General features: G+C 34.1%; 62 protein-coding genes and 1 tRNA gene (2 of these 63 running past the window's edge). 27 read left to right on the top strand and 36 right to left on the bottom strand.

Features of this window, described 5'->3' with window-relative positions; translation table 11 throughout:
- The 3 genes in view from BWZ20_RS13325 to BWZ20_RS13335 are tightly spaced (at most 28 nt apart) and all read left to right on the top strand, a layout consistent with a single transcriptional unit that may run on beyond the window.
- On the top strand, positions 1-440 hold the 3' portion of the coding sequence (locus BWZ20_RS13325; protein WP_076620658.1) for an amidohydrolase family protein. 697 nt of this gene lie to the left of the window's left edge; the window shows 440 of its 1137 coding nt (coding positions 698-1137); its start codon lies off the left edge, out of view; it ends in the stop codon at positions 438-440.
- Positions 441-445: 5 nt separating this feature from the next.
- Positions 446-766, top strand: a complete 321-nt coding sequence (locus BWZ20_RS13330) for a 2TM domain-containing protein (protein WP_076620659.1) — start codon at positions 446-448, stop codon at positions 764-766.
- A gap of 28 nt (positions 767-794) precedes the next feature.
- On the top strand, positions 795-1550 hold the full coding sequence (locus tag BWZ20_RS13335) for a LytR/AlgR family response regulator transcription factor (RefSeq protein ID WP_076620660.1): 756 nt from the start codon (positions 795-797) through the stop codon (positions 1548-1550).
- Positions 1551-1554: 4 nt separating this feature from the next.
- Here BWZ20_RS13335 and BWZ20_RS13340 read toward each other — a convergent pair whose 3' ends face one another.
- On the bottom strand, positions 1555-2733 hold the full coding sequence (locus BWZ20_RS13340) for an LETM1-related biofilm-associated protein (protein ID WP_076620662.1): 1179 nt from the start codon (positions 2731-2733) through the stop codon (positions 1555-1557).
- A gap of 140 nt (positions 2734-2873) precedes the next feature.
- On the opposite strand from BWZ20_RS13340, the gene BWZ20_RS15540 reads away from it, so the two are divergent.
- The 4 genes from BWZ20_RS15540 to BWZ20_RS13360 all read left to right on the top strand — a co-directional run bounded on the left by BWZ20_RS15540 (position 2874) and on the right by BWZ20_RS13360 (position 7693).
- Positions 2874-3530: a DUF4331 family protein gene (locus tag BWZ20_RS15540; protein WP_076620665.1), complete on the top strand. Its 657-nt coding sequence runs from the start codon at positions 2874-2876 to the stop codon at positions 3528-3530.
- A gap of 62 nt (positions 3531-3592) precedes the next feature.
- Positions 3593-4111, top strand: coding sequence for a DUF4331 family protein (locus BWZ20_RS15545; protein ID WP_410529711.1), 519 nt, complete (start codon positions 3593-3595; stop codon positions 4109-4111).
- Positions 4112-4193: 82 nt separating this feature from the next.
- A complete protein-coding gene (locus BWZ20_RS13355) occupies positions 4194-5468 on the top strand; it encodes a hypothetical protein (protein ID WP_076620669.1) in 1275 nt (424 codons plus the stop codon).
- A 5-nt stretch (positions 5469-5473) separates the two neighbouring features.
- On the top strand, positions 5474-7693 hold the full coding sequence (locus tag BWZ20_RS13360) for a TonB-dependent receptor (protein WP_076621365.1): 2220 nt from the start codon (positions 5474-5476) through the stop codon (positions 7691-7693).
- Positions 7694-7866: 173 nt separating this feature from the next.
- On the opposite strand, the gene BWZ20_RS13365 is transcribed toward BWZ20_RS13360, so the two are convergent.
- From BWZ20_RS13365 to recF, 6 genes are all read right to left on the bottom strand, one after another.
- Complete coding sequence (locus BWZ20_RS13365; protein WP_076620671.1) at positions 7867-8226, bottom strand: hypothetical protein; 360 nt, start codon at positions 8224-8226, stop codon at positions 7867-7869.
- Entirely contained in the window at positions 8226-10643 is a 2418-nt protein-coding gene (locus BWZ20_RS13370; protein ID WP_076620672.1) for a penicillin acylase family protein, read from the bottom strand. The genes BWZ20_RS13365 and BWZ20_RS13370 overlap by 1 nt, the downstream gene beginning before the upstream one ends.
- A gap of 36 nt (positions 10644-10679) precedes the next feature.
- Positions 10680-11162 carry a CIA30 family protein gene (locus BWZ20_RS13375; protein ID WP_076620674.1) on the bottom strand — a complete coding sequence of 161 codons (483 nt, stop codon included), beginning with the start codon at positions 11160-11162 and terminating at the stop codon, positions 10680-10682.
- A gap of 118 nt (positions 11163-11280) precedes the next feature.
- Positions 11281-11577 (bottom strand): DUF721 domain-containing protein, encoded by a 297-nt coding sequence (locus tag BWZ20_RS13380; RefSeq protein WP_076620676.1) that lies wholly within the window; start codon positions 11575-11577, stop codon positions 11281-11283.
- Between the two features lie 15 nt (positions 11578-11592).
- Positions 11593-12012: a lipocalin family protein gene (locus BWZ20_RS13385; RefSeq protein WP_076620678.1), complete on the bottom strand. Its 420-nt coding sequence runs from the start codon at positions 12010-12012 to the stop codon at positions 11593-11595.
- Entirely contained in the window at positions 12009-13088 is a 1080-nt protein-coding gene (gene recF, locus BWZ20_RS13390; protein WP_076621366.1) for a DNA replication/repair protein RecF, read from the bottom strand. The genes BWZ20_RS13385 and recF overlap by 4 nt, the downstream gene beginning before the upstream one ends.
- 141 nt (positions 13089-13229) lie before the next feature.
- On the opposite strand from recF, the gene BWZ20_RS13395 reads away from it, so the two are divergent.
- The 7 genes from BWZ20_RS13395 to BWZ20_RS13430 all read left to right on the top strand — a co-directional run bounded on the left by BWZ20_RS13395 (position 13230) and on the right by BWZ20_RS13430 (position 19752).
- A complete protein-coding gene (locus BWZ20_RS13395; protein WP_076620680.1) occupies positions 13230-13997 on the top strand; it encodes a tetratricopeptide repeat protein in 768 nt (255 codons plus the stop codon).
- Entirely contained in the window at positions 13998-14504 is a 507-nt protein-coding gene (gene ribH / locus BWZ20_RS13400; RefSeq protein WP_076620682.1) for a 6,7-dimethyl-8-ribityllumazine synthase, read from the top strand. It abuts the gene before it with no gap.
- 436 nt (positions 14505-14940) lie between these two features.
- Entirely contained in the window at positions 14941-15216 is a 276-nt protein-coding gene (locus BWZ20_RS13410) for a riboflavin synthase subunit beta (RefSeq protein WP_317041683.1), read from the top strand.
- Positions 15216-17087, top strand: coding sequence for a DNA mismatch repair endonuclease MutL (gene mutL / locus BWZ20_RS13415; protein ID WP_076620688.1), 1872 nt, complete (start codon positions 15216-15218; stop codon positions 17085-17087). Before BWZ20_RS13410 ends, mutL begins: the two co-directional genes overlap by 1 nt.
- 3 nt (positions 17088-17090) lie before the next feature.
- Entirely contained in the window at positions 17091-17846 is a 756-nt protein-coding gene (locus BWZ20_RS13420; protein ID WP_076620690.1) for a rhomboid family intramembrane serine protease, read from the top strand.
- Positions 17847-17848: 2 nt separating this feature from the next.
- On the top strand, positions 17849-18715 hold the full coding sequence (locus BWZ20_RS13425; RefSeq protein WP_076620692.1) for a rhomboid family intramembrane serine protease: 867 nt from the start codon (positions 17849-17851) through the stop codon (positions 18713-18715).
- Between the two features lie 5 nt (positions 18716-18720).
- Positions 18721-19752: an endonuclease/exonuclease/phosphatase family protein gene (locus BWZ20_RS13430; RefSeq protein ID WP_076620694.1), complete on the top strand. Its 1032-nt coding sequence runs from the start codon at positions 18721-18723 to the stop codon at positions 19750-19752.
- Here the strand turns inward: BWZ20_RS13430 and BWZ20_RS13435 are convergent.
- The 7 genes from BWZ20_RS13435 to BWZ20_RS13465 all read right to left on the bottom strand — a co-directional run bounded on the left by BWZ20_RS13435 (position 19741) and on the right by BWZ20_RS13465 (position 25328).
- The gene (locus BWZ20_RS13435; protein WP_076620695.1) at positions 19741-20049 is read right to left on the bottom strand and encodes a DUF6122 family protein; all 309 of its coding nucleotides are present in this window, start codon (positions 20047-20049) and stop codon (positions 19741-19743) included. The genes BWZ20_RS13430 and BWZ20_RS13435 overlap by 12 nt on opposite strands.
- The gene (locus BWZ20_RS13440; protein WP_076620697.1) at positions 20043-20663 is read right to left on the bottom strand and encodes a WbqC family protein; all 621 of its coding nucleotides are present in this window, start codon (positions 20661-20663) and stop codon (positions 20043-20045) included. The genes BWZ20_RS13435 and BWZ20_RS13440 overlap by 7 nt, the downstream gene beginning before the upstream one ends.
- Before the next feature lie 11 nt (positions 20664-20674).
- Positions 20675-22297, bottom strand: coding sequence for a signal peptidase I (lepB, locus tag BWZ20_RS13445; protein WP_076620699.1), 1623 nt, complete (start codon positions 22295-22297; stop codon positions 20675-20677).
- A gap of 61 nt (positions 22298-22358) precedes the next feature.
- A complete protein-coding gene (dapB, locus tag BWZ20_RS13450; protein WP_076620701.1) occupies positions 22359-23060 on the bottom strand; it encodes a 4-hydroxy-tetrahydrodipicolinate reductase in 702 nt (233 codons plus the stop codon).
- Complete coding sequence (locus BWZ20_RS13455; RefSeq protein WP_076620702.1) at positions 23061-23666, bottom strand: DUF5683 domain-containing protein; 606 nt, start codon at positions 23664-23666, stop codon at positions 23061-23063. It abuts the gene before it with no gap.
- On the bottom strand, positions 23656-24561 hold the full coding sequence (locus tag BWZ20_RS13460; RefSeq protein ID WP_076620703.1) for a ParB/RepB/Spo0J family partition protein: 906 nt from the start codon (positions 24559-24561) through the stop codon (positions 23656-23658). Before BWZ20_RS13460 ends, BWZ20_RS13455 begins: the two co-directional genes overlap by 11 nt.
- A complete protein-coding gene (locus BWZ20_RS13465) occupies positions 24561-25328 on the bottom strand; it encodes a ParA family protein (RefSeq protein ID WP_076620704.1) in 768 nt (255 codons plus the stop codon). Before BWZ20_RS13465 ends, BWZ20_RS13460 begins: the two co-directional genes overlap by 1 nt.
- A 235-nt stretch (positions 25329-25563) precedes the next feature.
- Between BWZ20_RS13465 and BWZ20_RS13470 the strand changes: the two genes are divergently transcribed.
- On the top strand, positions 25564-28323 hold the full coding sequence (locus BWZ20_RS13470; protein WP_076620705.1) for a M16 family metallopeptidase: 2760 nt from the start codon (positions 25564-25566) through the stop codon (positions 28321-28323).
- A 67-nt stretch (positions 28324-28390) separates the two neighbouring features.
- Here the strand turns inward: BWZ20_RS13470 and scpA are convergent, their stop codons facing one another.
- From scpA to BWZ20_RS13500, 6 genes are read right to left on the bottom strand one after another with little or no spacing between them, the layout of a single operon-like run.
- Positions 28391-30508 (bottom strand): methylmalonyl-CoA mutase, encoded by a 2118-nt coding sequence (gene scpA / locus BWZ20_RS13475; protein ID WP_076620706.1) that lies wholly within the window; start codon positions 30506-30508, stop codon positions 28391-28393.
- 50 nt (positions 30509-30558) lie between these two features.
- Positions 30559-31929, bottom strand: coding sequence for a methylmalonyl-CoA mutase subunit beta (locus BWZ20_RS13480; RefSeq protein ID WP_076620707.1), 1371 nt, complete (start codon positions 31927-31929; stop codon positions 30559-30561).
- A complete protein-coding gene (locus tag BWZ20_RS13485) occupies positions 31922-32248 on the bottom strand; it encodes an FtsB family cell division protein (RefSeq protein ID WP_076620708.1) in 327 nt (108 codons plus the stop codon). Before BWZ20_RS13485 ends, BWZ20_RS13480 begins: the two co-directional genes overlap by 8 nt.
- Complete coding sequence (gene udk, locus BWZ20_RS13490; protein ID WP_076620709.1) at positions 32248-32853, bottom strand: uridine kinase; 606 nt, start codon at positions 32851-32853, stop codon at positions 32248-32250. The genes BWZ20_RS13485 and udk overlap by 1 nt, the downstream gene beginning before the upstream one ends.
- Before the next feature lie 49 nt (positions 32854-32902).
- Positions 32903-33355: a c-type cytochrome gene (locus BWZ20_RS13495; protein WP_076620710.1), complete on the bottom strand. Its 453-nt coding sequence runs from the start codon at positions 33353-33355 to the stop codon at positions 32903-32905.
- Positions 33352-34455, bottom strand: a complete 1104-nt coding sequence (locus tag BWZ20_RS13500) for a PQQ-dependent sugar dehydrogenase (RefSeq protein ID WP_076620711.1) — start codon at positions 34453-34455, stop codon at positions 33352-33354. Before BWZ20_RS13500 ends, BWZ20_RS13495 begins: the two co-directional genes overlap by 4 nt.
- A gap of 103 nt (positions 34456-34558) precedes the next feature.
- On the opposite strand from BWZ20_RS13500, the gene BWZ20_RS13505 reads away from it, so the two are divergent.
- Positions 34559-34633 (top strand) — tRNA-Pro (locus tag BWZ20_RS13505).
- Between the two features lie 58 nt (positions 34634-34691).
- Here the strand turns inward: BWZ20_RS13505 and BWZ20_RS15420 are convergent.
- Both BWZ20_RS15420 and BWZ20_RS13510 read right to left on the bottom strand, forming a co-directional pair.
- On the bottom strand, positions 34692-34835 hold the full coding sequence (locus tag BWZ20_RS15420) for a hypothetical protein (RefSeq protein WP_198034953.1): 144 nt from the start codon (positions 34833-34835) through the stop codon (positions 34692-34694).
- A gap of 159 nt (positions 34836-34994) precedes the next feature.
- A complete protein-coding gene (locus BWZ20_RS13510; protein ID WP_083677228.1) occupies positions 34995-35474 on the bottom strand; it encodes a hypothetical protein in 480 nt (159 codons plus the stop codon).
- Positions 35475-35632: 158 nt separating this feature from the next.
- Between BWZ20_RS13510 and trxB the strand changes: the two genes are divergently transcribed.
- The 4 genes from trxB (at position 35633) to BWZ20_RS13530 (ending at position 39402) form a co-directional block, all read left to right on the top strand.
- The gene (gene trxB / locus BWZ20_RS13515; protein ID WP_076620712.1) at positions 35633-36616 is read left to right on the top strand and encodes a thioredoxin-disulfide reductase; all 984 of its coding nucleotides are present in this window, start codon (positions 35633-35635) and stop codon (positions 36614-36616) included.
- A gap of 188 nt (positions 36617-36804) precedes the next feature.
- Entirely contained in the window at positions 36805-37392 is a 588-nt protein-coding gene (locus BWZ20_RS13520) for a YceI family protein (protein WP_076620714.1), read from the top strand.
- Between the two features lie 29 nt (positions 37393-37421).
- Positions 37422-38744: a hypothetical protein gene (locus BWZ20_RS13525; RefSeq protein ID WP_076620716.1), complete on the top strand. Its 1323-nt coding sequence runs from the start codon at positions 37422-37424 to the stop codon at positions 38742-38744.
- A 55-nt stretch (positions 38745-38799) separates the two neighbouring features.
- Positions 38800-39402: a YceI family protein gene (locus BWZ20_RS13530; protein WP_076620718.1), complete on the top strand. Its 603-nt coding sequence runs from the start codon at positions 38800-38802 to the stop codon at positions 39400-39402.
- 6 nt (positions 39403-39408) lie between these two features.
- On the opposite strand, the gene BWZ20_RS13535 is transcribed toward BWZ20_RS13530, so the two are convergent.
- The 5 genes from BWZ20_RS13535 to BWZ20_RS13555 form a co-directional block, all read right to left on the bottom strand.
- Positions 39409-40239, bottom strand: a complete 831-nt coding sequence (locus BWZ20_RS13535; RefSeq protein ID WP_232217115.1) for a GIN domain-containing protein — start codon at positions 40237-40239, stop codon at positions 39409-39411.
- Between the two features lie 306 nt (positions 40240-40545).
- Positions 40546-41073: a nuclear transport factor 2 family protein gene (locus tag BWZ20_RS13540; protein ID WP_076620719.1), complete on the bottom strand. Its 528-nt coding sequence runs from the start codon at positions 41071-41073 to the stop codon at positions 40546-40548.
- Between the two features lie 85 nt (positions 41074-41158).
- Entirely contained in the window at positions 41159-42937 is a 1779-nt protein-coding gene (locus BWZ20_RS13545) for a PspC domain-containing protein (RefSeq protein ID WP_076620720.1), read from the bottom strand.
- Complete coding sequence (locus tag BWZ20_RS13550; RefSeq protein ID WP_076620721.1) at positions 42934-43275, bottom strand: PadR family transcriptional regulator; 342 nt, start codon at positions 43273-43275, stop codon at positions 42934-42936. Before BWZ20_RS13550 ends, BWZ20_RS13545 begins: the two co-directional genes overlap by 4 nt.
- Positions 43276-43383: 108 nt before the next feature.
- Positions 43384-43830, bottom strand: a complete 447-nt coding sequence (locus tag BWZ20_RS13555; protein WP_076620722.1) for a DUF4870 domain-containing protein — start codon at positions 43828-43830, stop codon at positions 43384-43386.
- A gap of 147 nt (positions 43831-43977) precedes the next feature.
- On the opposite strand from BWZ20_RS13555, the gene BWZ20_RS13560 reads away from it, so the two are divergent.
- The 3 genes from BWZ20_RS13560 (at position 43978) to BWZ20_RS13570 (ending at position 45806) form a co-directional block, all read left to right on the top strand.
- Positions 43978-44433: a DUF4442 domain-containing protein gene (locus BWZ20_RS13560; RefSeq protein WP_076620723.1), complete on the top strand. Its 456-nt coding sequence runs from the start codon at positions 43978-43980 to the stop codon at positions 44431-44433.
- A gap of 126 nt (positions 44434-44559) precedes the next feature.
- Complete coding sequence (locus BWZ20_RS13565; protein WP_076620724.1) at positions 44560-45387, top strand: TIGR00266 family protein; 828 nt, start codon at positions 44560-44562, stop codon at positions 45385-45387.
- A 221-nt stretch (positions 45388-45608) separates the two neighbouring features.
- Positions 45609-45806 carry a hypothetical protein gene (locus BWZ20_RS13570; protein ID WP_076620725.1) on the top strand — a complete coding sequence of 66 codons (198 nt, stop codon included), beginning with the start codon at positions 45609-45611 and terminating at the stop codon, positions 45804-45806.
- 27 nt (positions 45807-45833) lie between these two features.
- On the opposite strand, the gene BWZ20_RS13575 is transcribed toward BWZ20_RS13570, so the two are convergent.
- Together BWZ20_RS13575 and BWZ20_RS13580 are read right to left on the bottom strand one after the other, a co-directional pair.
- Positions 45834-46772 carry a LysR substrate-binding domain-containing protein gene (locus tag BWZ20_RS13575; RefSeq protein ID WP_076620726.1) on the bottom strand — a complete coding sequence of 313 codons (939 nt, stop codon included), beginning with the start codon at positions 46770-46772 and terminating at the stop codon, positions 45834-45836.
- A 240-nt stretch (positions 46773-47012) separates the two neighbouring features.
- Positions 47013-47429, bottom strand: a complete 417-nt coding sequence (locus BWZ20_RS13580; RefSeq protein ID WP_076620727.1) for a DUF2141 domain-containing protein — start codon at positions 47427-47429, stop codon at positions 47013-47015.
- 186 nt (positions 47430-47615) lie between these two features.
- Here BWZ20_RS13580 and BWZ20_RS13585 point away from each other — a divergent pair, with 186 nt between their 5' ends.
- On the top strand, positions 47616-48116 hold the full coding sequence (locus BWZ20_RS13585; RefSeq protein ID WP_157358415.1) for a hypothetical protein: 501 nt from the start codon (positions 47616-47618) through the stop codon (positions 48114-48116).
- A 17-nt stretch (positions 48117-48133) separates the two neighbouring features.
- Here the strand turns inward: BWZ20_RS13585 and BWZ20_RS13590 are convergent, their stop codons facing one another.
- From BWZ20_RS13590 to BWZ20_RS13615, 6 genes are all read right to left on the bottom strand, one after another.
- Positions 48134-49465, bottom strand: coding sequence for a DUF58 domain-containing protein (locus BWZ20_RS13590; protein WP_076620729.1), 1332 nt, complete (start codon positions 49463-49465; stop codon positions 48134-48136).
- 102 nt (positions 49466-49567) lie between these two features.
- The gene (locus BWZ20_RS13595; RefSeq protein ID WP_083677229.1) at positions 49568-50629 is read right to left on the bottom strand and encodes an AAA family ATPase; all 1062 of its coding nucleotides are present in this window, start codon (positions 50627-50629) and stop codon (positions 49568-49570) included.
- Between the two features lie 97 nt (positions 50630-50726).
- Positions 50727-51920, bottom strand: coding sequence for a DUF4350 domain-containing protein (locus BWZ20_RS13600; protein WP_076620730.1), 1194 nt, complete (start codon positions 51918-51920; stop codon positions 50727-50729).
- On the bottom strand, positions 51920-52606 hold the full coding sequence (locus BWZ20_RS13605) for a hypothetical protein (protein ID WP_083677230.1): 687 nt from the start codon (positions 52604-52606) through the stop codon (positions 51920-51922). Before BWZ20_RS13605 ends, BWZ20_RS13600 begins: the two co-directional genes overlap by 1 nt.
- Positions 52607-52664: 58 nt before the next feature.
- Positions 52665-53606 carry a hypothetical protein gene (locus BWZ20_RS13610; protein ID WP_076620733.1) on the bottom strand — a complete coding sequence of 314 codons (942 nt, stop codon included), beginning with the start codon at positions 53604-53606 and terminating at the stop codon, positions 52665-52667.
- Positions 53593-54570 (bottom strand): stage II sporulation protein M, encoded by a 978-nt coding sequence (locus tag BWZ20_RS13615; RefSeq protein ID WP_076621370.1) that lies wholly within the window; start codon positions 54568-54570, stop codon positions 53593-53595. The genes BWZ20_RS13610 and BWZ20_RS13615 overlap by 14 nt, the downstream gene beginning before the upstream one ends.
- 23 nt (positions 54571-54593) lie before the next feature.
- Between BWZ20_RS13615 and BWZ20_RS13620 the strand changes: the two genes are divergently transcribed.
- Together BWZ20_RS13620 and BWZ20_RS13625 are read left to right on the top strand one after the other, a co-directional pair.
- Positions 54594-55337 carry an RDD family protein gene (locus tag BWZ20_RS13620; RefSeq protein WP_076620734.1) on the top strand — a complete coding sequence of 248 codons (744 nt, stop codon included), beginning with the start codon at positions 54594-54596 and terminating at the stop codon, positions 55335-55337.
- Complete coding sequence (locus BWZ20_RS13625) at positions 55337-55951, top strand: trimeric intracellular cation channel family protein (RefSeq protein WP_076620735.1); 615 nt, start codon at positions 55337-55339, stop codon at positions 55949-55951. The genes BWZ20_RS13620 and BWZ20_RS13625 overlap by 1 nt, the downstream gene beginning before the upstream one ends.
- Positions 55952-56088: 137 nt before the next feature.
- Here BWZ20_RS13625 and BWZ20_RS13630 read toward each other — a convergent pair whose 3' ends face one another.
- Entirely contained in the window at positions 56089-56796 is a 708-nt protein-coding gene (locus BWZ20_RS13630) for a peptidylprolyl isomerase (RefSeq protein ID WP_076620736.1), read from the bottom strand.
- Positions 56797-56798: 2 nt separating this feature from the next.
- On the opposite strand from BWZ20_RS13630, the gene BWZ20_RS13635 reads away from it, so the two are divergent.
- Positions 56799-57399, top strand: partial view of an NUDIX hydrolase gene (locus tag BWZ20_RS13635; RefSeq protein ID WP_076620737.1) — the 5' portion only. 41 nt of this gene lie beyond the right edge of the window; the window shows 601 of its 642 coding nt (coding positions 1-601); its start codon is at positions 56799-56801; its stop codon lies off the right edge, out of view.

A 57399-nucleotide genomic window follows, 5' to 3' on the forward strand; every position in this document is an offset into this window, starting at 1 on the left:
CAGAATTAGAAACATTAACCAAAAACAAATCCTTCTTTGTAATCCCAACATTGCTCACAACACTAAAAGCATTTGAGAGTATGGGAGAAGGTTCGAATAAATTTCTCAAAAAAGAAGATTTACTTAATGAAGTAAAAAAAATGCATGATGCAAATATTCCAATATTAGCTGGAACTGACCCTCCTAATTTAGGTATCAATTATGGAACTGATTTATATAAGGAAATGCAGTTATTACGTGAAGCTGGACTTAGCAACATAGAAGTATTAAAAACAGTAACAAGTAATGTTGCAAATGCATTTAGTCTTAAAGAGACTGGCTTTGTCAAAGAAGGGTATTTGGCTGATCTTATTCTTATTGAAGGCGATGTTATAGAAGATATTAATGCAATAATGAATCAGAAAAAGGTGTGGAAAAAAGGCCAACTTCTTAAAGAATAGGCTCGATGATGAAAATAAAGAACAAAGAAGGATTGCTAAAAGCTCAAAAACACGTAAGACGATTAAAACTGTTTTACATTCACTTTGCAGGATACCTTGTAGTAGTGGCACTGTTGTTATACAATCTCTATATTGTTGAAGGGGAATACAAGAATAACATAATTAGTCTTAATCTTTCAATTTTAGTATTATGGACAGTTGTTATTATGATACACGCTTTTATAATTTATAAAGAACGGAAGGTCTTTAAAAAAAGCTGGGAAGACAAAAAAATAGCTTCTTATCTGGAGAACGGATCAACCGAGGAAACCAAGATGTGGGAATAAACTAACAAACCAAAAAATATAATACAACATGAACGTAATCATTATAGAAGACGAAAAACCATCAGCAAGACGGTTACAACGCATGCTAAAATCTATGGATGTAGCCGCAGAAACAATGTTACATTCGGTTGAAGAATCTTTGCAATGGTTTCAACACAACGAGCATCCAGACCTCATTTTTTTAGATATACAGTTAAGTGATGGTCTATCTTTTGAGATTTTTGAAGCTTTAGACATAAATTCTGCGGTTATTTTTACCACGGCTTACGATGAATACGCGCTTCAGGCTTTTAAACTCAACAGTATCGATTATCTTTTAAAACCAATTGATGATGACGACTTAAGAATTGCGGTAAATAAGTTTAAAGGTAGAACACCTCAAAAGCAATCTGTTACTTTAGACTTTAACGATATCAAGAAACTACTTGTAAATCCAATAGAGCGCGAGTACAAAAAGCGTTTTTCTGTAAAAGTGGGTCAACACCTAAAGCTTATAAATATTGAAGATATAGAATGTATATATAGCGAAAATAAAGGGACTTATGCACATACTAACGAAGGTAGAAATTATCTGTTAGACTTAACTTTAGATCAACTCGAAGACGAGTTGGAGCCACATGTATTCTTTAGGGTAAGCCGAAAATTTTACGTTAATATTAATGCCATAAAAGATATTATTAGCTATACCAACTCTAGGTTGCAAATTAAACTCAGTCACTTTAATGAGCAAGATATTATTGTAGCAAGAGAGCGCGTAAAGGATTTTAAAAACTGGTTAGAGTAGGTACTTAGTCCTCTTCTTCAATCCTATTATCATCAAAAGCAGAAGGCAGTAATTTTGGAATAATTTTTACAAAAAGCGGTAATAAAATTGCACCACCTGGTAGCATAAAAATGGCCAAACTAGGTATAGATTTAAAAATATCTAATAGTTGTTGCTGTATCTTTTTTTGCTCGTCGTCATTTAGTGTTCTGTAGGTTGAGGCCGTCAGTAATTTCATTGCTTCTTTACTCTCAGACAGTTCTTTTAAAAGGCGCTTTTTGTTACGATTAACAAGCTTAGACACCAGTTTGCTACTGTTGTCATAAAAACTTTGTGCTAAGTTTTTAGAACTTAAAAACGCAACTTCTTCTTTATGCTCGTCATAAAATAAGTTTATAGATGCAATAGAATTATCAATAACATGCTGTTCTAGGTGAAGATCGTCTTTTAGTTGGTTAAGAAAATTCTTCTCAGCTGTATCAATTATTTTGTCACTCCAAGAAGCCATGCAAACCAAGTCTACAAGATACCGTTTTTCTAAAGGATGATTAATAAGTTTAATAACATCGTGGTAAGTGTTAATATCTGTGCCTTTTTGACGCATGGAGCTTTCAAAAAGCTTCATTAAATTTTCGTCGTAATTAGACTTATTAGATTTAGTATCCATTACAGAGATAACTACAGACTCTAAAGCAGATTCTAAATTGTCTACGTAACTTTTAATGTCTTTTTTACCATTTAAAAACTGTATATAGCCAAGTACATCTATAAAGAGCAAGGCGTTAACTAAAAAGTAATTAAAGCTTTTAGAAATAAAATTATCATCTATATGAATGCGTTTATGCATCATTTTTTCTAGTAATCTATCACTAGACGATTCTCCAAAAAGTTCTTCAAAAAAAGAACGTTCGTTTTCACCAACAATTTTGTAATAAGCAACAAGCTTCTCAACAAATGTCTCATTAGAGCACCCTTCACGTAAGTGAATATGATAAAAACATAAAAGCAAATTTATTTTACTTCGCTCTTCTTCTGTAAAATCAAAAGATTGATCTATAAATTGTAATGTAGAAATATTACTACCATAAATAAAACCAGTTTGTCTCAGCTTATTATAAAAATCTAAGGTGTCAATATCAGCCAGATTATGATTTGATAGGTCTTTAAGTAGTTTTTTTATCCAGCCTTTTGCTGATGGATTCATGGTAACACTATTAAAATATAAAGATACTTTTTATATCTAAAAAACAACCACATTTCAAACTTTTTGAAAAAAATATAAAACTGCCTCTGTGATTTTTTCGTAGGTAATATAGAGACACAATAATTAACAAATCTCAAATTATGAAAAAAACAAAATTTTTAATGGCAGCAGCAATTGTAGCAATTGCAACATTTGTTGTTATCGCAGCAGATCACATAGATGCACCTGCTGTACAAGGTGGTACGAGTGATATCACAGATTTTTATGCCTTTCAGGGCGAGAACACATCAAATATTGCATTTGTAGCAAATGTACAAGGACTTTTAGGTTCGGGTAGTGATACACAAAATGCGGCTTTTGATGAAAATGTATTAATCGAATTTAATATCGATAATACAGGAGATAACGTAGAGGATTTAGTAATCCAAGCCATAGCAAGAGATGGTAAAATGTATGTGTTTGGGCCAATAGCGCCTTCCCAAACGGGTTTAAACAGTACAATAGCCACTAATGCGACCAATCAACTCTCAGTAGATATTACACCCTATGGGCAATCTGCAATTATAGAAAGCTCTGGTGGAATGATGGCATTTGCGGGTCCAAGAGATGATCCGTTTTTTATGGATTTTGCACAGTATTCTCAAATTATAGCAGGTAACGCTACAAGTTTTAATAATCCTGGGGCAGACACCTTTGCTGGCACCAACGTGCTTTCAGTTGTGGTTGAGGTTCCTAAATCCATGATAGGTGGTACAGGGACAATAAATACTTGGGTAGAATCTAAAAGAAGACAATAACAAACTTAAAATTTATAATGATGAAAATTAATAATATTAAACTATATGCTATTGCAATGCTAATGTCGTTAGTGGCATTTAATTGTAATAATGATGACGATGGTGCTTCTCAGCCAATGGGTCCAGATTTTTCTGGTACTTACGCTCAGCAAGACCAAATGGGAAGACCAGCTGTAAATACAGTATTTGTATCCTCAGGTATGAAAGACGCTTTTAATACTACGGTACCGTCTAACCAAGGAGCAGCTTTCCAAGCCATGTTTCAAAACAATCTAGAAGCGTTGAGTCCAGCGTATGCAAATCCAGGCGATACCAATGCTTTAGGTTTAGACTCAGCAACATTTACAGGTTTATTGGCAACAGATGTACTTAATGTTTCTTTAGACGGAACAACTACATTTTTTGACGGTACAAATGTTTTAACAGGTAGAGCCCTAGCCGATGATGTTATCACGGTAGAATTACTCCTTATTTTTGGTGGAGAAGACTTCTCCGAAAATCCAGGCTTATCTAATGATAATGTCGATGCTAATGACAAGCCATTTTTAACATCTTTTCCTTATTTAGCTTCACCTTGGTAAAACACTAAGCTTAATTCCTGAGGTAGATAGACTAATTGTCTGCTTCAGGAATATTTTTAACAACAAAATTCACAAAACAACCATGATACTAAAAAAGACCTTTCCCCTCATTGTCTTACTGCTAATGTTCGGCTGTAAAAATACAGTGACCAATAGTAAAGATTATTCACAATATCTATCAGAAAAAGCAGATAAATCTGCACTTATTGCCAATGCGCAACAGTGGACAGATAAGCTTAACAAAAACCCTAATCAATACCCTTACTTAGTAAAACGAGCGGCTGCATATACCTCTATTTTTGACGCTACAGGCGATATAGAATTTCTTATAAAAGCCGAAAATGATTTAAAACAAGCTGTTGAGGTCACTAAAGGAAAAACCACATCATACCTAAAGAGTTTAGCTTCAAATTACATTTCTCAGCATCGATTTAACGAAGCGTTGCAGTTGCTAAAGCAGGCAGAACAAAACGGTGATAATCTAATAGGTACAAAAAAAATGCTCTTCGATGTATACCTAGAGTTAGGGAACTATCTTATGGCAGAATCTTATTTAAAAAGTTTTAAAAACACGTCCGATTTTGATTATTTAATACGCTTAGCAAAATGGGAGGATCATAAAGGAAATTTAGAAGGTGCTATTGCTCAGATGGAAAAAGCTAAAACGATTGCCGAAGCTTCAAATTTAAAGGGACTTAAGCAATGGTCTTACACAAATCTGGCAGACTTTTATGGTCATGCAGGTAAAATAGAAGAGTCCTACAACCTTTACTTAAAAGCTCTAAAATTAGACCCAACAGATGCATATGCAAAAAAAGGTATAGCTTGGATTGCTTTTTCTTATGAAAAAAAACCTAATACTGCACTAAAGATTATAGACTCAATAACGACGTATTATACTGCACCAGACTATGAGTTGTTTAAGGCTGAAATTGCCGACTTTACCGAGAATCTGGAGATGAAGAATAAAGCCATAGCTGATTATAATTACATGGTGCGTAATAAAAATTATGGCGATATGTATAACGCTTATAACGTTTTGGTTTATACAGAAGATATGTTATTACCAGAAAGAGCTATAGAAATTGCTAAAACCGAAGTAGAAAAAAGACCTACACCACAATCTTACGATCTGTTAGCATGGAGTTATTTTAAAAAAGGCGATGTAGAAAAAGCTAACGCGATCATTGAAAAGTATGTAGAGGGTAACACCTTTGAACCCAATGTTCTATACCACATAGCCGAAATATATAAAGCGGCAGGAAAAACAGATCAAGTTTTGGATTTAAAAAGTGAGTTGGTTGCTAGTTTGTATGAACTTGGACCTACAATGAAGTCAAAAATTAACGAACTATAATAATGATGAAGATAAGATTATTATTTATCGTTTTAACATGCTTTGCGTTTAGTATACATAGCCAAAATCTTAAGGGTGTTGTTTTAAATGAACTCAACCAGCCCCTAGAAGCAGCTTATGTGTACAATCTAAATTCAGAATCTCACGCGCATACTTCAGAAAATGGTGTGTTTTACATTAATAAAACCAATGTAGGCGACTCGTTGAAAATAGGAATATTGGGTTATAAAACTAAAGTATTACAAATTACGAGTAGAGAAGATTTGGTTATTCTTTTAGAAGAGAAAGTATTTCAGTTAGATGAGATGGTTATTAGACAAGAACTAAATCCTGTTAGCACAATAACCAGATTAGATCTTAATGTATCTCCGGTAAATTCTTCCCAAGAAGTTTTAAGAAAAGTGCCTGGATTATTTATTGGTCAGCATGCAGGAGGTGGTAAAGCAGAGCAGATTTTTCTGCGAGGCTTTGATGTAGATCATGGTACAGACGTAAGTATTGGTGTAGACGGAATGCCTGTTAACATGGTGTCTCATGCACACGGACAGGGTTATAGCGATCTACATTTTGTAATACCAGAAACCGTAAATAAGATAGATTTTGGTAAAGGAGCTTATTATGCCTCTGAAGGAGATTTTAATACCGCAGGTTATGTAAATTTTAAAACCAAAGACTATATAGATAAAAGCAGTGTATCATTTTCGCTTGGGCAGTTTAATACCTTAAGGACTGTGGGTCTGTTCAATTTATTGGAGAATGCTAAAAGCCAAAACGCTTACATGGTCGTAGAGTACATAGGTACAGATGGCCCTTTTGATTCTCCACAAAACTTTAACCGACTGAACCTATTTGGAAAATATGTAACCTATTCACCTGAAAATGATAAATTAACACTTACAGCATCGCATTTTACAAGCCGTTGGGATGCCTCTGGTCAAATACCGCAACGCGAGGTTGATAATGGCAACATTACACGGTTTGGTGCTATAGATGATACAGAAGGTGGCGAAACATCTAGAACCAATTTGAGTGTTTTATACAATAAGTACATAACAGATAATGCAACATTGAGCGCTAATGCCTATTATACACAATATGCTTTTGAGTTGTTTTCTAACTTCACTTTTTTCTTAGAAGACCCTGTAAATGGCGATCAGATAAAACAAAAGGAAAATAGGCAGATTTTTGGAGCGAATGCAGAGATAAATTATTCGACTTATTTAGGTAGTACAGAAATGAATCTCACATCGGGTTTCGGTTTACGGCACGACATTGTAGATGACGTAGAACTATCTAAAACCCTAAACAGAACAACCACTTTAGAGAATATCCAATTAGGTAATATTAATCAAACTAATATTGATGCCTTTATAAAAGCAGATTTTGAGTTGGGTAAATTTAAAATAGCTCCTGCCTTGCGTTTAGATTATTTTAAGTTTATGTACAACGATGTGTTGCAAACTAATTATGAAACACAGTCGGAAACAAAAACAATTGTTAGTCCAAAACTAAATTTTTATTACAATGCCAAAGATAATTTACAACTTTACTTAAAATCAGGATTAGGATTTCATTCTAACGATGCCAGAGTAGTTGTTGCTAATAATGGTAAAGATATTCTACCTCGTTCTTATGGTGCTGATCTCGGAACAATCTGGAAACCGTTTCCAAAATTGGTAATTAACTCGGCACTATGGTATTTATTTTTAGAACAAGAGTTTGTGTATGTTGGTGATGCAGGCATTGTAGAACCAAGTGGCAAAACCAACCGCTATGGAGTTGATTTAGGCTTAAGATATCAGGCCAATGATTGGTTGTTTTTAGATGCTGATGCTACGTATACACACGCAAGAAGTATTGACGAACCAAATGGTGAAGATTTTATACCACTAGCTCCAGATTTTACATTTACAGGAGGATTATCAATAGATAATTTAGATGGATTTTCCGGTGGATTAAGATTTAGATATTTAGATAATAGACCAGCAAATGAAGACAATTCTATAGTGGCAGAGGGTTATTTTGTTTCTGACTTTAATATTAATTATAGTATTAAAAATATTACGCTAGGTATTATGGTAGAAAATCTTTTTGATGTAGAATGGAATGAGACTCAATTTGCAACAGAATCTCGCCTACAAAACGAGGTTAACTCGGTTGAAGAAATTCATTTTACACCAGGAACGCCTTTTTTTATTAAAGGCATCGTAACCTACAATTTTTAAAGGTCAACACTTAATTTGTGGGGAAGCAAATTAAGTTTGGTTGATTGGTTGCTAACAAGAAAGATTAACTGCTGATTACAGTTAATCGGTATCATTGAAATTTGATACTTTTTTGAGTTTTTTTGTTAGTTAAACACCTGCACGAAAGTGTGGGTGTTTTTTATAATTCAGGTTTATCTTTTTTTAATTGATAAGGCGGCAAATTGTTTTCCAAAAATAGCTGTAAATCCAGCAGCCAAACCACCTATAACTCCTGTAACTATCATCAACATATATGGATTTCCGCCCAGATATAAGAGTGTTGCCACGCGTTTTGCTAGTGTATAATCATTACCACTACTTAATATAAAACTGTAGAGTCCCCAAAATACGAGGATAGCTAAAAAAGGCACAAAAAACACTGCCGCTCTTTTTAACGGAAAAAATAATGAAGTTACTAAAGCAGCCGTCATTACAGACCACCAGGGCAATACAAATGACAATAAAAATGCTACTAAGATTGTAGCAAAAAAGTTGATTAAAATATTTTTCATTAGTTGTTAGGTGTTAAAGTTTGTGTGCTAATTATAGCATCAGTAGCTTGGTTAGATTGTAAAAAGTTAAGTTGATGATATTTTCCGGCAGCCCAATCGTCTATAAAATTATCGTAGTATTTGCTTCCTGGATTTCCAGATTGTCCACCAGGATAAATACCTAAGGCTTTGGGTGGCGAACTCATTTCAACAATCATACGCCATGAAGGTCCATGATTTTCTGAAGTGGCATTAACAATATTACGATCTCCACCAATAGGAATATCAAATCTTGAAAATGCAGGTAAGGCTTGTAGTAAGTGACCTGCATAGGTGGCTTTATAGGTAGACCATTTGTAATCTCCTTTTTCTTCTTTAATTTCAATTAACTTTGACACAGCCCCTCTAAAAGCGATTAAAAATAAATCTTTTGCTGTTTCTACTTTGTCTTTAGTTGCTTTAATATCCATAAACTCATGATTACCATAATTTTTTAATAGGTATATAGTTTGATAGGAAAACGGTGTATCTAGTGCAGTGTCTTCAATATCAAGTTCGTCCCAGACCAAACTGTGCAATTTACTGTACCACTGCCTAAAAATACTGGGACCAACTTCATCAATATCGTTATTAAATTTCCATGTTTTAATTGCATTGTAGATAGACATTTCTTCTTCATCTAGGGGAGAAATGTCCATATGTTTTAACATGTATGGCACAATTTCAGAAGCTTTGAGATTGTAATTATTGTTATGTAATTTTTTAAAATCTTCAACACTAAATTTTTCTTTAGAATTAAAATAGTCATTAATAACTCTGTTTCTATACGTCTCGTAGCCATCATTAAAGACATAATAAGGGTAGTTTTCATCTACAGGATGCTGATTGGCAGAACTCACAAAACCACGTTCTGGATTTTTGGTATGTGCATTAAATTGTTGCGGTATATAGCTTTGCCAGTCATTTTCTGGATTACTACCATCCATTAAAAATTTTCCTTGACCTTCCCATTTATTCGGAAATTTTCCTTGTATCCATAAGGCAATATCACCTTCGGTTGAAGCAAAAACAAAGTTTTGAGCAGGTGCATTCCAGTATTGTAAAGCCTGCACATAATCATCATAATTCTTTGCTTTATTGAGCTCTAAGAATGTTTTTTGGTTATTTCCTCCTTCGTGTCCTATCCACTTCATGGCATAGCCAGCCAATTCCATATTAGACTTAAAGTTTTTGTCATATACCACAGGACCATGGTGGGTGTAGAGTACTGTGTCTTTGTAGTTTTCTTTTCCTCTTATTTTAATGTCTTCAACACGTATGGAAACATCTTTCCATTGGCCATCATACTTATATTTCGTACGGTCTTCATTAAATTCAACCTTATACCAATCAATAACATCTCTGGTTGCATTGGTTTCTCCCCAAGCAATGTATTGGTTAAAGCCAGAAATAACACTCAGCGCACCTGGAATAGTAGCTCCAAACGCATTATGATTTGGTGTGCTTAGTTGCATAACAAACCATATAGAAGGTAGGTTAAGACCTAAATGCGGATCATTTGCCAGTATAGGATTTCCGGTTGCTGATTTTGTGCCTGATACAGCCCAGTTATTACTACCATTATCTGGATTTGGTTTTGAGATTGTTTCTGTGATGGTGTCTAATACAGCCTTACTATTTGGCAAAGGTGTTTGCGGTACATCTATAAAGCTCCAATCGGTTTCTTTTGGTATTACAGGATCTGTAATGTCGAAGAAATCAGGAAACAATAAATCAAAATTATCTTTACCGAGTAATCGTAATGCATTGGTGTATTCTAAATCATCATCATTACCAGCTAGCATTTTGGTCATGTACATTAATAATAATGCTGTTTTTTTTGGTGTCCAAGCTTCGGGCTTATAGTCTAGTAATTTGTATTCAACAGGATAATCTTCAGGTTTTAATTGACTGATATAGGCATTAACTCCATCTGCATAATCTTTAATATATCCTAAGGTTTCTTTATCATATTTTTCCATATAAGCTATAGCTTGGTCTGCTCCATAGCCCATGCCTCTGCGACGTTCTGTACGGTCATAATCTAGTGCTTTTTCGCCAATGATTTCAGATAAACGTCCAGAGGCAGCAAAGGTCTGAAACTCGAGTTGCCATAAACGATGTTTGGCGGTTAAGTACCCTTGCGCTTTGTAGAGATCACTTTCATTTTGAGCAAAAACATGTGGAATGAGTTGTTCATCATAGTGAACGGTAACTTTGTCTTTTAATCCAGGAATTCTAACATTTCCAGAAATAGATTCGGTTGATTCATTTTGCCAAATACCAGAATATGGATTCAAAAATTTACCAATTGGTGGAATGGAGCCTAGTTTGGTGTTTAGGGTAAAAAAAAGTCCTATCGTTAATACGAAAGAGACAATGAGCTTAGCATATTTCATTAGGTAGCACTATTTGAGGCCTAAAAATACCAAATATTATTCTAAGCTTATATAATCCACAAGAAGTTTAAAACTCTCCTTTTTCTTATTTCCGATTAAAAAGGCTATTTCTTCCATTTTATTTCCTTCAAAATTAGGAATGTCTAATCGATAACCTCTAAAAGAGGCATACATGTCTTTAAATAGAATTTTTATAGTTTGCCAATCACCCGATGTTGCGAATTTATAAATGTATGAGTGACGATTATTACGGCTATTTTTTACTCTAAACTGATAGGTTTTGCCGTCACCTTTTAGACGTATACTAAATGTTGAAAAGTTTGATGAGTCTAGTGTTTCAAAATAATGGCGGACAGACGAAAAACCACCATTGTTCTCTAAGGAGATTTGTCCGTAAAATTCTCCGTGGCCGTCTTCATTAATTTTTAGGTGACCATCAGAACGTCCACCCATAACAACATCATCTAAAATTGCCCAACTATCTAGTTTGCTTTCAGAATTAAATTGATATAAAGTCATAGATTATTGTAATGAGATAAATAATAACAAGGCATAGAGTCTTAACATCTTTTTTAAATAAAGTTACAAAATACTAGACCGACCTTTTCTGGTTTTCTAAAAATCTTAACGCTTTTACTTAGCGTAACACTAATTTTTTTACAATCTCTTTACCAATTGACTCGTTTAGCATTTTTACGATTTTTTCATTGCCATAACTCAGTTCTTCACGCAATACGCTAGAGCTTAGTTGCACATAAAGCGTCTCGTGTTTTAGTTCTATTGCTGTTGTATAATTGTTAACGCCATTTCCCATGAGATTAGCCCAAGCTTCTCGAACATTTACTTTGTCTAAACCAGCTTCTAGATTATTGGTTTGTACAAATTCTTTTAAAATTTCTTCTATTGGACGGTTATCGTTGTTTCGTTTTGCCATTTTCTATCACCACTATTAATCAATATCCAATTGTATTGGTATATAACGCTTGTATAAATATACGTCCTTATTTTCATTACTTACTTTTAAATGCTTTTCTGAAGCTTCTAAAACGGTTTCCTTCCACTCCGCATAAGCCGTTTTATAGTACATGACGAGTTTGTTGTTTTCAATTTTTAAGGTAATCGCTTCAGCATCGTCAGAGGTAAAATAGGTGTCGTTAATACCAGGTTTTAATTTTTTTCTGAATCCTTGCAGACTATCATTAATATTAATATAATCTATAGTTTCGTTGAATTGATATTGTTTTACAGTGCCATTGGCTAAAGTGACTTCCTCAATCTCCCAATAACCATTGAGGTGTGTTATGAGTGTTTCAGGGTTTTTAGAACAGCTAAATATCAGAATCAGTAGGATAAAGCTAAACTTTCTCATAGTTTAAAAATTTTATAAGATTGATGAATTTGCTTAACCACATTTTCTGTTCGCTCGGCATGGGTGTCGCTAATAAAAATCTGACCAAAATGGTCATTATCTACTAAACTAATGATTTGTGCTACTCTATTTTCATCTAACTTATCAAAAATGTCATCGAGTAGTAAAATAGGCGAGACACCACTTTGTTGCTTTATAAAATCGAATTGCGCCAGTTTTAAAGCAATTAAAAAGGATTTTTGCTGTCCTTGACTGCCAAATTTCTTTATGGGAAAATCATCAATTGTAAACACTAAATCATCCTTGTGCGTTCCTACGCTTGTGTATTGTAAAGCCTTGTCTTTGTTAATGTTGGTTTTTAAAAGTTCTATTAATTCACCATCAAACAAATCGCTTTTGTATTTTAAATTTATAGCTTCTTTACTTTGGCTAATGGCTTCGTATCGTTCTTTAAAAATTGGGATAAATACACTTAAAAATTCATCACGTTTTTTAAAAATCTCTGCACTATAGGTGTTTAGTTGTTCGTTATATATAGCAAGTGTGTCTGCATTAAAGGTGTTGTTGAGAGCAAAATATTTTAAAAGCGCATTACGTTGCGAAAGTACTTTGTTGTAGGCTATAAGTGCAGATAAATATGCTTTATCACTTTGTGAAATCACACTATCTATAAACTTACGTCTAGTGTCACTGCCTTCAATGATTAGGTCTCTGTCAGCTGGAGATATAATCACCAGTGGAATAAAACCGATGTGGTCACTAAATTTTTCATAAGCTTTACCGTTGCGTTTTATGATTTTTTTTTGACCTCTTTTTAACGAAACAATAATTTTTTCACTGCGCTCATTTTTGGTGAAATTACCATCAACCACAAAAAATTCGGTGCCATGTTTTATGTTTTGTACAGCAACAGGATTAAAATAGCTTTTACCAAAAGCCAAATGATAAATAGCGTCTAAAGCGTTTGTTTTACCAATGCCATTAGCACCAACAAAGCAATTTATTTTACTGTCAAAATCGAAAACCTGACTTTCAAAATTTTTGTAATTAACTAAAGATAATGCGTTTAGAACCATAAAAAATAGATGTTCTTTGCTTGAATTTAGTGGTGTTTTAATGTAATTAATAGTCTTGCAAATTATTGAAAAATAACGAATAATTAGGCTTTTAAATCCCAATAAAAATTATATTTTTGCGCACGCAATAATAGACAAGATATGGCAACGTATAAGAAAAGAGGCTATAAACCAAAAACTAAAAAAGAAAAGGAAGTAGTAGTTGAAGAAAACTCAACTACAGCAGAAGTATTTAATACTTTAGATGAAGGAGCTTCAAAAACAGAAGAATGGTTTGTTAAAAATCAAAACTACATTGTTGGTGTCATCGCTGCAGTGGCAATTGTAGTGCTCGGTTATTTAGGGTACAATAAATTTATTGTAGAGCCTCAAGAAAAAGAGGCAATGAACGAAATGTATCAAGCCAAAAAATATTTTGAAGATGCTGCTAATGGTATTTCATCAGATTCACTTTACCTTATGGCTATCGAAGGAGGAGAAGGAAAGTTTGGTATGAAGGATATTGCCAAAGAATACAGTGGTACACCAGCAGGAAACCTTGCAAATTACTATGCTGGTATATCGTATTTAAACCTGAAAGATTATGAAAAAGCAATAAGCTACCTACAAGAATTTACAAGCGATGCTTCCATTCCTGGTCCAATAGTTAAAGGCGCTATTGGTGATGCATTTGTACAATTAGAGCAGTACAAAGAAGGATTAGATTATTACGAAAAAGCATTTAAAGCTGATGTAAACAACTATACAACCCCAATGTTTTTAATGAAAGCAGCTCGTATCGCTATTAGATTAAACGAAAACCAAAAAGCTTTAGATTACTTAAAGCGTATAAAGAATGAATTTGACAGTTCTACAGAAGCTGCACAAGTTGATGTTTTAATAGGTATGGTTGAAGTTAAAATGCAATAAATGGCTACCGCAAATCATAATTTATCAAATTACGATAAAGCAATAATCCCAAACGCGAAAGACTTTCGGTTTGGGATTGTTGTTTCAGAATGGAATGAAAAAATAACAGAAGGACTTTGGCAAGGTGCTTTTGATGCATTACTAGATTGTGGTGCACAAAAAGAAAACATTGTTCGCTGGAATGTGCCAGGAACATTTGAACTTACCTATGGAGCTGCCAGAATGTCTAAAAGCATTTATGCCGAATCTGGCATGTTAGATGCTATTATAGTTATAGGTTGCGTTATACAAGGCGAAACCAAACACTTCGATTTTGTTTGCGAAGGCGTTACACAAGGTATTAAGGATCTCAATCTAAAAGGAGATATACCTGTTGTTTTCTGTGTGCTAACAGATAACAATATGCAACAATCTATTGACCGGTCTGGTGGAAAGCATGGTAACAAAGGCACCGAAGCTGCCATCACCGCAATTAAAATGGCACAGCTTAGAAAAGAGACGAAGTAGTATTAAGTAGGCAGTAAGTAATACCTAGGAAATAGTACCTATTCTTAATTTATCACGTATTACTTTACACTTAGTACTAGTTCACTCAATAATGGCATCCTTTTTGTTGATAATTTTAAGGAATCCTTAGGCATTTTTTCCTTGTATTTTAAGTACTTTTGAGACAATCAAGGTTTTAATTTATAAGGCAACTTGTTTAATCAAAGAAAAAATAAACGGTTTAATTATAAACCACGTTTTCAGGATTCTGAAGCCGATAGCCATCGGAAAGAGTCGAAAGACGACTTGGAGCGTAAGTGGCATGAAATAAAAGGTAATACTAAGCGAAAATCTAATAAATTATTTTCCTTACCTGCTTTAATCATAATGCTCATAGCGCTTTTTGTTTTAATGTATGTCTTAGAAGGATATATTAAATAAGGATATCATGGGATTAATGAAATTGAAAAAAAACCGGAAGTACAATTACAAACCACGTTATTACAATGGTGAGGGTAATCCTTATGAATTAAAGCACAAGTTTGATGACTACCGTAAAACCGTAAATCCACCAAAAGGTATAAAGGGAAAATGGAATGCTGCAATAGATGAATATCAGAACAATAGAGATGAAACTGTAAACAAACGCGTCTTTATCATTGCAGGCATCTTAGTTCTTTTGTTTTTATTATTAATAGGTTTCGATTTGTCTATTTTCTTCCCGCAAAGCTAATGACAGATATCATTCAACTTTTACCAGACCATGTTGCCAACCAAATTGCAGCTGGTGAAGTAGTGCAACGACCTGCTTCTGTAGTTAAAGAGCTCTTAGAGAATGCTATTGATGCTGGAGCAGACGACGTAAAACTCATTATAAAAGATGCTGGTAAAACACTTGTACAAGTAATAGATAACGGCAAAGGTATGAGTGTTACTGACGCACGCTTAAGTTTTGAGCGTCATGCCACATCAAAAATTAAATCTGCTGAAGATTTATTTCAATTGAATACCAAAGGATTTAGAGGCGAAGCTCTAGCTAGTATTGCGGCTATTGCGCATGTAGAGTTAAAAACCAAACGTCCAGAGGATGAGTTGGGTACTGCTATTGAAATCGAAGGCAGTGCAGTGAAATCTCAAGAGGTCACCGTAACACCAACAGGAACATCAGTTGCTGTTAAAAATTTATTTTTTAACATCCCAGCTAGGCGTAATTTTTTAAAGTCTGATACTGTAGAATTACGACACATTACAGATGAGTTTCATCGTGTGGCATTAGCACATCCCAATATTGCTTTTGCATTTTATCACAACGGGAGTGAACTTTTTAATCTTCCTAATGAAAACTACAGACAACGTGTTGTTCATATTTTTGGTAATAAAACCAATGAAAAATTAGTGCCTGTTGAAGAAGAAACTGAAGTTTTAAAAATTTCAGGATTTGTAGGCAAGCCCGAATATTCAAAAAAAACACGCTCAGAGCAATTCTTTTTTGTAAATCAGAGATTTATCAAAAGTCCGTATCTAAATCATGCTATAAGCGCAGCATTTGAAGGTTTGCTTAAGGATGGTTATCATCCAAGTTATTTTTTACACCTTACGGTAGATCCAAAAACAATAGACATTAACATTCATCCAACAAAAACAGAAATTAAGTTTGATGATGAGCATACACTTTACGCCATTTTAAGATCAGCCGTAAAGCATAGTTTAGGACAGTTTAATATAGCTCCAGTTCTAGATTTTGAACAGCAAAATAGTTTTGATACACCTTACAGTTACAAAGATAAAGCTGGTAAAGCACCAACAATAGAGGTAGACCGAAGTTTTAATCCCTTTGCAGTTGAAGGCAGTACTTCTGGTAACGCTTCTTCTAAATCTATTTCGACGCGAACAAGTTTTAAATCATCTCCAACAGCTAATTGGGAAAGCTTATATGTCGGTTTGGAATCCAAGGGTAATAGAAGACAAGAAGATGATGTTGAAGTAAGTTTTGAAAGAGACGATAAGACTGAAACAATTTTTAGCGATGCTTCTGTAGAAACGAGTAAAACTACATTTCAGCTTCAGCAAAAATATATAGTAAGTACATTAAAGTCTGGTATGTTGATTATAGACCAGAATAGGGCACACCAACGTATTTTGTATGAAGGGTTTCTTAAACACATTACTATTAAAGAAGCTACGAGTCAACAATTGTTGTTTCCTTTACAGTTAAGTTTTACACCTAATGAAATTAATATTATAGTAGGTTTAAAAGAAGATTTTGAACACACAGGTTTTGTGTTTTCAGACGTTAAAGAAGAAACAATAACCATTACAGGTGTTCCTGTTGGAGTGCCAGAGAGTGAAGTGTCTATAATATTAGAGCAACTTATTAGTGACGTTGAGAATGATGTGCCAGATGCGAGTTTTAGTGCTGCAGATTTATTAGCTAAATCTATGGCTAAGAGTTTAGCTATTAAAAGCGGACAAACACTAAACAATACAGAACAAGAACATTTGGTAAATAGTTTGTTTGCATGTAAGGATCCTAGTGTGTCACCAACCAACAGACCAACGTTTATAACAATGTCTACAGAAGACATTGAAAAGAAATTTATGTAGTATATGAGATTTACAATTACAGACACGGTAAAGCATTTATTGATCATCAATGTGATAATGTTTATCGGAACATTAACTATAGGTAATGGGCAAACATTTTATGAATGGTTTGCATTGTATTTTCCTAAGAATGATAATCTATTTCGGCCATGGCAGATTGTAACCCATATGTTTATGCATGGTAGTCCTGCTCATATTTTGTTTAATATGATTGGTGTTTGGATGTTTGGTACTGCTGTAGAACGTGTTTTTGGTGCTAAAAAATTCTTAATTTTTTATTTGCTGAGTGGTTTAGGCGCTGCCCTCATAATGCTGGCGTATTATTATTTTCAGTATTCTCCTCTAGAGGCAGAAATATTAGCTTCAGGTATCAGTAACGATGAAGTTAAACAGATGATGACAACAGGTGAGGTTGTAAGATCAATATCATCCGAACAGAGAAACCAATTGCAAGAGATGTTCTATTTTTTTAATTCTAGCATGGTTGGCGCTTCAGGAGCGTTGTTTGGCGTGCTGGTTGCATTTGGTATGCTATATCCAAATTCTGAAGTTATGTTACTACTTTTTCCTATACCAATTAAAGCAAAATATTTTATTCCAGGATTAATAGCTATAAACTTGTTTTCAGAATTTTCGGGTCATTCTATATTAAGTCCGAGCAACACAGCTTATATGGCACATATTGGTGGTGCTTTAACAGGATTTTTATTAATGATTTTCTGGAAGAAAAATGAACGCGATAAATACCGTTGGAACTAGAGATGACGACTATTGAAAATTTAAAATACCGCTATAACAATCTCGATGTTTTTGGTAAGATTATTACTATTAACGTGATTGTTTTTATTTTAGATCTAATACTAACAAATCTTTTTAGACTCAGTGTTGTAAAATACTTTGTACTGCCATCTGGTTTTGGTGATTTTATTTTACAGCCATGGTCTTTAATTTCATATGGGTTTTTGCACAGTGGCTTTTTCCACTTGCTCTTTAATATGTTGTTTTTATTCTACTTATCTAGAGTAGCATCAAATTTGTTTAGAACTAAAATGGTTTTAAATATCTATCTTCTCGGAATCATAGCAGGCGGTTTGGCTTATCTCGCTGTAGCTAATATCATTCCAACTAATTTCTTTGGTGCTAAAAATGGTATTATGGTTGGTGCATCTGCAGGTGTTAGTGCTTTGCTAATGTTCATAGCTATCTATATGCCAAATTCGCAGATTAGGTTGTTTAATGCTTTTAATGTAAAATGGATGCATATAGCACTCTTTTTTGTTGCGATGGACGTTTTTAGATTACTGTTAGGTATTAACCAAGGTGGTTATGTAGCTCACATAGGTGGCTATATTTTAGGGTATTATTATGCTACGCAATTGGTGAAAGGAAAAGATATAGGTCAAGGCTTTGAGCGCATGATGGATGCTGTTGCAGGCTGGTTTAAACCAAAATCTCATCTAAAAACAGTACACAGAACGTCTAAGAAATCGTCAAAACCAAAGTCATCGGACAAAAGCAATAAACAAAAAAAGATAGATGCCATTTTAGATAAAATAAGCAAGAGTGGTTACGATAGCTTATCATCAGAAGAAAAAGCATTTTTGTTTGATGCTAGTAAAGAAGATTGATAAATATGAAAAAGTTAAGCTTCTTTAATAAGATCATATTTTTCGTCAATTCATTGGCTGCCTTCTTTTTATTGGTTTCCTATGTATTGCCGTATGTTCCTCCAAAAAGTTTTGCGATTTTATCAGTACTGAGTTTGGGTGTCCCATTTTTAATTTCTCTAAATGTGGTATTCCTTATATTTTGGTTACTTCAGGTGAAAAAACAAATGGTGTTATCGCTTGTAGTTTTGCTTTTGGGTTGGAGTTATTTGGGAACATTTTATAAGTTTTCATCTTCAAAAAAGATTGAAGAACAAGGTAATATTTCTGTAATGTCTTTTAATGTTAGGCTATTTAATAAGTATAACTGGAAACCTAATATTACAACAAAGGAAGATATTATAGACTTCTTTTACAAGGAGTCACCAGATATAATTTGTATTCAAGAGTATACGAGAGGAAAACCTATACGGTTAGACGGTTATACGGATTTTAATGGTAGGTTTGTGAAAAACACAAAGGGTGGACACACCATTTTTTCTAAACTTCCTATTATTAATTCAGGTTCATTAGAGTTTGAAGACACCAATAACAATGCTGTGTTTGTTGATGTGGTTAAAGGAAAAGACACTATTAGAGTCTATAACCTTCACCTGCAATCAGCAAAAATTAATACGCAAATAGATTACATTAATAGTCAATACTCAAGAGATGTTTTTGTAAAACGTGTTAAGTGGGCATTTCAAAAGCAACAATCACAAGTCGAAAAATTTTTAAAACATAAATCTCAATGCCACTACAGAACTATTGTTGCAGGAGATTTTAATAATACTGCATTTTCTTACAGTTATAAGAAAATTATCGGTAGTGATCTGGTGGACACTTTTGAAAAGGCTGGCAATGGTTTTGGTAAATCGTTCGATATTAAATTCTTTCCGTTAAGAATCGATTTTATTTTAGCAGATAAGCGTTTCAAAGTCAATGGCTTTAAAACATATAGTAATATCAATCTGTCTGACCATTACCCTATAAAAGCAACTCTTAACTTAAATAAGTAAACAATCTACGCTATCCGAAACGATATGTGCCAACAGGGCAATGGCAAAAACGCGAGTTGTTTTTGGCCAGAGTAACAAGAAGTATATAGCAATGGCATAATAACTGTGAAGCGGATGAAAGTTGATGCTGCATCGGCTAGAATCAAAAATTGGAGTGGCCAATAAATGATCTAAGTCTATTACAAATGCAGCAATCATAATAACGTACATTTTTAACCATTCCTTTTTGTAGAATACTAATGCAATTGTTAGAGGCAGTCCAAAATGCAAACCATAATGAATGGCAAATTTTAGCATAAGTTTATGCTTTGGCGAGTAAGATATAACTCTGCGTTAGGCCCTTCGTTAAACAGTAAATCTAAAATGCTTAGATTAGGAATAAAGCCATGTTTGTCTGTAAATACTTGTGTATAAAGCTCTAAGTTACTGGCTTTGTAATTACGTTTTACCAAACACCTAAAGTCTAATTTGTTTATGGCATCTTTTTCAAAGACTGTGCTTTCAGAAACGTTTAACTCTAATTGAAGACTGTCTTGAAGAATTTCAAAACACCTGAGATTTAAATCCAAGATAAAGTCAAATTTAGTTTCAAAAAGCGGCATTAAGTCATCAATATAAAATTCAAAAAAAGGAGACATGCTGTAGGCCGATTGTAATGATTTTAAGTGCTGTAATTGCCAATTATCTTCATTGGCAATTTTTACATTTTTGTATAATTGTCTGTTTTTTTGAGAATAACTAACAGGAACAGTTAATGCTATTTTGCCATTTGCACCATAAATCTCAGTACGATTTCTATACGATTGCTTTTGGTAATTATCCCACACCTCCAAACAAACCGATTTAGAAGTTATCATAGCTGCAAAGTGTACTATGTTAGGAAAGTATGTAGGATGTATAAGACAATCCATTTATTTTGGGTTTAAGATGCAGACACTTTCTTTTTCTTACGCCACTTATTAAACCCATAAATACCTAAAACAATAACTAAAAACGGAATAAAATAAGAGGTGCGCTCACCAGAACCGCTAACGGTTGTAAAGATTCTATCCCAACGGAATTTCCAGTTTTTAATGCCACCACTCATCAATCCGTCTATACTCATCCATATAAACACAGGTTTTCCAAAAATATGATTGTATGGCACAAATCCCCAATATCTACTATCTATAGAATTATTTCTGTTGTCACCCATCATCCAATAATAATCTTGTTTAAAAGTATAGGATGTTGCAAGTTTATCGTTAATGTAAATCTCGTCTCCTCGTGTTACTACTTTATTACCTTCATACTCTCCAATAGCGCGCTTATATAAAGCTATGTTTGTCTTATTTAATTGAATAGTGGAGCCAGCCTCAGGGATCCACAATGGCCCAAAATGATCTGTATTCCAATCATTATGATAGGTGTCTCTAGGAAAAACATCACCAGAAATACCTTTTTCCTGAATAACACGTTCTACACTAGCTACATTGGGTTGTACTCTAAGTTTATTAGCTGCTTCATCTGAAACTGCTGCTAAATAAAATGAACCATCAGGATTTATCCTAAAACCATCATCTATATCTGCTTTATCTAGCATATTATAAAACATACGCTCTTCGCCTACTGTACTTATTGGTTTCTTTAACGTCAACCTGTATGAAAACTGTAGGTGCGATCGTGGTGGTAGTACATTTTGTTTGCCGTTAATAAAAACGTAACCGTTTTTTATTTCTAAAGTGTCACCTGGCGTACCAACACAGCGTTTAACTAAGTTGGTCTTTTTGTCTATAGGTTTGTAATAATTACGATTTGGATTAAAATCGTTCATATCTAACAGTGTATCTGCTGGTTGATTAAAAACGACAATATCATTACGTTCTACGTTTTCAAAACCAGGCAACCTAAAGTAAGGTAGCTGTAGTTTATTTTGCCATGAGGTTTCTCGCTCTTCAAAATTATCGTCAAATAGGTATGATTTTATACCGAGTTTTGGTATAGTATCGTGTACCATAGGAGCTGCAACAGTAGTCATAGGGCCTCTCGCACCATAATGTATTTTACTAACGATTAAGAAATCACCAACTAATAACGATTTTTCTAACGATGAAGACGGAATAACAAACGGTTGAAAAAAGTAGGTATGCACAATTGTAGCCGCAACAATGGCGAATAGGATAGAAGTAATCCACTCGCCAGTAGATGTTTTTGGTTTTAGTTGTCTATTCTCAACATAGGTAACGTCTTCAATATAATTTAAGTAATAAAGATAAAACCCAAGTGTTACAATGCAGATTAAAGCATCTAATTTGCTGTCTTTACCGAACGCTCGCGCTGTTTCTACCCATACAGCCGGAATCATAATAAGATTAACAATAGGCAAAAACATTAGTATTACCCACCACCATGGACGCGAAATGATTTTCATTAAAATCACAGCATTGTAAACAGGGACAAATGCTTCCCAAGCTTGTCTGCCTGCTTTAACATAAAGTTTCCATGTGCCTAAGCCATGAATAATTTGTAATATCAATAAAAAAATAAACCACTCTGTCCAAGTCATGATGTTATGTTTAGTCTAGTAGGTTGAAAAATATTTTAATTTGTTTCAAATGATGGGCAAATTAACCAATGTTTAACACATCTCGCATAGTGAATATGCCTTTTTTGTCTTTTATCCATTCTGCCGCAATAACAGCGCCTAAAGCAAAGCCTTGTCTACTATGCGCTGTGTGCTTAATGCTTATAGAATCTATTTCAGAATTATAAGTTATTTCGTGTGTACCAGGAACTTCGGGTATACGCTTAGCTTTTATAGGTATTTCATTAGAAGTTGGATTTTCTAGTGACCAACCTTTGTAATGCGTGTTTTCAATAATCTGTTCTGCCAAGGTTATTGCGGTTCCACTTGGTGCATCTAATTTTTTAATATGGTGAATTTCTTCAATTTCAGTAGTGTAGCCCTCAACTGTAGCCATCAGTTTGCTTAATCGTTTATTCACTTCAAAGAAGATATTGACACCCAAGCTAAAATTTGAAGCGTATAGAAATGTACCATTTTTAGATTGGCAGTAGTCCACAACCTCTTGATAATGCTCTAACCAACCTGTAGTGCCAGAAATAACAGGCACATTAGCATCTAAAGCCATTTTAATGTTATTTACTGCAGCACTAGGAATACTAAAATCTATGGCGACATCTGCATTATAAAAATTGAAATTTTCAGAAGGTTTAGAGACCTTTAAAACGATAGTATGGTTACGCTCTAGAGCAATAGCTTCAATACTTTTTCCCATTCTACCATAACCGAGTAAAGCTATATTCATTTAGAATTTAAAATTAAGTGTTAAGCCTAAATCTCCTGAGTTTTCCATTTGGTTGTATTGATAGTGTGGACTAAAACTCAAATTTTCATCTACATTAAACTGAAGTAAATGGGCATCTACATTGGCATCTATAATATTAAGTGCATACAAACCAATGGTAACTAAAAGCGAAACTTCTTTGTTTCTCCTAAATTGCTGCTGTGCTCTTATCAATCCATCGTTAGAAATAAGTGGATTGCCATTTGCATCTGAAAATTCATCATCTGTAAAACCTGCTAATCGTCTTTTGTAAGCATCACGATAGCGGTCGTACTGTTTGTCGTTTCTTAAATAAAAATAAACTCCTGTGCCTATAGCTCCCCAAACGATAGGGATTTTCCAATATTTTTTGTTATAAAACTGTCCTGCACCTGGTAAAACAGCAGAATAAAAGGCGGCTTTAGATGGCCTCAAAGGGTCTATTTCCTGTTTTTCTATAAATGCATCGTTAATAAGAACAGGCTCCTTTTCTATAGTGCTAACAATACTATCACTTTCGTTTTGGGAAAATGAAAATGATGAAGAAATTATGCATAGGATGCCAAAGAAAAGATGGTTATTTAGCACGCTGTACTAGTTTTTTAATTCTATTGAAATCTTCTTCGGAATGAAAAGGGATTGTAATCTTGCCACTACCGTTTTTTCCGAGCTTTACATCAATTTTGTGACCAAAGTAATCTGAAAAATCTTTTATGCCTTTCTTTATGTGTTTAGGAACTTCAGTAGATATTTTTTCTGGTTTAGAGGTTTCTTCTTGGTTGTTCAAATTCTTAACAAGTTGTTCGGTAGCTCTCACAGAAAGTTTATTACTGATAATTTTTTCATAAACTTCGAGCTGGTCTACAGGACTTTCTATATTTACCATAGCTCTACCATGACCCATTGAAATAAAGCCATCTCGCATTCCGGTTTGGATAATTGGATCTAGCTTTAGCAGACGTAAATAATTGGCAATAGTTGAGCGCTTTTTACCTACGCGCTCACTCATTTGCTCTTGTGTAAGGTTAATTTCATCAATTAAACGTTGATACGACAACGCAATTTCAATGGGATCTAAATCCTGTCTTTGGATATTTTCAACTAGAGCCATCTCTAGAGACTCTTGGTCGTTAGCGATTCTTATGTAAGCAGGTATGGTCTCTAAACCAATAAGCTTCGATGCTCTAAAACGACGTTCACCAGAAACTAACTGATAGTTGTTAAAGGCTAATTTTCTAACTGTAATTGGTTGAATAACACCTAACTCTCTAATTGATGATGCTAGTTCTCTAAGCGATTCTTCATTAAAATTGGTTCTTGGTTGAAATGGGTTAACCTCTATACTATCAATATCAAGCTCAACAATATTACCTACAACCTTGTCTGCGTTTTTGTCCTCTGCAGATTTTATATCATTGTCAGGGTCTTTTAGTAAAGCAGATAGCCCACGACCTAACGCCTGTTTTTTAGTTGCCTTCGCCATTATAATTCATTTTTCTTTATGAGCTCTTTTGCCAAATTTAAATAATTGGCAGCGCCTCTACTACTTACATCATAGTTAATAATACTTTCACCATAACTAGGTGCTTCGCCAAGTTTAACATTACGTTGTATAATGGTTTCAAACACCATGTCGCTAAAGTGTTTTTGTACTTCTTCTACTACCTGGTTAGATAAGCGTAAACGCGAATCGAACATGGTAAGCAGCATGCCTTCAATGTCTAACGCTTGGTTGTGTATTTTTTGTACACTTTTAATAGTATTTAACAGTTTTCCTAAACCTTCAAGCGCAAAATATTCGCATTGAATAGGAATAATCACAGAATCGGAAGCTGTAAGGGCATTCAAAGTTAATAAACCGAGAGAAGGAGCGCAGTCTATTAAAATATAATCGTATTCAGATTTTAAATCTAATATTGCTTTTTTAAGCATGTATTCGCGCTCATCTTTATCAACAAGTTCTATCTCTATAGCCACAAGATCTATATGTGCAGGAATAACATCGACGTTGGGTGCATTTGAAGCGATAACGGCTTCTTTAGCAGTCTTGGTGTGTTCTAAAACCTGATACGATCCCAGCTCTACAGTATCTACATCGATACCTAAACCTGAGCTTGCATTAGCCTGTGGATCTGCGTCTATAAGTAGGACTCTCTTCTCTAATGCACCCAAAGAAGCTGCTAAGTTTACTGAGGTGGTCGTTTTTCCAACACCACCTTTTTGATTAGCAATAGCAATGATTTTACCCATTAAATGATTTGGTTTATTAAGGGTTTAAAAATACAATTTATTATGGGTTTTGAAAATTGAAGTTGTTAACAGTTTAGCTTTTTATTAGACCGTAATATTTTTAAACGGTTTTACGTTATAAATTAAGTCAGTTTTAGCCGCGCTAAATTCTGATGTAGCTTAATTGTCAGTTTTTTAACAAAGTTTTAGAATCTTAATATTTAACTTTAGCTCAACCAATAAATTAATCAAAAACATGAAAACTAATTTTCGCACTACATTAGTGCTGGCTATTGCTTTACTCTTTTCTATTGTTGTAGAAGCACAGCCTAGGCAGACAGCCTCAGTAGAAGGTATTACTGAGTACAAATTGGATAATGGACTTAAAGTCTTATTGTTTCCAGATAATTCTTCACAAACTATTACAGTTAATATTACCTATAAAGTAGGGTCGAGACACGAAGGTTATGGGGAAAAAGGTATGGCTCATTTATTAGAGCATTTAGTATTTAAAGGCACACCTAATCATCCTGATATTCCAAAGGAATTAACTGCTCGTGGTGCAAGACCCAATGGTACCACCTGGTATGATCGTACCAATTATTTTGAAACATTTAATGCCACAGAAGACAATTTAGACTGGGCTTTAGATCTGGAGGCTGATCGTATGGTAAACTCTTACATCGCCAAAAAAGATTTAGACTCCGAGTTTTCGGTTGTTAGAAATGAGTTTGAATCTGGTGAAAACTCACCAACTAGTGTCTTAATGCAAAAAGTAATTAGTTCTGCTTTTTTATGGCACAATTACGGACAATCTACTATTGGCAATAAGTCTGATATTGAGCGTGTACCAATTGAAAACCTAAAAGCATTCTATAAAAAGTATTACCGACCAGATAATGCTGTGTTAATGGTAACAGGTAAATTTGATAAGGATAAAACGCTTGCTTTAATTGAAAAGAAGTTTGGCGGAATAAAAAATCCTGATATTCCTTTAAGAGACGTTCCAACTATAGAACCTCCGCAAGATGGTGAAAAGCGCGTAGAATTAAGTAGAGTGGGAGATTTGCAGTTGGTATCTGCACTGTATCACACACCAGCAGGTTCGCATGTAGATTATGCACCATTAGCGCTTGTAGAAAATATTCTAACCGATCAACCTTCTGGACGTTTGTACAAAGCGTTGGTAGAGAGTAATAAGGCATCTTCAATATGGAGTTTTTCGCCATTTACCAAGGAACCTGGTTTTATGTACTTTAATGTTGATGTGCCTTCTGATAAGTCTTTAGCTGAGGCTGAGTCTACATTATTAGAGATTTTTGATGGACTACGCGAAAATCCAATTACAGAGGAAGAATTAAAGCGTGCTAAAGCCAACTTAGGTAAGCAAATGGACCAAATGATGCGTAACTCTTCATTTTTAGGAACTTATACAAGTGAATTTATTGGTGCAGGAGACTGGAGGTTAATGTTTATTCATAGAGATCGTGTAGAGGCTGCAACGCTAGAGCAAGTCAACGAAGTGTTAAATAATTATTTTATAAAAACAAATAGAACAGTCGGCAATTTTGTGCCAACAAAACAACCAATGCGTATCGAAATTCCTCACACAGAAGGTCTGGAGGAATTGGTGTCTAGTTATAAAGGTAAGGAGGCCATGAGTGTCGGTGAGGCTTTTGATGTGTCTTACGCAAACATTCAAGACCGCTTAGAAACGGGTACCATTGGAAAAACTGGTATTGAATACGGCTTTATTAAAAAGGATAATAGAGGTGAAACTGTTAATGTCAATTTTACCTTTAGAAATGGTAGTGTTAATGATTTAATGAACAAAGGAAGCGTTGCAAATTATACAGCAAGAATGCTCAATAAAGGCACAAAAACAAAATCTAGACAAGATATTGAAGATAAGTTAAGTGAACTTAAATCTAGCGTGTATTTCAGTGGTAGCAATGGCAGAACTTATGCTTACGTCACTTCCACTAAAGAACATTTAATGGAAACTCTAGATTTAATGACTGAGATGTTAAAATCGCCATCATTTAGTCAAGAGGAATTAGATAAACTTAAGACTCAGGATATCGCTAACATTGAACGTAACAAAACCGAACCACAATATTTGGTGCAAAAGCGTTTGGGTGAAATTAATCAGACGTATCCTAAAGGACATCCGTTGTACAACATGTCTATGGAAGAAGAACTAGCAGCGATCAATGACGTGACGGTTGAAGCAATGCAAGCGTATTATGATGATTTCTACGGAATTTCGAACAACGCGACATTAGTAGCTATTGGTAATATTGATGAAGAAGCTCTAAAAGGATATTTTGAAACTGCGTACGCTGATTTTAAATCAGATTTGCCGTATTCTGAAATTAAAGATCCTTACAGAGCCAATAATCCAGCAAACGAACAAATAAAAACTCCAGACAAAAAGAATGCCTTCACGTTGGGGTTCTTAAACTTTGAATGTAGCCAGTATGATGACGATTATGCAGCTTTACAAGTAGCTGGCTCTGTGTTTGGTGGTGGTTTTTTAAACTCTCGTATAGCAACGAGATTACGTCAGCAAGATGGTGTAAGCTATGGTGCAGGAGGTGGAGTTAATGTAGATAGCGATAAAGATGATAAAAATTCTGGAATGTACATTTATGCGATTTATGCGCCAGAGAACGAAGCTAAAGTTCAAAAAGGATTTGAAGAAGAAATAGCGCGCTTTATTAAAGACGGAATTACGCAACAAGAGCTCGACGATGCGGTTGCAGGTTGGGTACAAGCGCAAAGTGTCTCTAGAGCAAAAGATAATGAATTAGCAAGTACAATTAATAACAACTTGTACTATGAAAGAGATATGATGTTTCAGAAAAACGTTGAGGAAAAGGTAAAAAGTCTAACCGTTGAAGATGTTAATAAGGCGATTAAAACCTATTTTAAAGACATGAAAGACTGGACTGTTGTAAATGGAGGTGATTTTAAAGAATATGAAATTAAGAAAGATGATAAAGTAGATGATTAATAAGTATCAATTATAAATATTAAAAGCCCTTTGCATAAAGGGCTTTTTTTATTATTAAAATTGAAAATTAATCAATCAAAATTTCCAAAATCTGAATCGCTGCATCACTAATTTTGGTACCTGGTCCGAAGACTGCAACTGCACCAGCATCGAATAAATATTGGTAATCTTGTTTTGGGATAACACCACCTACAATGACCATAATATCTTCTCGGCCATAATTTTTAAGTTCCGCAATAACTTGTGGTACAAGAGTTTTATGTCCAGCAGCCAATGAAGATACACCTAAAATGTGTACATCATTTTCTACAGCTTGCTTAGCAGCTTCTTTTGGTGTTTGAAATAAAGGGCCAATATCCACATCAAAACCCACATCGGCATAACCAGTAGCTACAACTTTGGCACCTCTGTCATGACCATCTTGTCCCATTTTTGCAATCATTATTCGTGGTCTACGACCATCTTGTTCTGCAAATTGATCTGCTAGTTCTCTGGCTTTTTTAAAGCTTTCGTCGTCTTTTATTTCTTTGCTATACACTCCGCTAAATGATTTTATTTGTGCTTTGTAACGTCCAAATTCAGCTTCAAGAGCGTCACTAATTTCACCTAAAGTGGCGCGCTTTCTTGCTGCATCTACTGCTAAAGCTAATAAATTTTCTTCACCAGATTTTGCAGCAGCTGTTAATTTTGCTAAAGCATCTGTAACTGCTTTGGTATCTCTGGTGCTTTTTATATGATTAAGGCGCTCTATCTGTTGGTTTCTAACCGTTTGGTTGTCTACTTCTAAAATATGAAGCGGATCTTCTTCTTTCAGTTGGTATTTATTCACACCAACAATAATATCTTGTCCAGAGTCGATACGTGCTTGCTTACGTGCAGCAGCTTCTTCAATACGTAATTTTGGAATTCCGGCTTCGATGGCTTTTGTCATTCCGCCTAATTCTTCAACTTCTTCAATAAGTTTCCAGGCTTTTTCTGCAATCTCGTTGGTTAAACTTTCAACATAAAAACTACCAGCCCAAGGGTCTACAGTTTTGGTAATATGTGTCTCTTCTTGAAGGTATATTTGTGTATTACGTGCAATACGTGCCGAAAAATCTGTTGGTAAAGCAATTGCTTCATCTAGTGCGTTGGTGTGCAAACTTTGTGTGCCTCCAAAAGCAGCAGCAGCAGCTTCTATACAAGTTCTCGCAACATTGTTAAAAGGATCTTGCTCAGTTAAACTCCAACCAGACGTTTGACTATGCGTTCTTAAAGCCAAAGACTTTGGGTTCTTAGGGTTGAATTGCTTTACAAGTTTTGCCCAAAGCATACGTGCAGCACGCATTTTGGCAATCTCCATAAAGTGATTCATGCCAATTGCCCAAAAAAAGGATAAACGCGGAGCAAACGTGTCGATATCCATACCTGCACCTAAGCCTTTTCTTATGTATTCTAAACCATCTGCTAAAGTATACGCTAACTCAATATCGCAGGTTGCTCCAGCTTCTTGCATGTGGTAACCAGAAATACTGATGCTGTTAAAACGCGGCATATTCTGACTAGTGTATTCAAAAATATCTGAAATGATTTTCATCGATGGAGTAGGTGGATAAATGTATGTGTTACGCACCATAAACTCTTTTAGAATATCATTTTGAATGGTTCCTGCCAGTTGTTCTGGTTTTACACCTTGCTCTTCTGCAGCAACGATATAGAATGCCATAATTGGCAGCACAGCACCATTCATGGTCATAGAAACCGACATTTTATCTAACGGAATTTGATCGAAGAGAATTTTCATGTCTTCAACCGAATCTATGGCAACACCAGCTTTACCAACGTCACCAACAACTCGCTCGTGGTCTGAGTCGTAACCTCTATGCGTAGCTAAATCAAACGCTACTGAAAGTCCTTTTTGTCCTGCAGCCAAATTTCTTCTGTAGAAGGCGTTACTTTCTTCTGCGGTAGAAAAACCTGCATACTGTCTGATGGTCCAAGGTCTACGTACATACATGGTAGAGTATGGGCCACGAAGGTTAGGAGCAATACCTGCTACGAAATCTAAATGCTCCAAATCTTTTAGATCTTCTTTTGAATAGTTAGATTTAACTTTAATGTCTTCAGCTGTTGTGAAATGGCCTTTGGCTTTTGGCTCTTGGCTCTCGGTTTTTAGCTTTATATGTTGAAGGTTTTTGCGAGTCATCTTAAGTTGATTTTATTTGAGTATCGTTTGAAATCTTAATCTTTCAATTCTTACTCAGCTTTTAATCGTTTTAATTCTAAGGTTTCAGACAATCTTTTTTCAATTATTGGTTCGATGAGAGTTTTTCGTTTTTCAATCTTTAAAAAAGGACTTACTTCTAAATCATTTTTCATTTTATCAGCAGGATTTGGATGCTTATTTGTTCCTAAAAGGATTAGTTTTTCTGCATCAAAATCGGCTTGCTCTTTGTCAGCACTTTCTTTTATTTTTCGTTGGATTGTGCCTTCTTTTAATTGACTTAAGAATCCTCCGTTAGCTTCAATATCTTTAAAAAGAGCTAAAGCTTTTTCTGCTAATTGTTCGGTTAAACTTTCAATGTAGTAAGCGCCATCAGCAGGATTATTAACCTTATCGAAATAACTTTCATTTTTAAGTACTAAAAGTTGGTTACGCCCTATGCGATCACCGAATTCATTTGGATGGTGATACAAACTATCGTATGGTAAATTGGCAACAACATTAGCGCCACCTAATACAGCACTCATACACTCTGTAGTGGTGCGAAGCATGTTTACATTGTAATCGTAAATGGTTTTGTTGCGTTTGCTTGGTGTTGTAATAATTTTGCAGTTGGTGTTAAAACCATATTCTGTAGCAAGTGTAGCCCATAATTGTCTAAGTGCTCTTAGTTTGGCAATCTCAAAGAAGTAATTTGAGCCAACGGCTGTGTTAAAGGTTACTTCTATTGATGCTTTTATTTCATCTGATAGATTATTTAAATGATTGAGATATTCATTGGCGTGTGCTAAACTATAAGCCAATTGCTGTACAATGTTAGCACCAGCATTTTGGTAAAGACTTGCATCTATTGAAAATTGATAAGATGATTTTACAATAGCATCAAATTTTTTGTGATCGTCTTTTAAGTTTTTATACCAATTACCTGTTTTCGCCAAATGACCGATTATGTCCGTATCAAAATGTAATCTTAAGCCAGTAGATGATACAGCGGCATTTTGTTCTATAAATTTTGAAGAAAGACACGGCATTTTAAAACGTATGCTTGTTTCTTCCAAATCTATTTGATTAAGAAGTTCTTCAAGATTAAGCGCTTCATTTTTAATAACAAATGTTATATGTTCAGCGCCTCTGGAAATAGCATCTGTAGCTTTTATATTAGCTTCTTTAGCATCTTCTACCTCAATAACTTGTGAGATTTTCCATTGCGTGGCTTTACTCGCTGAGGTTTCTGGTAAATTTTCAAATTCATCAGAATGGTAAAACGGTTTAACGTCTATGCCTTCATTGGTATGCCAAATTAAGGTGTCGTTATAATCTGCGCCTTTAAGGTCTACTTGTATTTTTTGTTTCCAGGCTTTTGAGGAAACAGCTTCAAAATCTTTAAATAAGGATTTACTCATCGTTATCTTGTTTAGCTATACTGTCTTGGTACTCTATAATGAAAATGTCTTCATTATCTTTTTTCATATAGTAATTTTCGCGTGCAGCGCGTTCAATTCCTTCTTCGGTACTTAGTTCTTTAATAGCTTTATTGTCTTTTGCAATTTCGTTTTTATAGTGCTCTTTTTGATACTCTAGTTCTTCAATTTCGGAATTTAACTCATGGTGAAAAAACCATGAGTGCGCATCTATAAACAACATCCAAACAATAAATACCATTAATACGAGTATGTAAATGTTTTTAAATGGTTTTAGATATTTACTATTTAGAAATTTCATTATAGTCTTTCGTTTATAATCGTTTTAACGATATCTACAGCAACTGTGTTGTATTTGTTGTTTGGTATTATAATATCTGCATACTCTTTCATGGGTTCAATAAACTGCTGATGCATTGGTTTTAAAGTGTTCTGATATCGATTTAACACTTCATCAATATCGCGTCCACGCTCTGTTATATCTCTTTTTAAACGACGTATTAATCGTTCGTCAGAGTCTGCATGTACAAATATTTTAATGTCAAACAATTCTCTTATTTCAGGATGAGACAGAATTAGGATTCCTTCAACAATCATTACCTTTCTTGGCTGTGTCACAATAATATCTCCTGTTCGATTGTGCTTAACGAATGAGTATACAGGTTGGTTTACGGATTTACCTTGTTTAAGCTCTTTAAGGTGTTTTTCTAGTAGTTCAAAATCAATGGAACGCGGATGATCAAAATTGATTTTTACACGTTCTTCGAAACTTAAATGCGATGTGTCTTTATAATAAGAATCTTGCGAAATGACGCCTACTTCACCTTCTGGGAGTTCTTTTAGAATTGTATTAACAACCGTGGTTTTTCCACATCCTGTTCCTCCACCAATTCCGATTATAAGCATTGTAGATTTTAGATTTAGTTAGTTATGCAAAGTTAGCTAAATAAGGCTACTATTTAATGACTTTTGTCACATCTTCTGCGGTAATGATTTTACCATAATTATTTCCCCAGCTATTGTTTATGTAATTCATAACGTCCGCAACTTCTTCATTGCTTAAGCCTAAAGGTGCCATTACGCTGTTGTAGGTAATACCATTTACAACAATTTTACCAGACATACCTTTTTTTATCCCTTTTATACTTGCTTCTTGGTTTTCTTTTAGATAGTCTGATTGTGCCAATGGCGGAAAAGCTTTAGGTGCACCTTCACCGTTACTCATATGGCAAGTTATGCACAAATCGTTATAAACTAATTTGCCGCGCTCATAACTGTCTTTTATTTGTGGGTCTAAGGTTATGTTTTCTTTGTTTATTGAATAATCTGCATGATTTTTTTTCTTGTTATCAGAATTACAAGAAGTAACCAACAGTGCTAAAATCAACCTTGGTAAATATTTTATCATTTTCTCAATAACTTTACAATTCCTAAATTTTCTACTCCAACATAAATATAACCGTCTGGTCCTTGTTCTACAGATCTAACTCTCCCTATACCATCTAATAAACGTTCTTCTTTAATGACTTTACCATCTTTTAAAGTACACATGTCTAAATACTGAAATTTTAATGAACCTACCAGTAAATTCTCGTTCCAATCACCATATTTGTCGCTATTAATAAAAGCCATGCCGCTTGGTGCTATTGAAGGATCCCAATAGTGAAGTGGTTGTTCCATGCCTTCTTTCTCGGTAATGTCTGTAAATTTTGTGCCACTGTAATTGACGCCATAACTAATTACTGCCCAACCGTAGTTTTTCCCGGCTTTTACAATATTTATTTCGTCACCGCCTTTTGGGCCGTGCTCGTGTGTCCATATTTCGCCTGTTTTGGGATGTATGGTCATACCTTGTGGGTTTCTGTGTCCAAATGAATAGATGGCTTTTTTAGCATTAGAATCCTCGTAAAATGGATTGCTATTTGGGATACTACCGTCAGCATTAATACGATAAATTTTACCACAGTCTCTAGTTATGTCTTGTGGATTTTCGTCTCGGTTTCCTCTGTCACCAATAGAGAAATATAGATAACCATCCTTATCAAACTGAAGTCTTGAGCCAAAATGCTGCCCTCTTCTAGAATTAGGTTCAGCCTTGTATAGTACTTTCCAATCGGTAAGTGTTTGATTGTTGAATCTTGCAGATGCTATTGTTGTATTGCCACCATCACCTTCACCATTAGAAGAAGCATAAGAAAAATAAACTAGGCTATTATTATTATTATAATCAGGGTGAAGCGTCACATCCATTAAACCTCCTTGTCCTCGTACATAAATTTCAGGTAACCCAGAAATTTCAGTTTTCTTTCCGTCTTTAAAATGAATTAATTGTCCAGCCTTTTCAGTAATAAGCATAGATCCATCAGGTAAAAACGTAAAACCCCAAGGGATGTTTAAATCAGAAACAACAACTTCGTGAGTGTTCTTGGTATTGGTTGGGTTTTTATCTTGTGCGCAGGTGAGTATGCTTATTAGAATTAAACCTATTATTGGAAATCTTAATTTCATAATTCAAAAGATATGTAATATCAATTTTTAAAGTTAGAAAAATGTTGTTGGATAATAAAGAATAAAGGCTATATTTGCAGTCCTAAAATTGATAGCCAATACTCGGGGTGTAGCGTAGCCCGGTTATCGCGCCGCGTTTGGGACGCGGAGGTCGCAGGTTCGAATCCTGCCACCCCGACTTTTATAGAAAAAGCTCAGCAACTGCTGAGCTTTTTCTTGTATTAAAAGGTTATCAATTATAAAATAGTTCCTGAAATAATAACTATACCAATTAAAACAATGAGCACAATACCAATTAATCTTGCACTAATAATTGTTTTTTTATCTTTTTGGAAAAGATAGTCTTTTCTTTCTTCATCCTCTTCTTTTATAAACTTCATTTCTAATATTTTATGGGTTCATTAAAAGATATAGGTTTTAAGGAATTTTCGCAAGTTAAAAAAGGTTAAACCTTTATGCTTTTAAGCTTTAAATGGTTCGTTTTTAATAAGATTTTGTTAAAGAATATACAAAAAGGCAGATTTAACACTTGTGTAAGTTTATTCGACTCTTACGTAATTTTCTGAATAAATTCTATTGCCGTACTCATCTAGCTCAATCTGCTGAAATTTATTTAGCGAAAGCTCAAGCTCAAAGATAAATTCTTTTTTTTCATCAATAACTTCATCCATAACCTTAGATCCAAAATCTAGCACCTCCGTTAACCTGTCACCATCATATTTATAAGTACCAAATCCAAACCATTCAGATGAGTCAGCCGCTCTATGCTTGCACCACATCACCTTAGTGTCGGTGTACATTTTTATTTGTCTAAACTCTGGATCCATCTCAAAAGAGTCTACAACAACATTATCTTTATAATTATAAAAACCTGTGAGCTCCCATGTGCCTTTTAGGTCTGTAGGTTGATCATTTTCTGTATTGGCATTTTTAATTGTTTTCTCGGTACTATTTGTTTCGTTTTTGCACGATAGTACAAGCAACAACAGCATGCTTAGAAATAGAATTTTTGTTTTCATGACAGGTTGATTTAGCTATTAGATTCTTAAAAATTAGTAAATTAATCTGAGAAATTAAAGCAATTTGAAAACTTTATGACGCTATAGTTAGTGTTAATAACTTATGGCAAAGATTTTATACAAAAATCCTACTTTTGCTTTGTGATAAAATACAACATATGTCTGATACAATCGAAAAACTAAAATGCTTAATAATAGGGTCTGGACCTGCTGGTTATACGGCAGCAATTTATGCGTCCAGAGCAAATATGGAACCAGTTTTATACCAAGGTGAACAGCCTGGCGGTCAGTTAACAACTACAAATGATGTTGAAAATTTTCCTGGATATCCTGATGGAATCACAGGACCAGAAATGATGATACAATTACAAAAACAAGCTGAACGTTTTGGTACAGATGTGCGTCATGGATGGGTGACTAAAGTAGATTTTTCTGGTGATATTCATAAAGTATGGATTAATGATGAAAAGGAAATTCATGCAAAGACTGTGATAATATCAACTGGTGCTTCAGCAAAATATTTAGGGTTGCCTTCTGAGCAAAAATATTTACAGTTAGGAGGTGGAGTATCGGCTTGTGCAGTTTGTGATGGTTTCTTTTATAGAAATCAAGAAGTTGTAATCGTTGGTGCCGGAGATTCTGCTTGTGAAGAAGCCCATTATTTATCTAAACTTTGTAAAAAAGTAACCATGCTAGTGCGTCGTGATGAGTTTAGAGCTTCTAAGATTATGGCAGAGCGTGTAAAGAAAACTGAAAATATTGAAATTTTATACAACACCGAAACTGACGAAGTATTAGGAGATGGACAAGTTGTTACAGGAGTAAGGGTTTTTAACAACCAAACTAACGAAAAGCACGATATACCAGCAACAGGGTTTTTCGTAGCTATTGGACATAAACCTAATACAGATATTTTTAAAGGTCAGATAGACCTAGATGATACAGGTTATATTATCAATGCACAACCAGGAACAAGCAAAACTAATGTTGAAGGAGTGTTTGTAAGTGGTGATGCAGCAGACCATGTTTACAGGCAAGCTATAACAGCTGCTGGTACAGGTTGTATGGCGGCTTTGGATGCTGAACGTTATCTAGCAGCTAAAGAAGCTGATTTTGAAGTTGCAACATCCACTTATAATTAGGATATAGATTACTTTAAACTTATACAATGTTTAAATCCCGAATCGCACGATTCGGGATTTTTTTATGGAATTCTTAGAATATTCCATTGAAAAAAACAATACTTCAACAATAAACAGCAAATGTGATAAATATCATAAAATTTAAAACTTGAAATCTCAACCTTTGTATCGAATTAATTTTTAACACGATGCAATTACTTAAACACTTTCCCAAAAAATCACTGCTCTATACAATGGTATTTGTTATCTCTGCAGTAACGTACTCTCAAGATTATAAATTAGACAATGATACTTCCTTTATGAAAATAGAAGGAACTTCTTCTTTGCACGATTGGCATATAAATGTAGAAAAACAAGCAGGAAACATAGTTCTTCATCAGTCCGAAACAATTAGCGTGAAAGCGCTGAATCTCACCGTAGAAAGTGAAAGTTTAAAAAGTGGAAAATCCAGGATGGATAAGAATACTTACAAAGCCTTAGAAACCGATGATTATAAGAATATAACCTTTAAACTAAAAAAGGCAACAGAAATAAAAAGTCTTGGTGATTATACCTACGAAGTTAAGGGTAAAGGACAATTGACTATTGTTGGTAATACCAAAGATATTACGATGACATTAAAGATAGAGATAAAAGATGATATGGTATTGTTGTCTGGAAAAAATGAAATAAAAATGACTGATTTTGGTATTGAGCCACCAACCGCGCTTTTAGGGACAATAAAAACAGGTGATGCCATTACCATTACTTATGAAGCGACATTTAAAAGAAACTAAATCTTAACCCAATAACTAAAACAAAAGATATGAAAACTACACTCAAAACCTCGGTATTTATTATGGCCATCTTAGGTTTTATAAACTTAAATGCTCAAAATAGAAATCTAGACAACTACAGGCAACCAGACCAACGTGGCATAAATGTTTTTGAAGCACCAAAAGACAGTGTTTCAACTTTTGAAAGTGTAAAAGTAAGAGTAGGTGGACAATCTACATTGCAATTTCAAGCCATAGACCATGAAAATGGTGTAGCACAGGCCGATCTAACAACAACGAATACATTACAAGAAATAGGTTATAACTTTAACTTAGCTACAGCCAACTTAGACTTAGATGTAGCCTTAGCTAAAGGTTTAAGAATGCACTTAAGAACCTATCTATCTTCTCGTCACCACCCAGAACCTTATGTAAAAGGTGGTTATTTTCAAATAGACAACCTAGATTTCATTAGTGAAGGTTTATTGAGTAACCTTATGAAATATACTACCGTTAAAATAGGGCATATGGAAAATAACTATGGTGATGCACATTTTAGAAGAAGTGATAATGCGCAGGCTATTTACAACCCATTTGTTGGTAACTTGATTATGGATGCTTTTACAACGGAAGTTGGAGCTGAAGTTTATTATCAAAGAAATGGATTTATCGGTATGATTGGATTCTCTAATGGTAAGTTAAACCAAAATGTTCTACAAGGTGCTAATGGTAAAACTGGTGGAGCAGCATTTCTTGCAAAATTAGGGTATGACAAACAATTAACCGAAGATTTCAGATTCAGATTAACAGGGTCTTTATACACTACAGGGTATGTTGCAAACAACTATCTTTATACAGCAGATAGAGCAGGTTCTAGATATTATTCTGTTTTATCACCAGAACAATATTTTGATTTTAGAACACAGTCTCTACAAAATACTACAGCTACTAATTCATTTAGAACAGGACGTTTTGATCCTGGTTTTAGAAATAGAATTACTGCTGTTATGTTCAACCCATTCGTAAAGTATGGTGGCTTAGAATTCTTTGGTACTCTAGAACTTGTTAATGGTAGAGCTGCTTCAGAATCTGATAACCGTAGTACAACACAGTTAGCTGGTGAAGTCATCTATCGTTTTGGATCATCCGAAGACTTCTATATTGGTGGTCGTTATAATACAGTAAGTTCAGAACAATCATTTGGTGATGTAGATGTAGATAGATTTCAATTGTCAGCGGGTTATTTCTTAACTAAAAATGTTCTAGCAAAACTTGAATATGTTAATCAAAGTTATGATGGCTATCCATCAGATAACGTTCTCTTTGAAGGTAAATTTAATGGCTTAATGTTTGAGGCTGTAATTAGCTTCTAGAAATATAAGGTAATATATTAAGGCCTTCTTTTAGGAAGGCCTTTCTTCTGTAGTTATGAAAATTTCACATTTACTCTTAGGGTCTTTCGTCTTCACGTCCTTTCTTTTTTCGTGGATACATGACATAAGCTCATTTCCAAAAACATCTACCGTATCTTTTTGTGAAGGAAGTTCGCTCAAGATTAAAGGAACCTCTAACGTTAATAAGTTTGAGTGTGCTTTAGATGTAAGTGCTTTATCAAAACCTGTTTTAGTTACTTATAAGGAGTCTAAAGATTACTTAAATTTTAGAGATGCTCAATTGGTGATACCTGCCAAACATTTTGATTGTGGAGGGAAAATGATAAATAAAGATTTTAAGAAACTGCTTAAGGTCGATGATTTTCCGGAAATACGACTAGCATTAAAAAAAGTAATGAAACCAAAAAATTATGAGGATTGTATAATGGCAACGATAGAAGTTGCTATTTGCGATATTAATAATGCGTATAAAGTACCTATCTCTGCTTCAAAATCTAATAATGGTATTGATACTGATGGACTTTTAACACTAAATATTGATGATTACAACCTTGAGCCACCAAAAAAAATGTTGGGTGTTATTAAAGTATCTCCAGTTATTGAAATAGAGTTCTCGTTAAATTTTAAGATAGAATAAACAAAATTATCGCTGCTTTTTTTGAAGTTTCGCTGTATCTTCAAACTTAGTAATCGTAATATTAGGATTGCCATAAAGATATACTTCTGTATCACCAGATGCTGCAATAGTAATATTATCTATTGTGCTTATTGTTAAATCGCTATTACCTTCTAATGTGGTATCTACGGTTTTGACATCAAACTTTGGGCTGTTAAAATTAGTAGAATTGTCTAGTCTAATTACAGAACTATTCGCAGCACCTTCGATAACAGCATCAGATCGTTGATACAAATCAAAATCCGCTATTTTACTATTAATTAGGGCGTCTAGTTTGCTGTTGTCACTTAACTCAATTTTTGTTGAGTCTGCTGTAAGGTTTAAACGTGTTTTAGATTTTCCTGAACTTTTGTAGGTAAAGTTATTGGCATTTATGTTGAGATAAGCCCTCGAATCGTCACTCGTTATTAAGCTTACATCGCCAAGCTCCATTGAGGTTAGTGATCGTATTTCTCCATCACCTCTAATTTCAATATTTTGAAGCGCATCACCATAATTTACAGTAATATTTAGTCGCTTTTTGGAGGTAATTCGCATTGTTTGGGTAAAAGATAAAACACCATCTACAACTTCAAACTGAATAACATCATGTAGGTTGTCATCTGTTTCTATATTTACCGATGGTTTACTATTGTATACAATTTCTATAGAAAAATCGCTATTAACCACGATTGTATTAAAGTCGTCAACATAGGTTTGTTTGATGGTTACATTTCTATCACCTTTAATTTTTTCTTGTGCATTACTAATAGGGCTCGACGCTATTATTAAAGCCAGAATAAGTAAAACTTTTTTCATCTATAATCTTTGTTTAGCTATGTATATGACACCATTCATTAATTATGTCACTTTTACGCTGTTTAACAAAGATATGCAAAAACCGCCCCAAACTCTATAAAGAATTTTAAACGGTTTGTAATTGTCTGTTTTATAGGTTGTTGTTGTGTTAAGGGAGATGTGGTATTTTTACTTTTGGTGCAACCACATTTAATTTGGTTTTTAATATAATAATATGATGTTTAAAATGCTTATTACTACTATTTTTACTAATGTAATCATGATATTTAGATGTTTTTGATTGATGTTTTTTAAAAGTTAACACTACTATTTTTCTACAGATGTATGGTTATAACTTATAACACGTTTTAATTTCCACGCTTCATTTTCTAGAATCCATAAATGTGAAAACAAGGCATAATTGTCAGTATTTTCAAAAGACATGTTCTCGTCTGTAGAGAAAAAGTGTTTTCCGTTTTGTAGAGCGCCATAGAGTTTACCGTTGTTATACATAGGAAAAACTTCTAAGCTTTCTTCTACAAGAAATCGGTATACTTTTTCAGGATTATCGTCTCTGCAAATTCCGTTTTTCATGGTTGATATAAACGCTTCTTTAGAATGTGTTACACCACCTTTATCGTGATAAAACTCTAAATCGTCATACATTAATTCTGCGCTTTTTTCGAGGTCACATTTGTTGAAACCTATTTTAAAAAGAATACTGTCTTTAGCCTTTAATGTTTTAAAAAGTTCAGAATTTGAGTTCACTTGCGCTAATGCAATACCAGACATTAATAGTCCAATACTGCATAGCAAAAGTGATTTGATTGATTGGTTTAGTTTTGATTGGTTCATTTTTTGATTGATGATTACAGCGCAAAAGTCTGTTTTATTTTAATTGATTTAAACTTATTATTACCAAACTGTCGTTTTCTTGGTATCAATTGTCATTGACCTCTAGATCAACACCGTCTTCGTCTATTTTTAGGCTAACTTCAGGCTTATCTTGCTTAGACGATAATTCTTCTTCTGAGGTTACATTGTCTTCAATGTCCTCATCTTTAATACAGTCTAAACATTCTGCATTATCTTTTGTGATTTTGTAGTACTTGCCAAATTCAATATTTCTTAGAATATTATTGCCATATTTAGAGTAGTTATATCGCCAAGACCTAGAAAAGTACTTATCAGTGTAAAGAATTGTGCCATCTGGTAAATAAAGAATAACCCTAACTTCTTGTTCGCTGAACTTATTCTCAATATCGGTTTTTAAGTAGTTATCTAAAACAAGAGTATTTCCATTTAACCTGTAGCCATAATTAATATTTTCTGCACGTTTTTTGGCTCTATTGTAGTCACTTCCTGTGGCTTCTTTTTCAATAATTATAGATGCCACCGAATCTGTGGTTGATTTTACAATATATCTCACATTAGATGAAACCAAGCTGCGACCTTCATCGTCTTCAACGATATTAAAATCATTGTTATGATGATAACGATAACTGCTATTTTGGTCAAATTCTGAATTGTTTAACCTAATAGTGTCGCCAAACTTAATATTCAGTTCTTCTTTTGCTGTAACCTTGGCCTCAAAGGCGTGTTCAGTGGCTTGTTTAATACCAGAAATAATGATACCTACAATTGCTATTAACCACACACCAAGTAAGGTAAACTTAGCAACATTTCCAATTGATTTTAAGTTGTTTACCAGAATCTTTAAGCCTAAATAGAAGATAAAGAAAAACGGTATTCCAACAGCAAAAAACAATAACATTGACATTAACCATAATGGGATATTTGCAGCATTGGCAACATATAGTAGGTCTACGCCTGGTAAATTAATAGCATCTGTAAGACCAACTGTAAATAATAGTACTATAGATGTTATTAGGGCACTAATACCTGTTATGATTAAAATAATACCTATAAACTTTGCTATAATCTTCAGAAAGAACATTATAATACTTCCTATAGAATCAAAAAAGGTTTGGGAACTCGATTTTAACCGATTGCCTTGCTTCTGAAAATCTACACTTTTTACAGTTTCAGAAATATTGTCGGTAAGATCATCAAGTCCTTCCTTAAATTTTTCACCTTTTTTTTTAAAATCAACGTTTTTTACGGTTTCTGAGACCGAATCAATGCTGTCTTTAATTTTTTTTTCAATGTTACTGATATTCACAGGGTCGCCAGTCATCATTAGTTTTTCTGCTGTGGTTCTGGCCTCTGGTACTAATGCCCAAAAGATAAGATAGATGAAAATGAATGTACCACCTGAGCCTATGGCCAATAATAACCATATGAGTCGCATCCAAATAGATTCTATCCCAAAATAGTGTCCTAAACCTGCAGCAACACCACCAATGTATGAGTTATCTGTATCTCTAAATAGTTTTTTGATAGGGCCTGAGCTGTAAGATTTTTTTTGTTGAGGTTCGTCTTCAAAGATTTCATCATCAACCAAGTAATCTTCTGGTTGTCCCATTATAGTTATAACTTCATCTACAAGCTTAATACCTACAACTTGTTTTTCGTTTTGTATGCGCTCAGAGAAAAGCTCAGCAATACGCGCTTCAATATCTGCTATAATTTCTGAACGACCTTGAGAGTCTGTAAATGAACGTTTTATAGCCTCAAGATAGCGCGATAACTTAAGATATGCATCTTCGTCTATATGGAAGAATATACCTGCTAAATTTATATTGACTGTTTTATTCATTTTTTTGTTGTTTTTGTACTGGTTACTAGGTTTACTGCATTTTGTAATTCACTCCAAGTCGTGTTTAATTCGTTTAGAAACAACTTGCCTGTTTCTGTAAGACCATAATATTTTCTTGGTGGTCCAGATGTGGATTCTTCCCAACGGTAGTTGAGCAATCCAGCATTTTTTAATCTTGTTAATAGTGGATATATGGTTCCTTCTACAACAAGCATTTTTGCGTCTTTTAGTGTTGCCAGAATCTCTGCAACATAGGCATCTTCATCTTTTAAGATGGATAAGATGCAATACTCCAGAACACCCTTACGCATTTGTGCTTTTGTATTTTCGATCTTCATAGTAATAAGGTCTTAAATGTGATTAAACTGTTCATTTTTTGATTGATTATTGATGACCCTTCGACACTTCGACTACGCTCAATGCAGGCAAGCTCAGGGCAAATGATTTTATTTTAAAAAATTGATTGTTAACGGATATTTATAAACTTCTCCATCTCTGGCAGATAGGCTTGCTTTAACAATAAGTGCTAATTCTATTATAAATCCAATAACAGCCAAAGCTCCAAGTCCTCCACCTATATAGAGTAGTGGAGAAGGTTCTCCAACATTAATATGAAAATCATGAAAACCATGAAAATCTATAACATCCAACCCTCTAAAAAGTTTAAAGATGAAAAACGGAACACTGATAGTACCTATAATTATAGCGTAGAGTAATACACTAATCTGAAAATTAATGGCTTGCTTTCCATGCTGATCTACAAACTCAGATTTATCTTTATTAGCAGCCCATAATACTATTGGACCGATAAAATTACCAAACGGAATTATAAATCTAGAAAAGGTTGAAAGATGTATAAATGTTGCTAAATTTTTATGATGATTGTCTACCATTTTTAAAAATATATAATAGTTTCTTATACAAATATATGTCTAAAAGAAGGTATTATGTTACGCATAGTACTTAAAATTAACACTTTTTTAACATTAGTTGTGTTGAATTATTTGAGTTATTTTAGTGCGAAATCAAAATTATTTTAAATGAACATATCGCCTTCTAAGCTTAATACGTTCTTAATGTTTAAGCTACCTGCAGCGTATTTTACTGGTGTAAGAACAACCTCTTTAGATGATACAACTTGTGTCGTTACTGTAAAGCATCGTTGGATAAATCAAAATCCTTTTAACTCTATGTTTTGGGCAGTACAAGGTATGGCAGCAGAGTTAACAACTGGTGCTTTGGTAATGAAAAAAATTAAAGAAAGTGGTAAAAAAATATCCATGTTAGTGGCCAATAATAACGCGACGTTTACAAAAAAAGCAACAGGAAGAATAATTTTTACATGCAAGGAAGGTCATAAAATAGACGAAGCGATGCGTAAAGCTATTGAAACCGGAGAAGGACAAACAGTTTGGCTATGTGCCAATGGAGTCAATAAGGATGGAGTAGAGGTGTCTTCTTTTAATTTTGAATGGACGCTTAAAGTAAAATCTTAGATTTTACTTTAAAGTAGACAGTAAATAGTATAAAGTGTTTAGTAATTTTATTTTGACATAATAATTGTAACAAATCTTTTTACAAATCAACTTATAGATACATCAACCTTAAAACGAAAATATAATATGGAACAATTACCAGATTTTACAGATAGAAATGCACACGAAATAGATTATCGCATCTATGGCGAAGAAATGCAATATGTAGAAATAGAACTCGATCCACAGGAAGCGGTTATTGCAGAGTCAGGAAGTTTTATGATGATGGACGATGGTATTAAAATGGATACCATTTTTGGTGACGGCTCACAAAAAGATAAAGGATTTTTGGGTAAAATACTAGGTGCAGGAAAACGCATCCTTACAGGCGAAAGCTTGTTTATGACTGCTTTTTATAACAACCTTACAGGAAAGCGCAATGTGTCATTTGCATCACCATATCCAGGAAAAATTATACCTATAGACTTAACACAATATCGAGGGAAGTTTATTTGCCAAAAAGATGCTTTTCTATGTGCCGCTAAAGGTGTAAGTGTTGGTATTGAGTTTTCTAAAAAGCTTGGTAGAGGTTTATTTGGAGGTGAAGGTTTTATAATGCAAAAGCTTGAAGGAGATGGTTTGGCATTTGTGCATGCTGGTGGTACTATGGCAGAAAAGACTTTACAACCAGGTGAAACTTTACGCGTAGATACAGGCTGCATTGTTGGCTTTACACAAGATGTCGATTACGATATTGAGTTTGTAGGTGGTATAAAGAATTCAATTTTTGGAGGTGAAGGTTTATTCTTTGCTAAATTAACAGGACCAGGAAAAGTATACATACAATCATTACCCTTTAGTAGATTAGCAGATAGAGTTATAGCATCAGCACCAAAAGCAGGTGGTAAAAGCAGAGGCGAAGGAAGCATCCTTGGTGGATTAGGTGATTTATTGGATGGTGATAATAGGTTTTAAAAACTTTAATTCTCATAAAATCAAAACTTTACAGCGTAAGAATTCCCTTTTAACAAATTAAACGTTCAACGAGTAATTTCAACTTTTAACATAATAAGCTGTTAAACTTTGGGAATATTGTTTCGGCAAATATGATTTTTTTCTATCTTAGAAATTGAATTGAAACAATAGCCTATAGAGAAAATTACTCTTTTTGTTGAACCTAAAACTTAAAATTACCCATGGCGAGAGCAATGTTTGAGTACACAAAAACTGTACTTAAAAAGGTTAGTTTTGATGCGACATTATTCTGTAAGGAAGTGGAAAAAGCAGTAAGACGTTTACTGCCTCACGAACTAGAAGAATTGCGAATATTTATTCAGTCCCTAATCAATCAAAACCCAGAATTAAATCAATGTTTAATTTATTTAAAAGCATAAAAAAAAGCGACTTACGAGTCGCTTTTTTTATTTAGACAAAGGACTTACAATTTCTACATCACTAAAGGCAATCGCTCCACGTATAATTCCTGAGATCACACTATGCATGGCATCAATGATCTGCATTTTTAGCTCGCTTTTGTGATAAATAATACTAACTTCTCTTGCTGGTGAGGGTTTTGCAAAATGTCTTAGATTGGGACTTAATTTTTCTTTTAAATCTAAGGTATGCAAATAAGGCAATAGCGTCATTCCCATACCTTCGTTAGATAATTTTATGAGCGTTTCTATACTACCGCTTTCTAACTGAAAGTTATCATCTATTTGATCTTTAAATGTTTTACATAAATTTATAACTCCTTCTCTAAAGCAGTGGCCATCTTCTAGTAATAGCATGTCTTCAATATCTAAATCCGATACTTCTACAGTTTTTTTATCGCTTAATCTGTGATTGTCTGGTATGTAAGCTACAAAAGGCTCGTAATATAAAACACGCTCTTTTATATTGTCGCTTTCTAAAGGTGTTGCAGCAATAGCAGCATCTAAGTGGCCATCGTTAATACGCGTAAGGATTTCTTCAGTGGTAAGTTCTTCTATTTTTAATTTTACCTTAGGATATTTCTTAATGAAATTTTTAAGAAACATTGGTAAAAGTGTAGGCATTATGGTTGGTATAATACCAAGTCTAAATTCGCCACCAATAAAGCCTTTTTGCTGATCTACAATATCTTGAATACGCTCTGCTTCATTAACAATATTTCTGGCCTGAAACACTATTTTTCTACCAACTTCGGTTAGTTCGATAGGTTTTTTACCTCTATCAAAAATAACGACGTCTAATTCGTCTTCAAGTTTCTGAATCTGAGTACTCAGCGTAGGCTGTGTTACAAAGCATTTCTCAGCCGCTTTTGTAAAATTTTTGTGCTCAGCAATAGCTAAAGCATATTTAAGTTGGGTAATTGTCATAACTATTTAATTGAGCTATAAAAATATAAAAACTATTTATAAAAGCTATATTGTTTTGCGCTCAATTTAATTTTGGTGCACGACCTTTTATAAACACACAATGTGCTGTAATTTAATAAATTACGACTGTGTAGGACAGCGAAAAATTTGCTTTGAAATTAAAAAAAGACTGCCACACTAGCAGTCTTTTCTGTTTGATTATTTTAATGTGTTGTTTTTGATTGATGCTAAAAGATTAATCTAAAATCTAATGTTTAGTTCTAAGTCTTTGTCGGCAACGGTAAACTTGGCGTCGTCATATTGTGGTGGTCCCATAAGCATTACGTTGTTAGACATTCCAAAAGACTCTTTAGGCATTCCGTTTTCTTCAAAATCCATTCGTTTGTTATCGTTAACATCGTGTAGTGCTAAGATGGCATATTCACCAGGTAAAACGTTTTTAAATGTCATAGTCACTTTTCCGTCTTCAATTGTACTATCAGCGTCCTTAATGCCTTTACCTTTCATAAAAGTTTCGGACGTATGTAAAGACATGAGGACTTTGCCCTCGTTGCTTGTAACATTATCTATAGTTACTGTGATTGTGATGCCTTCGTCTTGAGAAAAGCTAAATAGTGTTATTAAAGCAAAAGCGAATGTTAAGATTAAATTTTTCATGATACAGATATTTTAATGGTTATTTATTTTGTTGATTCAAATATCCATAAAACTTCTGATTGGGAATAATCTTTATAACCGAATTGTAGTTTTGATTGGATGAGTTGTAAATACCTGTTGTTTTAAATTTATGATGACAAATTAAAACCGTCTCGATGTATACTTAAACACTATAAAATTATGATTATGAAAACCAATTTTAAATTTTTCTTTTATTGTCTTATGGTATTGTCTGTAAGTTGTTCTAGTGATGACGATAATACGGATTTTGAGCCACAGCCGCCTTACACCTTTATATTAGATCCTCTCACTCAGATTACATATGATGTCACTGCTAGTGAACCAGCTCATGCCAATTATTTGTTGGGTATTTTTCCGTTTGATCCTGATGCTGTCCGTTATGAACTACGTTTTTATGACAGCAGTGCGCCTAATCTACATTTTGAAGTAAGTTGGAATGCTTTTGACCCAGTTCCTAGTGAGGTTGCTTTATCTCCGTTAGTGCCAGGATATAATGATGGAAGAATAGGCGACAACTTTTATGTTAAAGCTGTTGGTAATGGCTGCAATTATTCGGTAAATCCTAATAATACGGGCTGCTATCCAGGAAGCGGAAGCTTAGCTAATTTGCAACAAGCGCTTGTAGCTATTGGAGGTAAAATGGAAGTGACTATATACTATGAGTAATCACAATAATAGTTGTCTTAGAGTAAGCCACGTGCCTTTATCTCTAAATACTTATTGATGGTGTTAATAGTTAAATGCTCTGGTTCGGTTAAAATAGACTGAATACCATAGTTCTGAAGTTCATTAACAATCAATCGTTTTTCGAAAGCAAATTTTTCGGCAATAACTTTGTCGTAGGCTTGCTGTACGGTTTCGGCTGGCTCTGATATTAATGAATTGAGTTCTGTATTTTTAAAGAATACTACCACCAAAAGATGATTTTTTGCAATACCCTTTAAATAGGGTAGTTGTCTGTGCAAACTGTCTAAAGTTTCAAAATTTGTGTAGAGCAGCATTAAGCTTCGATGTGTGATGTTTCGTTTAACATCTGCGTATAATCTGCTGTAGTCACTTTCAAAAAAATCGGTACTTACGTTGTATAGCGTTTCTAAAATTAGATTCATTTGAGATGTTCTTCGTTCCGCAACAACTATATTTTCAACTTTTTTAGAAAAGGCCAAAATACCTGCTTTGTCATGTTTTTTTAAGGCAACATTAGATATTACCAAAGCGGCATTTATAGCGTAATCTAAAAGCGACAAACCTTCAAAAGGCATTTTCATTACTCTGCCTTTATCTATGATTGAGTAGATGGGTTGCGATTTTTCATCCTGAAATTGATTGACCATTAATTGGTTTCGCTTTGCGGTAGCTTTCCAGTTAATGGTTCTTAAATCATCACCAAGCACATAGTCTTTTATTTGCTCAAACTCCATGGTATGACCAATCTTTCTAATTTTTTTTATACCATATTGATGCAGATTATTGCTTATAGCTAGTAAATCGTACTTACGCAATTGTATAAAGCTAGGATAGGTGGGTACCATTGCAGCCTCGTTGTACCAAAACCGTCTGGCTATCAGTCCAAAAACGGAGGTGACATAGATATTGAGTTTGCCAAAATGATATTCGCCTCGTTCAGTTGGTCTTAATTTATATTCTAGTTCAGACGCACTAGAGGCATTTAATTTTCTGTTAATGCTAAAGTCTCTAGCCTGAAACTGTTCGGGTATTTCATCTATAATATTGATAAAAACACTAAACGTGTAGAAATTCTGAATAATTAATCTCACAGGATTTTCATCTCCATTTGAAAACTTTTCGGGTACTATACGTTCTCCTTTTACACCATTTTTTGCAGTAAATAGTATTATAATATCCAATACTGTAAGTGTTATAAGAAGTAATAAAAGAAGCTTAACAATATTAAATAGTCTAGGAAAAATAAAACTAAATACAAACAGAATGATAATGCCAATACAGGCATAGAAGAATCTGTTTTGTAAGTAAAATGGTTTAAGTCGTTTCAAGATTTAGTGTTTGGTAATTAGGAATTTGCCTTTCTTTTAGCTTCTGGCTCAAGCTTCGGTCTTTTTAAACTTATTTTTATCTACTGTCTATTGTCTACTGATTTATCTCGGAATTTCTACAGCTTCAATGATCTGCTTAATAATTTGTTTTGTGGTAATGCCTTCCATCTCGCGTTCTGGTGTTACTATAACACGATGTTGCAAAACAGGAATTGCAGCACGTTTTATGTCTTCTGGTGTAACAAAATCTCTTCCGCTCATTGCAGCAAAGGCCTTACTAGCTCTTAATATTGCAATAGATGCTCTTGGTGAGGCACCTAAATATAAAAATGGATTGTTACGTGTATTAACAATTATATCTGCGATGTATTTTAGCAAGTGCGACTCAATACGGACTTGTTCTACAAGGTTTTGAAACTTATTAATTTGTGCTTTAGAAAGATGTGCTGCGATCTGATCTGTTTTTACATCACCTTTTAGATTTTGTTCTCTGGTTAAAATCTCTATTTCTTCGTCTAGATTTGGGTAATCGATGTCTATTTTAAAAAGAAATCGATCTAACTGAGCTTCTGGCAAACGATAAGTCCCTTCTTGTTCTACTGGATTTTGGGTAGCGAGAACAATAAACGGTAAATCCATTTTAAACTTATTGCCGTCTATGGTTATTTGGCGTTCTTCCATTACCTCAAACAACGCAGCTTGCGTTTTTGCTGGTGCTCTGTTAATCTCATCAATAAGAATCATATTAGAGAAAATAGGACCTTCTTTAAACTCAAACTCTGAAGTTTTCATGTTAAACACTGACGTTCCTAAAATATCGCTAGGCATTAAATCTGGTGTAAACTGAATTCGACTAAAATCTATATCTAAGGATTTTGCTAATAGTTTAGCAGATATGGTTTTGGCTACACCAGGAACACCCTCTATAAGCGAATGACCATTGGCTAAGATTGAAGCTATGAGCATATCAATCATTTCCTTCTGGCCAACTATGACCTTCTCTATTTCGGTCTTAATTAAGGCAATACCATCTTTGAGTTCAGAAAGATCTATTCTGTTGCTAAAGCTAATGTCTTCAGCATTTGTTTCTGCTGTAGAATTTGTTAGTTCTTCAGGCTTATTCTGTTCGGTATTTTCGTTTAGTTCGTTATTTATGTCTGTCATCAATTTTATTTTTTAAGAACATTCTGTTCAGTTATTATATTGGTTAATAGGCAATAGCATCGTTTGCCAAATGCCCATTACGGGCTTCCATAGTTGTTTATTTATAAAAATCTTCTATCGCTTTGTTTAGTTGTAGTAAATCGTCTTCTGTACAATTAGATTTAGATTTTAAATGAGCGATTTTGTTTACTAATTTTTTAATGTCTTTTTGGTCTTTTCCAGATTTTAATGACAGATTTTTTACAAACTTATCATCTAATATTTGAGTGTCTAAATAATAGACACGTCTTATATATTCTAGAAAATAGGTAATTTTCTTTTCTATAAGATTGTTATGGTCTTTGGTTTCGTAATAGAGGTTACCAATGGTTTTAGTAAAATCTACAGTTGTATTTTTTAAAGGCTTTATTACGCCAACAATGCGTTGCTTTCGTTTTGCATTAAATATTATAAAAATAAGTATTGTTATTAATACGAGATACCAAGCCCAGCGTAATGCTGGTTGACTGAGAATAAAGCGCAACGGTGAGCTGCTCTCTGTAGCGTTTAATTTGTTTCTGGAGTCAAAGTATATCGTTTCATCTCCTATGTAAGACATTGAAGCGGCAGCATACTTTTTGTTGTCTTTTTTTAATAGTTGGTAGTTGGTGAAAACTGCTGGTTGTAAGTGAATATAAAAATAACCTTGTCCCCAAGATGTTTTGATGAAATTAGTATAAGACGAATCACCAAATTTCTGATAGCCTAAAACGCTTGTGTAAGTTGTATCTATTTTAGAAAAATAGATGTTACTTAAGCCTTTTTCTATGGTAATACTGTCGTTTCTAAATGAAGGATTTGTATACGTTAAATTGGCTTTTCCTGAGAAACTGTATTTGTTGTCGGTTTCAAAACCAAGGGTATCTTTTAAACGATCTGGAAAATAATTAGCAGAAATGAAGATGTCATTGCCAAAAGAGGCAAAATCTAGTAATTCTTGGGCTGATGTATTGTCGAGCTGCGGACGCTCATCTATGAGCATATATGTTCCTGTGGCATAATATGTAGAGTCTTCCCAATCGTAATAATCATTAAAATATTCATAAGGAGTTCGTTTAATATCTTTTATGTTGCTCTCAGGAAATAATGCCTCTAATTCCTCATAAAAAATATAAGTACCAAAAGGAATTTTGTGCTTTTCGTTGTAAGTTTTTTGCCAGTTAACAGGTTGTGGAGTAGAGAATTCTATAACAACAATGCCAATAAAAAGCAGTACTAAAATGGCGATATATATTTTTAGGGTTCTGTTCATTAGTTTACGGAATCTAAAAATTGATTAAACGCTGTTTTTGCTTTTTTGAACTGAACCTGATCGATATCAAACTCACCATACCAAATGTAATTGTACAAATACGATGTATACGAAAATTCTTTTTTTAGTTGTTCTGAAGCTATTTCGTAGTAGTAATCGCTATTGGTCTTTTCTACATCATACTCTATAATGCCAGATTGAGAAAGGTTTTTCAAAAGATACAAATAGTAGTATCTAATGGCTAAACGATAATTGTTTTCACTTTCGGCTGAAGCTATAAGTGCCTTAAAATCTGCTTCGTAAATATTACTTTCAACATCTGTAATAGGTATAATACTTTTATCTGAGGATTTACCAAAAACCCATTTCCCTTCTTTGTTTATAATGGCTTTTACAATGAAAAACACCACCAAAACAAAAATAACGACGTAGAATATTTTTAAAATTATGTCTGTAACATCTGCTGCTTTTGCATCGGTATTAATATCAAACAGATTCTTGAAAAAATCTGATAACCATTGCTTAAAACGCGTCCACCAGCCATCATTATTAGACGCGCGTTCGTAGATAAAATCGTTTCCAGAATATTTGTCTTTTAAATCTTCGTAGCTACGCTTTTCAATAGGTTCTTTATCTTCATATACACTATCTTGTACTATAGTATTCAGTATTTTGGTAGGTGGCAAAACGTATGCGCTCGATGTAATCCCGAAGCATAAAAAAATAATATATAGATACTTTAGCTTACTCACCAGATCCTATAAAGTCAATATCGCTTTTAGTGTTAATATTTTCTGCATCTTCTTTAAGGCTATAGAAAACAATCCCTTGATTTATCTGTACAATTATATTTAAAAATAAACCAAGTAGATACGAAAGTAAGAATATAAGCACCAACATTACCGTTGCAGATTTACTTATTTCTTGAGAGGTAGCAACTGTACCAGACTCTATGTTTGTAAACATATCTACAATGAATATAAAATACGGTATCATAACAATAATGTTTTGCACTATGTAGCTCATTAAAAAAAACAATCCAACACAACCAATAGCAGCCCAGAATTTAGAACTCATTAGCGTCCAAGAATAGCCAAAGCTAGCCCATATGCTTTTTTTGTTTTCAATATATTCCATCAATGTTCCTTGATAAAACAAACTCACGGCTCCTAAAACTAAAGGTAAAAGCAAAAAGCCAATAATAGTTATGGCTAAAACAAAGCTTACAATCCCTGCTATAATCAAAATAGGTATTGCAACTAGTATAGCACAGAGTAGATAGATGATGATATTACCAGTATTTGCTTTGTATTCGGTTATAATATCTGATGCATTAAAATGCTTACCGTCGTTTTTAGCGTAAAGTTTTAAATAAATAGGGACAAATGCATAAGATATTACCGCAGAGACCAAACCAATGGTTACAAAGAGTAAAACGAAGACTACAACTGTAGTTGCATTTTGGTTCATGTAATCTTCTATTGCGTTAGTATTATTATTAGTAAGCCCACCAAAAACAACTTCTGTGTAGAAATTGCTGAAGAAATATCCCAATACCAGGAGTATAAGAATAAAGATGCCATTGATGATGAAAAAATTCTTGTAGAGATGCTTCCCATTTTGTCTTAAAAATGAAAACGTATCTTGAAAATACTCTCCAAAACTTCTCGATTTATAAAGTTGCATGTGCCTTTTTTAATTTGTTGTTTACCACGAAGGGATATACTAAATAGTAAAATGAGATTAAACTTAAGGTACTTAAAATAATACCAACACTCAACCAGTTTGGCATTGTATTAGAGTAGCGTGTAACATAACCTTCTAAGAACCCAGCAGCAATGGTAAAAGGAAATGTACTTATTAAAATTTTTACTCCGTTTTTTACTCCCATTTTAAAAGAGATTATTCTAGAGTATGTTTTAGGAAACAGTATACTGGCACCAAGGATGAGACCTGCAGCACCTTCTATAACAATGGCAAAAATTTCCATAGAACCATGAATCCAAATGCCTCTAACACTTTCCCATAGCACACCTTCCTGATAAAAGAAATACTGAAACGACCCTACCATAATAAAATTATGAAGCATCACATAGACCGTGCCCAAACCAGCAAAGACACCATATAAAAATGCCTGTATGCCTACATAGAGGTTGTTTAGTGTTATACCTATAAAACTTCCCCAATTGCTTCCGCTTTTATATATAGCCACAGGATCACCAGCTTCAATATTTTCTAGGGTTTGGTTAACATAAGCATCACCTAAGATTAAACGTACAAAGGCATCGTCATAAGCCGCAGAAAGCACACCAATAGCTATAAAGCTAAAAGCAATTATAAAGGCGTATAAAACATAACGTCTGTATTCATAGACAATGAGTGGTACTTCTGTTTTCCAGAAATGCACAAATCTGTTAGTGTCTTCGCGCTTTGTTTTATATATTTTTTGAAATGCTCGTGCTGTAAGATTATTTAAATATAGAATTGTCTTACTTTTGGGATAATAGGTTTGAGCATAAGACAAATCGTTTACAAGTTGAATATAGAGCGACGCAAGTTCATCAGGATTTTTTAGTTGCTTCCCAAAAATAGCCTTTTCAAAATTGAGCCATTTTTGTTTATTTTGCTTAATAAATGCGACTTCTCTCATAGAGAACCAAATTAACATAATTAATGGTAGAGTTACAAATAAATACCACACAAAACGTTAATATAAATTTTGTTGCCGCAAGTGTGGGAGAGCGCATCTTGGCATACCTTATAGATCTTATAATAAAGCTGGCCTATATTGTAGTAACATACCAGATTTTCTTTAACGCTTTTGAGATAAATAATGCACTTGAAGGTATGGATATGTGGTCTATTATTGCTGTTATTCTAACGTTTTATCTACCTGTCATTTTTTACTCATTAATTTTTGAAACGTTTTTAGATGGGCAAACCATTGGTAAACGCATCATGAAGATTAAAGTGGTTAAGATTGACGGTTATCAGGCTTCTATTTATGATTATTTAGTGCGATGGTTTTTTAGAATCATAGATTTAAATATGGCTTCAGGGATAGTGGCACTCATTACTATTACTACGAGCAAAAAAAGTCAACGTTTAGGTGACATGACTGCTGGTACTTCGGTAATTACGCTCAAGAATAATATAAACATTAGCCATACCATTTTAGAAGAATTAGAAGATGATTATGTGCCAACCTATCCTAATGTTATAAAACTATCTGATAATGATGCGCGTATCATTAAAGAGACCTATACGAGAGCTAAAGCAGCACGAGATTATGAGACTCTTATTAAGTTGCGAGAAAAGATTATTGAGGTTATTGAGCTCAAAGAATACAACCAAAATGATATACAATTTATTGATACCATTTTGAAGGATTATAATTACTACACTCAAAGCATGTAATGTTTTTTCAAACCTTAGACATATTAGGAACCATAGCCTTTGCCATATCTGGTGTACTTGTGGCTATGCATAAACGTATGGATCCGTTTGGTGTGTTAATCATTGCTTTTGTCACGGCTGTTGGTGGCGGAACGTTGCGTGACATCATGGTAGGTGTAGAGCCAGTGTCTTGGATGCGAAACATGACTTTTGTATACGTTATTATTGCTTCAACCATCTTCGCTATAGTGTTTAGAAATTACCTAAAACATCTGCGACGTTCTCTCTTTTTGTTCGATACTATTGGTATTGGGCTTTACACTGTTGTTGGTATAGAAACAGGTCTAGTAGCAGGATTGCACCCAATAATTTGCATTGCACTTGGAACTATGACCGCTTGTTTTGGTGGTGTTACCAGAGATATTTTGTGCAACGAAATTCCGGTAATATTTAGAAAGGAAATTTATGCGACTGCTTGTATTGTTGGCGGACTCAGTTATTTTTTAATGCGCATTTTTCTGCAAGATGAAAACTACCTTTTTATCATAGCAGGTTTGGTTGTCATTGTTATAAGATTAATAGCTGTGCGCTTTAAGGTGAGTTTACCGAGTTTGTATAAGGACACATCAAAGTAGATTAAAATTAGTCTATTGATATTCTGAAGCTACACTTTGACACTTCGACTTCGCTCAGTGAAGGCAAGCGCATATAAGGTATAGAATGCATACCATTATATTAGAGGCTATTAAAAGTAGCTTAATAAACTACTTAGTTATTCTATAATCTCTACCTTTTTGATGTAGACATTTTTTAGTGGCCAATCTCCTTCATCGGTTTTTACAGCATTAATTTTATCTACAACATCCATACCTCTTATAACTTCACCAAAAACCGTATAATCACCATCCAAGTGTTTGGCGCGTTCTCTATTTATTACAATAAAAAACTGAAATGGTGAGGCGAGTTTATAAGCATTTTCAATTTCGCTGCTAGGCATCGAAACAGAACCGCGTTGGTGCGTATAGCCACGTTTGGTATCTGGTGGCAGCAGATAGTGTCCTATTTTTCGTCGTTTTTTGTACAGATCTAAAGCATCACTGCTACCACCTTGTACAACAAAGTCCTTAATTACTCTGTAAAATTGAGTGCCATTAAAATATTTACGTTTTGTGAGGTAGATAAAATTAGAACGATGAAATTTGGTTTTATCGTAAAGCAGTATATCAAAAGAACCAAAGTCTGTCGTGACTCTCACCTTATTTTCTTTATGTTCTTTGTCGTACTCTAAGAAGAACTCCATGGCATTGGCATCGGTAAGTACAGGAAATTCTGATGACTTTTTTGCTTTCTTTTTTGTTATTGGCTTCGCTTTAGTAGTTATGGTATCTTTTACAACCGTAGTGTTAGAATTTTTTGAAGTTTGTTTATCTTCACAGTTCCATAAAAAAAGAACGATTATAAACAGTAATTGAAATCTCATAAATGCACTTTAATACGTTTTCTAAATCTGTAGTAAAAATAAAACATCTAGAGCTTTTTGGCGAACAATCGCATGCCAAAATGTCTCCACCTTACCGATTAGAATTGGCCGAGCATATGAAAGCGAAAGCCAAAACAGCTAAGACAGCAGGTGTAATGGCTTTGTTTTACCCAGATCTAAAAGCAGAGACTAATTTGGTGTTAATTCTTAGAAAAACATACAAAGGAGTACATTCTAACCAAGTTGGTTTTCCTGGTGGTAAGTATGAGGAAGGCGATGATAATTTAATGGTAACAGCACTGCGAGAAACAGAAGAAGAGGTTGGTGTGCCAATGGATACAATAAATGTAATTAAGACCATTTCTCCCTTGTACATTCCGCCTAGTAATTTTATGGTGCATCCTTATTTAGGGCTTTTGAATGCTACACCAAAATTCGTAAAACAAGATGACGAAGTAGAGGATATTCTCCAAGTACGGTTACAAGATTTTCTAGATGAACGTAACGTAATAACCACCAATGTACCCACCTCCTTAAACGTTAGGGTAGATGTACCAGCATTTAATTTAAACGGCCATATTGTTTGGGGAGCAACAGCTATGA

The sequence above is a fragment of the Winogradskyella sp. J14-2 genome, from assembly GCF_001971725.1.
Taxonomy (GTDB): Bacteria; Bacteroidota; Bacteroidia; order Flavobacteriales; family Flavobacteriaceae; genus Winogradskyella.

Coding starts and splice junctions, on each gene's coding strand:
- BWZ20_RS13545 (WP_076620720.1), bottom strand. CDS start 42,937: ATGAATAAAACAGTCAATATAAATTTAGCAGGTATATTCTTCCATATA.
- BWZ20_RS13550 (WP_076620721.1), bottom strand. CDS start 43,275: ATGAAGATCGAAAATACAAAAGCACAAATGCGTAAGGGTGTTCTGGAG.
- BWZ20_RS13575 (WP_076620726.1), bottom strand. CDS start 46,772: ATGACAATTACCCAACTTAAATATGCTTTAGCTATTGCTGAGCACAAA.
- scpA (WP_076620706.1), bottom strand. CDS start 30,508: ATGACTCGCAAAAACCTTCAACATATAAAGCTAAAAACCGAGAGCCAA.
- BWZ20_RS13335 (WP_076620660.1), top strand. CDS start 795: ATGAACGTAATCATTATAGAAGACGAAAAACCATCAGCAAGACGGTTA.
- BWZ20_RS13470 (WP_076620705.1), top strand. CDS start 25,564: ATGAAAACTAATTTTCGCACTACATTAGTGCTGGCTATTGCTTTACTC.
- BWZ20_RS13585 (WP_157358415.1), top strand. CDS start 47,616: ATGAAAACCAATTTTAAATTTTTCTTTTATTGTCTTATGGTATTGTCT.
- BWZ20_RS13410 (WP_317041683.1), top strand. CDS start 14,941: ATGAAATTGAAAAAAAACCGGAAGTACAATTACAAACCACGTTATTAC.
- BWZ20_RS13465 (WP_076620704.1), bottom strand. CDS start 25,328: ATGGGTAAAATCATTGCTATTGCTAATCAAAAAGGTGGTGTTGGAAAA.
- lepB (WP_076620699.1), bottom strand. CDS start 22,297: ATGACTTGGACAGAGTGGTTTATTTTTTTATTGATATTACAAATTATT.
- BWZ20_RS13595 (WP_083677229.1), bottom strand. CDS start 50,629: ATGACAGACATAAATAACGAACTAAACGAAAATACCGAACAGAATAAG.
- BWZ20_RS13580 (WP_076620727.1), bottom strand. CDS start 47,429: ATGAAAAATTTAATCTTAACATTCGCTTTTGCTTTAATAACACTATTT.
- BWZ20_RS13355 (WP_076620669.1), top strand. CDS start 4,194: ATGATACTAAAAAAGACCTTTCCCCTCATTGTCTTACTGCTAATGTTC.
- BWZ20_RS13430 (WP_076620694.1), top strand. CDS start 18,721: ATGAAAAAGTTAAGCTTCTTTAATAAGATCATATTTTTCGTCAATTCA.
- mutL (WP_076620688.1), top strand. CDS start 15,216: ATGACAGATATCATTCAACTTTTACCAGACCATGTTGCCAACCAAATT.
- BWZ20_RS13480 (WP_076620707.1), bottom strand. CDS start 31,929: ATGAGTAAATCCTTATTTAAAGATTTTGAAGCTGTTTCCTCAAAAGCC.
- BWZ20_RS13520 (WP_076620714.1), top strand. CDS start 36,805: ATGCAATTACTTAAACACTTTCCCAAAAAATCACTGCTCTATACAATG.
- udk (WP_076620709.1), bottom strand. CDS start 32,853: ATGCTTATAATCGGAATTGGTGGAGGAACAGGATGTGGAAAAACCACG.
- BWZ20_RS13380 (WP_076620676.1), bottom strand. CDS start 11,577: ATGGCAAAACGAAACAACGATAACCGTCCAATAGAAGAAATTTTAAAA.
- BWZ20_RS13365 (WP_076620671.1), bottom strand. CDS start 8,226: ATGAAAAATATTTTAATCAACTTTTTTGCTACAATCTTAGTAGCATTT.
- BWZ20_RS13555 (WP_076620722.1), bottom strand. CDS start 43,830: ATGGTAGACAATCATCATAAAAATTTAGCAACATTTATACATCTTTCA.
- BWZ20_RS13530 (WP_076620718.1), top strand. CDS start 38,800: ATGAAAATTTCACATTTACTCTTAGGGTCTTTCGTCTTCACGTCCTTT.
- BWZ20_RS13600 (WP_076620730.1), bottom strand. CDS start 51,920: ATGAACAGAACCCTAAAAATATATATCGCCATTTTAGTACTGCTTTTT.
- BWZ20_RS13500 (WP_076620711.1), bottom strand. CDS start 34,455: ATGAAATTAAGATTTCCAATAATAGGTTTAATTCTAATAAGCATACTC.
- BWZ20_RS15545 (WP_410529711.1), top strand. CDS start 3,593: ATGTCGTTAGTGGCATTTAATTGTAATAATGATGACGATGGTGCTTCT.
- dapB (WP_076620701.1), bottom strand. CDS start 23,060: ATGAATATAGCTTTACTCGGTTATGGTAGAATGGGAAAAAGTATTGAA.
- BWZ20_RS13540 (WP_076620719.1), bottom strand. CDS start 41,073: ATGAACCAATCAAAACTAAACCAATCAATCAAATCACTTTTGCTATGC.
- BWZ20_RS13340 (WP_076620662.1), bottom strand. CDS start 2,733: ATGAATCCATCAGCAAAAGGCTGGATAAAAAAACTACTTAAAGACCTA.
- BWZ20_RS13630 (WP_076620736.1), bottom strand. CDS start 56,796: ATGAGATTTCAATTACTGTTTATAATCGTTCTTTTTTTATGGAACTGT.
- BWZ20_RS13385 (WP_076620678.1), bottom strand. CDS start 12,012: ATGAGAAAGTTTAGCTTTATCCTACTGATTCTGATATTTAGCTGTTCT.
- BWZ20_RS13510 (WP_083677228.1), bottom strand. CDS start 35,474: ATGAAAACAAAAATTCTATTTCTAAGCATGCTGTTGTTGCTTGTACTA.
- BWZ20_RS13435 (WP_076620695.1), bottom strand. CDS start 20,049: ATGCTAAAATTTGCCATTCATTATGGTTTGCATTTTGGACTGCCTCTA.
- BWZ20_RS13370 (WP_076620672.1), bottom strand. CDS start 10,643: ATGAAATATGCTAAGCTCATTGTCTCTTTCGTATTAACGATAGGACTT.
- BWZ20_RS13460 (WP_076620703.1), bottom strand. CDS start 24,561: ATGGCGAAGGCAACTAAAAAACAGGCGTTAGGTCGTGGGCTATCTGCT.
- BWZ20_RS13395 (WP_076620680.1), top strand. CDS start 13,230: ATGGCAACGTATAAGAAAAGAGGCTATAAACCAAAAACTAAAAAAGAA.
- BWZ20_RS13425 (WP_076620692.1), top strand. CDS start 17,849: ATGACGACTATTGAAAATTTAAAATACCGCTATAACAATCTCGATGTT.
- recF (WP_076621366.1), bottom strand. CDS start 13,088: ATGGTTCTAAACGCATTATCTTTAGTTAATTACAAAAATTTTGAAAGT.
- BWZ20_RS13485 (WP_076620708.1), bottom strand. CDS start 32,248: ATGAAATTTCTAAATAGTAAATATCTAAAACCATTTAAAAACATTTAC.
- BWZ20_RS15540 (WP_076620665.1), top strand. CDS start 2,874: ATGAAAAAAACAAAATTTTTAATGGCAGCAGCAATTGTAGCAATTGCA.
- trxB (WP_076620712.1), top strand. CDS start 35,633: ATGTCTGATACAATCGAAAAACTAAAATGCTTAATAATAGGGTCTGGA.
- BWZ20_RS13525 (WP_076620716.1), top strand. CDS start 37,422: ATGAAAACTACACTCAAAACCTCGGTATTTATTATGGCCATCTTAGGT.
- BWZ20_RS13360 (WP_076621365.1), top strand. CDS start 5,474: ATGAAGATAAGATTATTATTTATCGTTTTAACATGCTTTGCGTTTAGT.
- BWZ20_RS13570 (WP_076620725.1), top strand. CDS start 45,609: ATGGCGAGAGCAATGTTTGAGTACACAAAAACTGTACTTAAAAAGGTT.
- BWZ20_RS13565 (WP_076620724.1), top strand. CDS start 44,560: ATGGAACAATTACCAGATTTTACAGATAGAAATGCACACGAAATAGAT.
- BWZ20_RS13495 (WP_076620710.1), bottom strand. CDS start 33,355: ATGATAAAATATTTACCAAGGTTGATTTTAGCACTGTTGGTTACTTCT.
- BWZ20_RS13535 (WP_232217115.1), bottom strand. CDS start 40,239: ATGAAAAAAGTTTTACTTATTCTGGCTTTAATAATAGCGTCGAGCCCT.
- BWZ20_RS13625 (WP_076620735.1), top strand. CDS start 55,337: ATGTTTTTTCAAACCTTAGACATATTAGGAACCATAGCCTTTGCCATA.
- BWZ20_RS13440 (WP_076620697.1), bottom strand. CDS start 20,663: ATGGATTGTCTTATACATCCTACATACTTTCCTAACATAGTACACTTT.
- BWZ20_RS13420 (WP_076620690.1), top strand. CDS start 17,091: ATGAGATTTACAATTACAGACACGGTAAAGCATTTATTGATCATCAAT.
- ribH (WP_076620682.1), top strand. CDS start 13,998: ATGGCTACCGCAAATCATAATTTATCAAATTACGATAAAGCAATAATC.
- BWZ20_RS13375 (WP_076620674.1), bottom strand. CDS start 11,162: ATGACTTTATATCAATTTAATTCTGAAAGCAAACTAGATAGTTGGGCA.
- BWZ20_RS13610 (WP_076620733.1), bottom strand. CDS start 53,606: ATGCAACTTTATAAATCGAGAAGTTTTGGAGAGTATTTTCAAGATACG.
- BWZ20_RS13615 (WP_076621370.1), bottom strand. CDS start 54,570: ATGAGAGAAGTCGCATTTATTAAGCAAAATAAACAAAAATGGCTCAAT.
- BWZ20_RS13620 (WP_076620734.1), top strand. CDS start 54,594: ATGGTAGAGTTACAAATAAATACCACACAAAACGTTAATATAAATTTT.
- BWZ20_RS15420 (WP_198034953.1), bottom strand. CDS start 34,835: ATGAAGTTTATAAAAGAAGAGGATGAAGAAAGAAAAGACTATCTTTTC.
- BWZ20_RS13330 (WP_076620659.1), top strand. CDS start 446: ATGATGAAAATAAAGAACAAAGAAGGATTGCTAAAAGCTCAAAAACAC.
- BWZ20_RS13560 (WP_076620723.1), top strand. CDS start 43,978: ATGAACATATCGCCTTCTAAGCTTAATACGTTCTTAATGTTTAAGCTA.